This window comes from Streptomyces sp. NPDC001985 (genome assembly GCF_040296845.1).
Classification (GTDB): Bacteria; Actinomycetota; Actinomycetes; order Streptomycetales; family Streptomycetaceae; genus Streptomyces.
The window spans coordinates 50965-95545 of the sequence record NZ_JBEOYB010000027.1 but is presented as its reverse complement, the minus strand read 5'-3'; the positions used below and the strand labels follow the sequence as shown (position 1 = coordinate 95545).

The 44581-nt window shown below is 71.8% G+C and carries 41 protein-coding genes, 4 tRNA genes, 1 other RNA gene and 1 pseudogene; 23 read left to right on the top strand and 24 right to left on the bottom strand.

Annotated elements, in window-relative coordinates:
• Positions 1 to 82 (top strand): annotated as a pseudogene (locus ABT122_RS33605) (inositol monophosphatase family protein); the annotation flags it as partial.
• Positions 83 to 466: 384 nt separating this feature from the next.
• Here ABT122_RS33605 and ABT122_RS14865 read toward each other — a convergent pair.
• The 4 genes from ABT122_RS14865 to ABT122_RS14850 form a co-directional block, all read right to left on the bottom strand.
• The gene (locus ABT122_RS14865) at positions 467 to 973 is read right to left on the bottom strand and encodes a SigE family RNA polymerase sigma factor (RefSeq protein ID WP_351550760.1); all 507 of its coding nucleotides are present in this window, start codon (positions 971 to 973) and stop codon (positions 467 to 469) included.
• A 96-nt stretch (positions 974 to 1069) separates the two neighbouring features.
• Positions 1070 to 2491 carry a DUF2252 domain-containing protein gene (locus ABT122_RS14860; RefSeq protein ID WP_351550757.1) on the bottom strand — a complete coding sequence of 474 codons (1422 nt, stop codon included), beginning with the start codon at positions 2489 to 2491 and terminating at the stop codon, positions 1070 to 1072.
• A 152-nt stretch (positions 2492 to 2643) separates the two neighbouring features.
• Positions 2644 to 3234: a lytic polysaccharide monooxygenase auxiliary activity family 9 protein gene (locus ABT122_RS14855; RefSeq protein WP_351550754.1), complete on the bottom strand. Its 591-nt coding sequence runs from the start codon at positions 3232 to 3234 to the stop codon at positions 2644 to 2646.
• Between the two features lie 305 nt (positions 3235 to 3539).
• The gene (locus tag ABT122_RS14850; protein ID WP_351550751.1) at positions 3540 to 3872 is read right to left on the bottom strand and encodes a cupin domain-containing protein; all 333 of its coding nucleotides are present in this window, start codon (positions 3870 to 3872) and stop codon (positions 3540 to 3542) included.
• A gap of 71 nt (positions 3873 to 3943) precedes the next feature.
• Between ABT122_RS14850 and ABT122_RS14845 the strand changes: the two genes are divergently transcribed.
• Together ABT122_RS14845 and ABT122_RS14840 are read left to right on the top strand one after the other, a co-directional pair.
• Complete coding sequence (locus tag ABT122_RS14845) at positions 3944 to 4894, top strand: helix-turn-helix domain-containing protein (RefSeq protein WP_351550748.1); 951 nt, start codon at positions 3944 to 3946, stop codon at positions 4892 to 4894.
• 509 nt (positions 4895 to 5403) lie between these two features.
• On the top strand, positions 5404 to 6096 hold the full coding sequence (locus tag ABT122_RS14840) for a DUF6907 domain-containing protein (protein ID WP_351550745.1): 693 nt from the start codon (positions 5404 to 5406) through the stop codon (positions 6094 to 6096).
• Positions 6097 to 6231: 135 nt separating this feature from the next.
• Here ABT122_RS14840 and ABT122_RS14835 read toward each other — a convergent pair whose 3' ends face one another.
• From ABT122_RS14835 to ABT122_RS14800, 8 genes are read right to left on the bottom strand one after another with little or no spacing between them, the layout of a single operon-like run.
• A complete protein-coding gene (locus tag ABT122_RS14835; RefSeq protein ID WP_351550742.1) occupies positions 6232 to 6825 on the bottom strand; it encodes a histidine phosphatase family protein in 594 nt (197 codons plus the stop codon).
• Positions 6818 to 7579 (bottom strand): SDR family NAD(P)-dependent oxidoreductase, encoded by a 762-nt coding sequence (locus ABT122_RS14830; RefSeq protein ID WP_351550739.1) that lies wholly within the window; start codon positions 7577 to 7579, stop codon positions 6818 to 6820. Before ABT122_RS14830 ends, ABT122_RS14835 begins: the two co-directional genes overlap by 8 nt.
• Positions 7564 to 8700, bottom strand: a complete 1137-nt coding sequence (locus tag ABT122_RS14825) for a hypothetical protein (RefSeq protein WP_351550736.1) — start codon at positions 8698 to 8700, stop codon at positions 7564 to 7566. The genes ABT122_RS14830 and ABT122_RS14825 overlap by 16 nt, the downstream gene beginning before the upstream one ends.
• Positions 8697 to 9809 carry a glycosyltransferase family 9 protein gene (locus tag ABT122_RS14820; RefSeq protein WP_351550733.1) on the bottom strand — a complete coding sequence of 371 codons (1113 nt, stop codon included), beginning with the start codon at positions 9807 to 9809 and terminating at the stop codon, positions 8697 to 8699. Before ABT122_RS14820 ends, ABT122_RS14825 begins: the two co-directional genes overlap by 4 nt.
• A 41-nt stretch (positions 9810 to 9850) precedes the next feature.
• Complete coding sequence (locus tag ABT122_RS14815; RefSeq protein ID WP_351550731.1) at positions 9851 to 10426, bottom strand: phosphoribosyltransferase; 576 nt, start codon at positions 10424 to 10426, stop codon at positions 9851 to 9853.
• Between the two features lie 44 nt (positions 10427 to 10470).
• Positions 10471 to 12270: a DUF4254 domain-containing protein gene (locus tag ABT122_RS14810; RefSeq protein WP_351550728.1), complete on the bottom strand. Its 1800-nt coding sequence runs from the start codon at positions 12268 to 12270 to the stop codon at positions 10471 to 10473.
• The gene (locus tag ABT122_RS14805; RefSeq protein ID WP_351550726.1) at positions 12267 to 12914 is read right to left on the bottom strand and encodes a hypothetical protein; all 648 of its coding nucleotides are present in this window, start codon (positions 12912 to 12914) and stop codon (positions 12267 to 12269) included. The genes ABT122_RS14810 and ABT122_RS14805 overlap by 4 nt, the downstream gene beginning before the upstream one ends.
• Before the next feature lie 3 nt (positions 12915 to 12917).
• The gene (locus tag ABT122_RS14800) at positions 12918 to 13385 is read right to left on the bottom strand and encodes an NUDIX hydrolase (protein ID WP_351550724.1); all 468 of its coding nucleotides are present in this window, start codon (positions 13383 to 13385) and stop codon (positions 12918 to 12920) included.
• A 271-nt stretch (positions 13386 to 13656) separates the two neighbouring features.
• On the opposite strand from ABT122_RS14800, the gene ABT122_RS14795 reads away from it, so the two are divergent.
• From ABT122_RS14795 to ABT122_RS14785, 3 genes are read left to right on the top strand one after another with little or no spacing between them, the layout of a single operon-like run.
• Positions 13657 to 14730, top strand: a complete 1074-nt coding sequence (locus ABT122_RS14795; protein WP_351550721.1) for a helix-turn-helix domain-containing protein — start codon at positions 13657 to 13659, stop codon at positions 14728 to 14730.
• A 25-nt stretch (positions 14731 to 14755) separates the two neighbouring features.
• Positions 14756 to 15325 (top strand): cysteine hydrolase family protein, encoded by a 570-nt coding sequence (locus ABT122_RS14790; protein WP_351550718.1) that lies wholly within the window; start codon positions 14756 to 14758, stop codon positions 15323 to 15325.
• A 4-nt stretch (positions 15326 to 15329) separates the two neighbouring features.
• Positions 15330 to 16244: an FAD-dependent oxidoreductase gene (locus tag ABT122_RS14785; protein WP_351550715.1), complete on the top strand. Its 915-nt coding sequence runs from the start codon at positions 15330 to 15332 to the stop codon at positions 16242 to 16244.
• 391 nt (positions 16245 to 16635) lie between these two features.
• On the opposite strand, the gene ABT122_RS14780 is transcribed toward ABT122_RS14785, so the two are convergent.
• Positions 16636 to 16723: transfer RNA gene (locus ABT122_RS14780), tRNA-Ser, on the bottom strand.
• 72 nt (positions 16724 to 16795) lie between these two features.
• Here ABT122_RS14780 and ffs point away from each other — a divergent pair.
• The 6 genes from ffs to ABT122_RS14750 all read left to right on the top strand — a co-directional run bounded on the left by ffs (position 16796) and on the right by ABT122_RS14750 (position 25759).
• Positions 16796 to 16894, top strand: an RNA gene (gene ffs / locus ABT122_RS14775) — signal recognition particle sRNA small type.
• A gap of 64 nt (positions 16895 to 16958) precedes the next feature.
• Positions 16959 to 19220 (top strand): DNA polymerase III subunit gamma and tau, encoded by a 2262-nt coding sequence (locus ABT122_RS14770; RefSeq protein WP_351550712.1) that lies wholly within the window; start codon positions 16959 to 16961, stop codon positions 19218 to 19220.
• A 59-nt stretch (positions 19221 to 19279) separates the two neighbouring features.
• Positions 19280 to 20530 (top strand): phosphoribosylamine--glycine ligase, encoded by a 1251-nt coding sequence (purD, locus tag ABT122_RS14765; protein WP_351550709.1) that lies wholly within the window; start codon positions 19280 to 19282, stop codon positions 20528 to 20530.
• A 722-nt stretch (positions 20531 to 21252) separates the two neighbouring features.
• Positions 21253 to 22935: a hypothetical protein gene (locus ABT122_RS14760; RefSeq protein ID WP_351550706.1), complete on the top strand. Its 1683-nt coding sequence runs from the start codon at positions 21253 to 21255 to the stop codon at positions 22933 to 22935.
• Between the two features lie 327 nt (positions 22936 to 23262).
• Positions 23263 to 24729 carry a N,N-dimethylformamidase beta subunit family domain-containing protein gene (locus tag ABT122_RS14755; protein WP_351550703.1) on the top strand — a complete coding sequence of 489 codons (1467 nt, stop codon included), beginning with the start codon at positions 23263 to 23265 and terminating at the stop codon, positions 24727 to 24729.
• 106 nt (positions 24730 to 24835) lie between these two features.
• Positions 24836 to 25759, top strand: coding sequence for a phosphoribosylaminoimidazolesuccinocarboxamide synthase (locus ABT122_RS14750; protein ID WP_351550700.1), 924 nt, complete (start codon positions 24836 to 24838; stop codon positions 25757 to 25759).
• Positions 25760 to 25819: 60 nt separating this feature from the next.
• On the opposite strand, the gene ABT122_RS14745 is transcribed toward ABT122_RS14750, so the two are convergent.
• The 8 genes from ABT122_RS14745 to ABT122_RS14710 all read right to left on the bottom strand — a co-directional run bounded on the left by ABT122_RS14745 (position 25820) and on the right by ABT122_RS14710 (position 30823).
• Positions 25820 to 25892, bottom strand: a tRNA-Gly gene (locus ABT122_RS14745).
• Positions 25893 to 25914: 22 nt separating this feature from the next.
• Positions 25915 to 26523, bottom strand: a complete 609-nt coding sequence (locus ABT122_RS14740; protein ID WP_351550698.1) for a response regulator transcription factor — start codon at positions 26521 to 26523, stop codon at positions 25915 to 25917.
• A 49-nt stretch (positions 26524 to 26572) separates the two neighbouring features.
• Entirely contained in the window at positions 26573 to 27958 is a 1386-nt protein-coding gene (locus tag ABT122_RS14735) for a sensor histidine kinase (protein WP_351550697.1), read from the bottom strand.
• Positions 27959 to 28113: 155 nt separating this feature from the next.
• Positions 28114 to 28974 (bottom strand): ABC transporter permease, encoded by an 861-nt coding sequence (locus ABT122_RS14730; protein WP_351550695.1) that lies wholly within the window; start codon positions 28972 to 28974, stop codon positions 28114 to 28116.
• A gap of 67 nt (positions 28975 to 29041) precedes the next feature.
• Positions 29042 to 29959 carry an ABC transporter ATP-binding protein gene (locus ABT122_RS14725; RefSeq protein ID WP_351550692.1) on the bottom strand — a complete coding sequence of 306 codons (918 nt, stop codon included), beginning with the start codon at positions 29957 to 29959 and terminating at the stop codon, positions 29042 to 29044.
• A 155-nt stretch (positions 29960 to 30114) separates the two neighbouring features.
• Positions 30115 to 30190: transfer RNA gene (locus ABT122_RS14720), tRNA-Gly, on the bottom strand.
• Positions 30191 to 30268: 78 nt separating this feature from the next.
• A tRNA-Gly gene (locus ABT122_RS14715) sits at positions 30269 to 30340 on the bottom strand.
• Between the two features lie 141 nt (positions 30341 to 30481).
• Complete coding sequence (locus ABT122_RS14710; protein WP_351550689.1) at positions 30482 to 30823, bottom strand: histone-like nucleoid-structuring protein Lsr2; 342 nt, start codon at positions 30821 to 30823, stop codon at positions 30482 to 30484.
• 299 nt (positions 30824 to 31122) lie between these two features.
• Between ABT122_RS14710 and purS the strand changes: the two genes are divergently transcribed.
• From purS to purM, 9 genes are all read left to right on the top strand, one after another.
• The gene (purS, locus tag ABT122_RS14705) at positions 31123 to 31368 is read left to right on the top strand and encodes a phosphoribosylformylglycinamidine synthase subunit PurS (RefSeq protein WP_351550686.1); all 246 of its coding nucleotides are present in this window, start codon (positions 31123 to 31125) and stop codon (positions 31366 to 31368) included.
• Complete coding sequence (purQ, locus tag ABT122_RS14700; RefSeq protein ID WP_351550683.1) at positions 31365 to 32045, top strand: phosphoribosylformylglycinamidine synthase subunit PurQ; 681 nt, start codon at positions 31365 to 31367, stop codon at positions 32043 to 32045. The genes purS and purQ overlap by 4 nt, the downstream gene beginning before the upstream one ends.
• Positions 32042 to 34291, top strand: coding sequence for a phosphoribosylformylglycinamidine synthase subunit PurL (purL, locus tag ABT122_RS14695; RefSeq protein ID WP_351550680.1), 2250 nt, complete (start codon positions 32042 to 32044; stop codon positions 34289 to 34291). Before purQ ends, purL begins: the two co-directional genes overlap by 4 nt.
• 101 nt (positions 34292 to 34392) lie before the next feature.
• Positions 34393 to 34932 carry an ArsR/SmtB family transcription factor gene (locus tag ABT122_RS14690; RefSeq protein ID WP_351550677.1) on the top strand — a complete coding sequence of 180 codons (540 nt, stop codon included), beginning with the start codon at positions 34393 to 34395 and terminating at the stop codon, positions 34930 to 34932.
• 182 nt (positions 34933 to 35114) lie between these two features.
• The gene (locus ABT122_RS14685; RefSeq protein ID WP_351550674.1) at positions 35115 to 35978 is read left to right on the top strand and encodes a M23 family metallopeptidase; all 864 of its coding nucleotides are present in this window, start codon (positions 35115 to 35117) and stop codon (positions 35976 to 35978) included.
• Between the two features lie 10 nt (positions 35979 to 35988).
• Positions 35989 to 36783 carry a maleylpyruvate isomerase family mycothiol-dependent enzyme gene (locus ABT122_RS14680; RefSeq protein ID WP_351550671.1) on the top strand — a complete coding sequence of 265 codons (795 nt, stop codon included), beginning with the start codon at positions 35989 to 35991 and terminating at the stop codon, positions 36781 to 36783.
• A gap of 130 nt (positions 36784 to 36913) precedes the next feature.
• Complete coding sequence (locus ABT122_RS14675) at positions 36914 to 37738, top strand: META domain-containing protein (protein WP_351550668.1); 825 nt, start codon at positions 36914 to 36916, stop codon at positions 37736 to 37738.
• Between the two features lie 129 nt (positions 37739 to 37867).
• Positions 37868 to 39385 carry an amidophosphoribosyltransferase gene (gene purF / locus ABT122_RS14670; RefSeq protein WP_351550666.1) on the top strand — a complete coding sequence of 506 codons (1518 nt, stop codon included), beginning with the start codon at positions 37868 to 37870 and terminating at the stop codon, positions 39383 to 39385.
• Positions 39386 to 39420: 35 nt separating this feature from the next.
• The gene (gene purM / locus ABT122_RS14665) at positions 39421 to 40512 is read left to right on the top strand and encodes a phosphoribosylformylglycinamidine cyclo-ligase (RefSeq protein WP_351550663.1); all 1092 of its coding nucleotides are present in this window, start codon (positions 39421 to 39423) and stop codon (positions 40510 to 40512) included.
• A gap of 94 nt (positions 40513 to 40606) precedes the next feature.
• On the opposite strand, the gene ABT122_RS14660 is transcribed toward purM, so the two are convergent.
• Both ABT122_RS14660 and ABT122_RS14655 read right to left on the bottom strand, forming a co-directional pair.
• Positions 40607 to 40858, bottom strand: coding sequence for a DUF3073 domain-containing protein (locus ABT122_RS14660; protein ID WP_351550660.1), 252 nt, complete (start codon positions 40856 to 40858; stop codon positions 40607 to 40609).
• Between the two features lie 281 nt (positions 40859 to 41139).
• Positions 41140 to 42237, bottom strand: coding sequence for a Leu/Phe/Val dehydrogenase (locus tag ABT122_RS14655; RefSeq protein WP_351550657.1), 1098 nt, complete (start codon positions 42235 to 42237; stop codon positions 41140 to 41142).
• Positions 42238 to 42377: 140 nt separating this feature from the next.
• Between ABT122_RS14655 and ABT122_RS14650 the strand changes: the two genes are divergently transcribed.
• Positions 42378 to 43217, top strand: coding sequence for a DUF8083 family protein (locus ABT122_RS14650; protein WP_351550654.1), 840 nt, complete (start codon positions 42378 to 42380; stop codon positions 43215 to 43217).
• Positions 43218 to 43695: 478 nt separating this feature from the next.
• Positions 43696 to 43902, top strand: coding sequence for a developmental transcriptional regulator BldC (gene bldC / locus ABT122_RS14645; RefSeq protein ID WP_003949541.1), 207 nt, complete (start codon positions 43696 to 43698; stop codon positions 43900 to 43902).
• A 345-nt stretch (positions 43903 to 44247) separates the two neighbouring features.
• Here bldC and ABT122_RS14640 read toward each other — a convergent pair whose 3' ends face one another.
• Positions 44248 to 44442, bottom strand: coding sequence for a DUF6274 family protein (locus tag ABT122_RS14640; protein ID WP_351550651.1), 195 nt, complete (start codon positions 44440 to 44442; stop codon positions 44248 to 44250).
• Positions 44443 to 44581: the final 139 nt, after the last annotated feature.

Below are 44581 nucleotides of genomic sequence, written 5' to 3'. Positions count from 1 at the left end.
GGACGGGCGCCCCGACGATCTGGGGGTGGCCGCCACCAAGTCCAGCCCCATCGATGTCGTCACGGAGATGGACACTCCGGCGTCCCCCCGGGGGGACGCCGGAGCCCCGGTGGGGTCCTGCCCCGGCTCGCGGAAGGCAGTCGTGGCCGGTGGCCGGGAGACGGAGAGACTCCGGGACGGAGCCGGGGCGGGACCGCTCGTCGGGACGGCCGTCGGGGTGCTCGTCGAGGCCGGCACGCTCGCGGGCACGGCGGGCGGCACCGGCTCGGGCTCCCCGCCGCCCGCCAGCAGCGTCACCGCCAGCGACACGGCTGCCGTCAGCCCGCCCGCCCCCGCCGCCACCGTCAGCAGCCGCCGGCGCCGGTGGCCGCGCCGCGCCCGGTCGGTGATCCCGGGTACGTCCATGGGCCGCACCCGCTCCGCCGCCTGATCCGCGGCCTGCCGCAGCTCGGCCGCCAGCCGGCTGTCAAGGTCGGACATCATGGCTCTCCCCGGTGAGCGAAGGATGGTCGAGGCTGTCGGCGAGCCTGGTCCGGGCCCGTGACAGATGGGTCTTGACGGTGCCGGGCGACAGCCGTGTCTCGGCCGCTATCTGCTCCACGGACAGATCGCAGACATAGAACAGCGCGGCGCACTGCCGCTGCCGGGGCGGCATCCGGCGCAGCGCCCGCTCCACATCGACCATCCCCGGCTCCGGCCCCCCGCTGGTCTCCGGATCGGTGCGCCGGCTCCACGCGCGCTGCCCCCGCACCACCCGCCGCCACCGGCTCACCGCGAGCCGCCAGGCCACCGTCCGCACCCAGGCCTCGGGACCGAGATCCCGCTCCAGCTGCCGGCGCCGCCCCCAGGCCCGTACGAAAGCCTCCTGCACCACGTCCTGGGCCTCGTGGAAATCGCCGGTCATCACATACAGCTGGCCCGTGAGCCGGTGGACCGAACGCCGGTAGAACTCGGCGAACTCCTCCTCGGTCAAGCGTCGGCTCTCCTCGTGCGTCTTCCGGATACCCGGGAGACGGTACGCCCGGCCACCCCGCCCCGCGCCGGGCGGGGGCGGGACCGGTGCGCGCGGTCAGGCGGCCGTCGCGGTGACCCTGCCCTCGCGCACCGCCGCCAGCAGCGCCGCGTGGTCGCGCTCGTTCTGGTCGGCGTAGCTCTCCGCGAACCGGGCCAGCGCCCGGTCGAGGACATCGCCGGAGCCCAGGTAGGCGGCGATGGCGATCCGGTCACCGGAGCGGGCGTGCGCCCGGGCCAGGGTCGCCCCGCAGAGCTCGCCGAAGATCCGCATGCCCTTCGGGACCATGATCTGCGGCTCGACGATGCCCTTCCAGTCGTGGAGCTGGCGCACATAGAAGTCCCGCCGCCGGCCGTCGAGCCCCTGGACCCGGTCCCAGCCGAGGAACACATCGCCGACGGCCTGCATCAGCCGCTGCCCGGCGACCACCCGCCGGCCCTGGTTGTCGTAGGCGCTCTCGCCGGTGTATTCGGCGAGCACTGAGTGATCGGCCTCCTTGGCCTGGAGGATCAGCGGGTCCTGGTCGTCCTTGCCGAGGAGCAGCAGAATCCAGCAGCGGGTCCCCACACTGCCCACGCCCACCACCTTGCGGGCGATGTCGGCGACCCGGTACTGCCGGAGCAGATGCTTCCGCTCGGTGGTCAGGCTCCGGGCGTACCGGTCGACGAGCCCGTGCAGCTCCGCGACGAACCGGTCCCGCTCGCCGCCGTGCAGCAGCTCCCCGACCGGGACGACCAGCGGCGGGTCGGGGGCGAACCGGCGCTCGCCGTCCTCCAGGCGGGTGAGCTTGGTGAACGCCTTGAGGCTGTCCCGGGTGCGGGCCTTCGCCATGGCGTCGGAGAGGCGCCGGTTGCCGCGCGCGCCGAGCCGCCGGCCGGCCACGGTCCGCAGCTCCTCCATGTCGGCCCGGTCGTACCAGACCTCCAGATTGCCCATTCCGGCGTACGCCCGCATACGCGTCCGGTAGGACCGCACGGTCGCGCGGACGATCCGGGCCCGTACCTCCGCCGGGTAGCCGTTCTCGCGGCCGGCGATGACCAGACTGGCGGCGAGCCGCTTCAGATCCCACTCCCAGGGGCCCGGCAGGGTCTCGTCGAAGTCGTTGATGTCGAAGACCAGCCGGCGCTCGGGGGAGCCGAGGAGCCGGAAGTTCAGCAGATGGGCGTCGCCGCAGAGCTGGGCGGTGAGGCCGGTGTCCGGGGTGGTGGAGAGATCGCCCGCCATGATCGCGGCGGCGCCCCGGTAGAAGCGGAACGGGGACTCGGTCATCCGCCCGTACCGGATGGGGACCAGCTCCGGGACGCGTACGGCCGACTGCGCCTCGATCACGTCGACCGGGTCGCGCCGGCCGGCCCCGGGGGAGAAGTCGCCGTGCCCGGACCTCGGGGCGGCCCGGCGCGCGGCCCGGCCCCGCTCGGCCCGCTCCCGGGGTGTGGGGTGCTCTCTGCTCCTGCCGGAGCCCCCGCTGCCCTTGGCCATGGGAGCCCACCTCCGTCCGAGCGCGCGCGGCTGCCCCCGCCTGCCATTATCCGGCGCGGGGCGGCGCGCGCACCCGGGAACGGCGCGCGGCCGGTCACACGACTGGCCGTGTGACCGGCCGCGCGGGGTTCACCGGGGCATGCCGGGCGGGGTCAGAACCGCACGTCCGAGCAGGCGTAGAAGGCGTTCTCCGTGTTGGAGACATTCCAGACGCCGAGGATCAGATGCTTGCCGGACTTGCGGGGCAGGGTGCCCGAGTGGCTGACGGTGGAGTCCGGCCGCGCACCGCCGAAGGGCACGGTGAGGAAGGGCTGCGGCTCCAGATCGGCCCGGGTGAGCGGCTTGCGGGGGTCGTAGCCGTCCTTGGTGATGTAGTAGCGGAAGTCGGAGGTGTTGTGCCGGGCGGTGATCCGCCAGGTGAAGGTGTGGCTCTGACCGCCGCTGAGCTGCGTGGCGGGCCAGGCGCCGCCGCGCGGGTCGTCCAGCTCGGAGAACCGCCCGTTGCCACCGGCACAGATGGCCCCGTCGACGGGCCCGCGCCCGGGGAACCCCTTGGGCCCCTCGACGCTCGGCGGCTCCCACTGGATCTGACCGCAGTTGCTCACGGTGCCGTTGCCGCAGAGCTGCTGACGGCTGATGGGCGAGTCGGTGTAGCCGTGGCCCTGGGCGCTGCCGGAGGTGGCGAGCAGCGAGACCCCGGCGATACCGAGGCCGAGCAGGGCTGAGGTGATCTTTCTGCGCATACGTCGCTCCTGGGGTGCGTGGGGGGATGCCAGGCTGGCGCAGTTCAGGTCTAGACCAAGTGCGAGGCTAGTGCGGTGCCGGAGGCCTGTCCATACGGCAACGGGGGTGTGTGCGGGTGGAGTTGGCTGGGGCGGGGTTGGCGCGGGCGGCTGGTGCTTGGACGGATGCGGGATGCGGGATGCGGGATGCGGGGCGCGGGGGCCGGGGACGGCGCACGCGGCACCAGCCCGTGCCCCGTGCCCCGTACGCCGTACCCCGCATCCCCCATCCCCGGGGCCCTGTTCTCCGTACCCCCGACGGCCGGTCACCCCTCCGGATAGAAGAGGAACAGCGTGCAGCCCGTCGCCGTCTGCGGGATGTGCGAGGAGCCCGCGGGGGCGTGGATGAAGGAGCCGGCGGGATAGTCCCGGTAGCCGTCGTTGAAGACACCGGAGACCACGAAGACCTCCTCCGGCCCGGGTTCATGGACATCGACCCCCTGCCACCGGGCCCCCGGGTCCATCTCCAGCACATGGGCGGTCGCCCCCTCGTCCCCGCGCCACAGGGTGCGCAGACGGATACCCGGGAAGAGCTCGCGCGCCTCGGCGTCCCGGACGGCGGCCCACACATAACCGGCGGTGCTCTGCTCTGTCGTCATGCGGTCCAGCCTCGCCGCCGGGCGCCGTCCCACCGAGTGTCGGAAAAGACATCCTGCGGTACTTTCCTGCCATGCATCGAGTGGTGGCCCTCGTCCATCCGCCGCAGTCGACGTTCGAACTCGCCTGCGCGGCGGAGGTGTTCGGGATCGAACGGCCCGGACTTCCCGTGCGGTACGCCTTCGGGGTGTGCGCCGAACACCCCGGTCCGGTCCCCACGCCCGCCGGGTACGACATGCTCGTCACGGACGGCCTGGACGCGCTGGACCGGGCGGACACCGTGGTCGTACCGGGATGGCTGCCCATCGGGGAGCCGCCCTCGCCCGCGGTCCTCCGCGCCCTGCTCCGGGCGCACGCCCGCGGGGCCCGGGTGGTCAGCATCTGCTCCGGCGCCGCGGTCCCGGCCCGCGCGGGCCTGCTGGACGGGCGCCGGGCGACCACGCACTGGGCGCTGGCCGAGGAGTTCGCGACGCGCTTCCCGGCCGTCCGCCTCGACCCGGACGTGCTGTACGTGGACCACGGCGACGTCGCCACCAGCGCGGGCGCCGGAGCCGGCGTCGACCTCTGTCTGCATCTCGTCCGCCGGGACCAGGGCGCCCGGTACGCCGCACAGGTCGCCCGGAACATGGTCATGCCGCCGCACCGCGAGGGCGGCCAGCTCCAGTACGCGGCGCCGCCGCACCCCGCCCAGATCGACGGCACGCTCGCCCCGCTGCTGGAGTGGGCCACCGGGAGGCTCGGCGAGGAACTGACCCTCACCGGCCTGGCCGCCCGCGCCGGCGTCTCGCCGCGCACCCTGGCCCGCCGGTTCACCGACCAGCTCGGCACCAGCCCCGGCCAGTGGCTCCTCGCCCAGCGGATCACCGCGGCCCGGGAACTGCTGGAGACCTCCGACCTCCCCGTGGAGGCCGTGGCCCGCCGCACCGGCCTCTCCTCGGCCACCAACCTCCGCCGCCGCTTCCTCACCACCCTGGGCACCACCCCGGGCGCCTACCGCCGCGCCTTCCGCACCGGACCGCACTGACCTCTGCGGCGCCGGGCCCTCCGCACGCGAGTGCCCGGTGAGGCACTGGCGGAGGATACGAGATGCGAACTCGTGAGGGGTTGCCCCGAACACGCTTTCCAAATGTTCGTACGGGGGGCCGGTGGGGGTCGTGGGCGTCCTGACCTGCGGCGGATCGTTCGAGGTAGGCCCGCCTGGAACAGGGCCGGACGGCGGCGAATGACATCAGAACTGAGAGCATGCTGAGGTACGCACTTCTCGGTCAACGCGCCGTTGCCGAAAAGTGGCGTTCCTTGTTGCTTCTACGCTGAGCTGAAGGCTAGATCCATGCCCCACAGCCCCCTCCTCACGCATAGATCACCCGGCGGGGTGGACCGCGTCTGGGGGCGCATGGTCGACACCCGCGGTGGCTAGTAACTCCGGCATGAAAGCCACCACCGTCGAGTCGGCTCCGGTCCCTGTGATCGCCCCCGACCTCTGCTTGTTCCGCCTACACCTGGTGCACCGACACCGGCGACCACCATTCGCACATGGGCGTCGTCGCCGAGGTGCTAGACACCGGACAGGGGTCGCCCCCTCACTTGCAGGCATGGCTCCACGATCTCGATGGCGACGGTGAATTGACCGCCGGCTTCACCCACCGAGGCGACAGCGATGACCTCGATGTCGCCGGGCTGCGTTTCTATGCCATGCGAGTCGGCGCGTTTGCCAGCCAGGTGTTGGTGCTCGCTGACGAGCTTCAAGCCGGGACGTACTCGCCCGAGCCGATCGCCGACACCGTGAAGAAGCCAACAACTTGGACTATCCCCATCGAAGGAGGCGGGCATATTTCCGGGCATCTCCCTCCGTGGGTCGAGCGCAGCAGTGTCGATCACTATGCGGAGAAACCGCTGCGCGCCGACCGGCTCGGCTTGCTGGTGGACATCGATCACTGGCTCACCATCGATGGCGTCGAGATGAATGTGGCCGGGCCCGGGTACAAGGATCTAGCCGAGCCCGAAGAGATCTTTCGCGGACATTTGCAAGTACGCCCCTTTGACAGCGACCCACCTTCCCGTGTGCGGCACGTCGATCTGGAGGTGGTCGAGGGCCGCTGGATGGAAAATCTCGGACCCGCTGACCTGGCAGACATTGCCGACAAGCTCCGGGCACAGGCCGCACGGCTTGACGAAACCCGCAAGATGCTCGTTCAAGCAAGGATTGACTGGGAAACCAACGCTTGACTGAGGTTGCTGGCGAGGAAGGATCGAGGGGCGCGGTCCTTGCACTCCCGGTATCGGAAATCGCAAGCGTTGAGCCCAGACGTACTACGAACAGGACGGTCTCTCGGCGGGTGCGGTGGCTGGCGGGTCGGCCATCTATGGGGCAGGTCGCTGAGGTCCGGTTGCTGCTCGTTGATGGGAGGTCAGAAGTCGAAGGCCGGCAAATTGCCATGGGGTCTTCACGGCGGTCATGAAGGCGGCGGGGCCTTCTGAGAGGTGTGTGAGGACGCCCAGGAGGAGCGTGTGGGAGACGGCCAAGAGGGGGCCGTGGCGCCCGGCGGTGTGGTGGAGGAAGGCGGCGCAGTGGCGGGCGCGGGTGTGGAGGTCGGTGAGGCTTTCGCCGTCTTCGCAGCGTAGGGAGGGGTTGGCGAGGCGGCGGGCTCGCCAGGCGCGGTAGGCCGGCGGGTAGGTCTCGGCGGTTCGGCCGAGGACGATGCTCGGGGCGCGCCATTCGGCCAAGAGGCCGGAGACGGCCACGATCGGCAGGCCCGTGAGGTGGGAGACAAGGGTGGCGGTCTGGCGGGCGCGGGGAACCGGGCTGGTGACGATCGCGGTGATGCCGTCGGGGAGGGGGAGGGAGCGGCGTACCTGGTCGCGGCCCTCCTGCGTGAGGGCGGCATCGTGCGGGGCGTGGTGGCCGGGGCGGTGGCCTTCGTAGGCGCCGTGGCGCATGAGCCAGATGTCAGCCAAGGACCCAGCCCCCGTCCACGCGCAGGGTCTGGCCGGTGATGAAGCCGGCGTCGTCGGTGGCGAGGAAGGCGACGGCGGCGGCGACGTCGTCCGGGCGGCCCCGGCGCTGCACGCACTGGCGGGCGAGTTGGCGGACGGTCATGGCCTCGGGGTCGTCGACGACCGTGTCCTCAGCGGGGACACGGATGGAACCCGGGGCGACGCAGTTGGTGGTGATGCCGGCGGGGCCGAGTTCGCGGGCGAGGGCGCGGGTGAGACCTTCGAGGCCGGCCTTGGCGCTGATGTAGCCGGCGAGGTCGTGGCGGCCTGCCGTGGCGAGGACGGAGCCGATCGTGATCATCCGGCCCCAGCCGGCGGCCGTCATGGCGGGGGTGAGCTCGTGGGCGAGGAGGTAGTGGCTGGTCAGGTTGGTGGCCAGGGCATCGTCCCAATGGGTGGGCGTCATCTCGGGCCAGGGGCGGCGAGGGTAGGCGCCGGCGTTGCTGACCAGGATGTCGATCGGGCCGAGCCGGTCGTGGGCCTGGTGGCAGAGGGCGGCTACGGACTCGGCGTCGCGGAGGTCGGCTCCCAGGGGGATCGCGGTGCCGCCGCTGTCGGTGATGTGGGTGGCGAGCTCGGCTGCGGCCCGGTCGTCGTCGAGGTGCGCTAGGGCGACGGTGGCACCGTCTGCGGCGAGGCGGCGGGCAATGGCCGAGCCGAGGCCGCCGGTGGCTCCGGTGACCAGGGCGGTGTGGCCGTTCAGGGGGCCGGGCATGGCGACTCCAGCGGGCAGAAGTAGGTGGTGGGGTCGAAGGTGGGGCTCATGGCCTCGGCGAGCCGGGCGAGGAGGATGAGCCGGTCCTCGGGGGCCAGGTCGGCCAGGTTGTAGACGCCGAGGATGCGCATGGCCAGGTAGGGGCGGAGGAGGTTCGCCAGGTCCTCACCGGGCCAGAGGCGGTCGGCGACCGGCCGTACGAGCTGGTTCCAGTACGCGGTCACGGCGGCTCGCCGGGCCGTCGAGAGGCGCGGGGCGTAGTCGATGCGGATGGTGCTGGTGCTGTGGTCGACGTCCGGTCGCCGAACCTTAGGCGTGTTGGCCGGGACGTGGTCGAAGGTGGCCGGGTGGTCGGCGAAGGCGGTCGGGTTGTACGTGGGGACGAGCCAGCCGCCGAGGGTGGAGGCGTACCAGAGGAAGTTGGCGAACTCGCCGGGGATGCTGTTCATCCCGGCGGTGTCGTAGTCGAACCAGGCGAGCGGGTGGGCGAGGTTGACGTCGGTGGGGTCGCCCTGGGTGAGGGCCGCCCAGACCGGCTCGGCCGTGGCGAAGTGGGCGCGCAGCCAGCGGAGGGTGGCGGCCCAGCCGAGGCGGTGTCGACGGCCGTTGATGTTCAGGGCGTAGGTGTCGAGGCGGGAGACCGGGATGTCGATGAGGCCATCGGCGATCAGGAAGTCCTTGCCTGCGTAGTACGTGTCGAGGCGGCCGCCCGGCGCCGCGCGGTCCCAGTACAGCTTGCGGACGACGTGCGCCGGATCGGCCGACCATGCTGTCGCGAGCATGACCTCGCGGTACGCGGAAGTGAGTTGGTCCATGTGGATGTGGAGGGCGCCGCTCGGCTCGTCCGCGTTGAGCAGGTCGAGCAGGAGGCCCTGGTCGGTGCCGCCGGGGAGGCGTTCGTACGCGAGGAGGTGCCCGCCCGGCACGCGCAGGTGGGCGTGGAGGGCAGGGACGTGGTAGCGCAGGGCCAAGCGTGCGTGGCCGCGGATCTCCTCGCGGGCCTCGGTCATATCGCGGGTGTACTTCAGGAGCAGCGGGCGGCCGAGGAGATCGACGGGGCAGAGCAGGTTGCGGGTGAAGCGTCGTACCGGACCGATACGAAGGGGAGGCCGGAAGGTCATCGCCCCATCCCGTTCAGCAGTTCGAGGCTGACTTGGGCCAGCGCGTCGGGCGGGAAGGCGTCCATGTGAACGTCCGTGTCCGGGGTGATGGCGTCGCGGACGGGGCAGAGGTCGCCCTGGTGCATGCGGTCGGACAGGTCGGTGGCGACGGCGTGGTGGTGCGGCATGCCGGTGCGCCACTTGCTGTGGCTGTGGCGCGCGTACAGGCCGATGACCGGTGGGCTGCCGCCGTCCCGGTCGCGGGCCATCGCGGCGAGGTGGGTGAGACCGGTGTCGTTGCCGACGATGAGGTGGCAGTGCGGGAAGAGGTCGGCGAGGTGATCGGCCGGCATCCCGTCGAGGCGGAGGACCTGCACATGGCGCCGGGGAGCCTCCGCGGTGACGCGGAGGTCGTCGCCCGGGTTGCCGCCGATGAGCAGCAGCTGGGCCTGGGTCTGTCGGGCCTCGGCGATGTGCTCGGCCAGGGTGATGTAGCGCCGCGCGGTGTAGTCCTTGCGCTCCGGCCAACTGGTGGCGGTGATGACGGCGATGTTCAGACCGCCGAGCCAGCCCGCCGAGCGCAGTTCCTCCACGAGGTCGTTCGGCCCGCTCGCGAGGGTGGGAGCGAAAGGGGTCGTGCCGGGCAGGCGAATGCCGAGGCGGCGCTCCGGCGCCAGGTAGTGGCGGGCGGGCAGATTTGGGTGGGCGCGGCCGTCGGTCGACCAGCAGGGTGGGGCGGCCGGGTCGAGCACCAGGCGCACCGCCGCCGTCGAGCCGTGTGCCTCGATTCCCGCGCGGTCACCGATCACGGCCCGATGGCCGTTCGGCGCGGTTGCCTGGGGCCGCGTGATCAGCCCGGTGCGGGCGATCAACCCCGCGTACGGACCGACTGCCCGGACGGCCACGCGAACCGAGCGCAGCCGCAACCAGTCGAGGATCGCGCGGACCCCCGACAGTGCCAGGAGGGTGTCGCCGAGCTTCCCCTCGAAAGCCGCCACGACCTCGCCGCACCCGCTCAGGCGGTGGACGAGCTCGGCGGAAGCGGCAAGCGGGAGCGGTGCGCCGACGGGAACGCTGTCACGGTCGTATCCGAGCGGGGTGGTGTGGACGGCCCCGGCGGGGATGACCACGGAACCGTGGTGGAACCGGATCCCTGCCGGGGCGACCGCGGTCACGCCGGGCCTTCGATCGTGGTGAGCGAGACCAGGGGCAGACCGAGGTCGGTGAGCAGGTTGCGAGCTCCGCGGGTGGGGTCCTCCACCAGGCAGGCCGCCGCCAGCGGGACGGCGCCCGCCTCGCTGAGGTGGTGGGTGAGGTCGGCCAGGGTCCGGCCGGTGGTGATCTCGTCGTCCACGATGACGATGCGCTGCCCGGGGGCGATGCCGTACGCGAAGACGTCGGTGCGCATCGCGTGGGGCTCGCTGAAGCGGACCGCGCCGTCGAGGGGAAGGTGAAGCTTCCAGGCGATCTTGTACGGGAGATGGGCGGCGCCGGCGAGGGAGACGGTCGGCAGGATGCCGCCGGCGTCCAGGCCGAGGAGGAAGTCCACGGAGCCGAGTCCGTCCGGCACCTGCTCCTGGAGCAGACGCCACAGGTCGGCTCCGGTGTTGGCGAGGGTGTCGGGGTGAACCGGGTCCTCCAGGCCGTCCAGGGAGTGGATGACGCGCTCGCGGCGGCTCGTGGCCCCGACGCTGAGGCGCTCGACGATCCGGGCGGAGAAGGACGGCGTGGTGATGGTTTCGGGCATGGCGAAGCTCCTGTTGGAGGGAGAAGGATGAAGGGGGAGGCTGTTCAGGCGGCGAGCTGGATGGCGTACCAGGTGAGGAACTGGTCGACGGCCGTGACGACGGGCTTGAAGGCACGGTCGGTGTCGCCGTCGCGCCAGGCGCTGGAGATCTCGGCCAGGGAGGGCACCGAGAGGTTGACCAGGCCCGGCATGCGGGAGGCCGCGGTGAGGATCCGGTCGGGTCCGGACTCCCACTGGTTGTGTTCCCGGAGGAGGAGACGGCAGGCGAGCACGAGGTGCTTGTAGAGCTGCCGCAAGGTGGCCGGCCCCGCGTCGGCGCGCAGGCGGCGCATGGTGAGGATGACCTGGGGGAATTCCCGGACAGCGGCGAGCGCGAGCTCGTCTCGGGTGATCGTCGGCAGTTTGAGGTCGGGTGCGGCGTGCAGGACGGGGCTGCCCTGCTGGAACTGGTGAAGGACGAACGCCAGGCGCGGGGTGAGGCGCCGGGCGGACAGCTCGCCGGGCGTGACGAGGGTGGGGCCGAGGGAGGCCGCGCCGTCCAGGGCGGTCCGGTACTGCTCCAGGGCCTTTTGGACCCGTCCGAGGGCCTCGTGTTCGGCGATGACGAGCAGGTCCAGGTCGGACCAGCCTGCGATCCAGCTGCCCTCGCCGGGGCTGCCGGTCAGGGCGACGAGCCGCACGCCGGGGCCGTAGGCCCGTACAGCGTCGGTGAAGTCGGCCGTCGCCGAGGCGACCGCGGCCGGCAGGCCCAGCCCGTATGGGGTGGCCACACGCAGAGCCGTGACCGTCGGCGGGGCGGCGATGCGGCGCAGCCGTGAGCGAAGGGCGGCGATGCTTCCCGTGTTGTCGATGACGTGGTCGGCGAGCGCGGCGACCTGGTGGGCGCCACGGCTCATCTTGATCTCGTCCTTCGCGGCGACGGCCTGGGCCAGCGTCCCGGACCGCTCGACGCGTACGGCGAAGGAGGCATCCAGGTAGACGATCTGGAGCGTGTCGCCCATGAGCTGCTTGAGCTCGGCGATCGAGGCGTCGTCGTGGACGGATTCGATGGTGAACAGCCGTGTGTCGACGTGGGCGTCCACGAAGCGGTTCAGCTCACCGAGCAGCAGCTCGGCCTGCCGCCGGGCCGACAGCGCGTACGGGTCCGCAAGGCCCTCCCGGTGGGCAGCCTGCCGCAGCAGGAAGCCGATCTTGAAGCGCTGGGCACCGCACGTGCGCTGGACGAACTCGGCGCTGGTGCTCTTGCCGCACTCGCTCAGGCCACCGAAGGCGATGACCCGGCGCAGGTGCCGACTCGGTTTGACCTCGGCGGGGGCCGCGTCGGCCCGGCCGTACAACTTGAAGCGGGCCGGCACAGGGAGTCGACGGCGTCCGGCGACGACATCGCCGACCAGCGTGTCGAGGGCGGCGCACAGCTCCTCCCGCTGGCTGTGGAGGGCGGGGACGCGGCGGCGGGTCAGCTCGTCCCGGGCCGCCGCCCGCTCGCTGTGCCAGATCCGCAGCGTCAGCACCGACAGGCGGTCGACGACGGAGGCGAGTGTCTCGGTATGCAGCGGTGCGTCGGCGCGGCCCGCATCCGTCAGCGAGCCGAGAACCTCGTCCGCCCGCTCGGCGAGCGCGTTGCGTTCGGCGTTGAGCTGATCGATTTCCCGCTTGCAGTCGGCGACCTGCGCGGCGGAGAGCAAGGTGCCGCGCACCCGGTCCTCGGTGCCCCACAGGTGCCCGTTGACGGTGTGGAGTCGGGTGACGGTGTCGTCCAGGCGATGTCGGTCCTTGTTCGGGAGCGTGGCTATGGCGCGGGCGAGGCCGGGCGGCAGGACCAGGGGCGGGGAGTTCTGGGTCACCGGGGACTCCCATCAGTGCGTGTGCTGAGGTCAAGGCGATCGAGGATGTTGCTGTGTACGTCGTCCAGAGAGCGGTCCTCGCAATCCACGACCGTGTTGTACGCGCCGTGCGCGGTCTGGTGGAGCAGGACCGCGTGCAGCGACTTCTGATAGGCCGGGTAGATCCCGGTCCACGGGCGGCCCTCGCGAGCGCTCGTCATGGCGTAACTGCGCTCGGCGTCAAGGGACGGGAGCAGGAGAATCGAGGTCTCGGAGGCTGCGGCACGCGAACCGGCGATGCCCGTCACGGTCTTGAACGCCTCGCCGACCGTAAGACCGTCCTTGACCACGCAGGTCGCGGCGGCCACGGCGAGAAGCATGGGCAGGCCCCTATCCAGCAGCCCCGTACGCCCGTCCTCGCGGGCGGCGGCCCGCCTGGCGTGGCCGGCGAGCAGCATCTCGGTCAGCTCGACGGTCGTGGACGTCTCGAACCACCACCGGGCGTAGTCGTCGGCTGCCACCCGCGCCCACGCTTCGGGGTCGTGCTCGTGGACCGCGCCCAGCGGCTGGAAGCCGTCCCACCGCTCGGCCAGCCGTACCAGGTGGGTCGTCTTGCCGGCGTTGTCAGGGCCGTTGAGACTGACGAAGTCCGGGGCGGGCGTCATCGCTCACGCTTCGCGGATGGGGGTGTCGAGGACGGAGACGATCGCGTCCGTGTTGGCGGCGATGAACTCGGCCAGCTCCGGCGGCATCAGGTTCAGCTCACGGACGGCCTTGGCGGTGAACGGCACCCGGACCACGTCGTACCCACCCCGCTCCGGCTTGGCGAACTCCGTGCCCGTACGGGCGGCCAAGTCCATCGACTCCAGGCGCGCGGCGAAGATGTGCTGGACGCCGGCGCCGCCCTCCAGCTCGTCGGTGATCAGGTGGACGAGCTCGGCGCGCTCCAGCTTGCCGCCCAGCTCCTCGAACACCTCCCGGTGCAGCGCCGCCTCGATGGTCGCGTCGTCCGCCTCGACCCCTCCGCCGACGGTCACCCAGTACGGCTCCCTGCCCGGCTTGGTGCGCTTGATGAGGACGAGCTCGTCGCCGTCGACGAGGATGGCGCGGGCGTTGCGCTTGACGATGTCGGTCATGCCATTTGCTCCTTCTGGTGGTGATACCGGAGAGAACGGGCGGAGGGCCGCCTGGTGGCGGTGGACACCCCGGCTCGATGGACCCAGCATGGTGCAGGGCGATGGCGGGGTGTGACGTACGCGCGCTGCAGCAATGCCGCACTGCTGCTGAACGAGGCTGGCCAAGCTGGTCGTTTCGGCGTTCCACCGGGTGAGGACAGGGGGTACGACGGTGGTCACGGTGCAGCGATGGTCCGGTCGGGAAGCCCGGCTGTTACGCGATGCCCTGCGCATGAGCCTGCGGGATTTCGCTGCCTACCTGGGCGTCAGCGACCGGACGGTATCGAACTGGGAGGGCGGCGGAGCGAGGTACCAGCCTCGTGCCGAATCTCAGGCCGTCCTCGACACCGCGCTCGGTCGCGCGTCGGACGACGCGAAGGCCCGGTTCGCGGCGGCGCTGGGAATGAGTGACGCGGTTGCGTCCGTCGCAGGCCGGATCGAAATCGACTCACACAAGTTCCTGCCGGTCTTCATCGGCGTCGAGCGCTCCCGCCGGCTCCGCGCACACATGACACCGAGCGTGGACGACCAGTGGTTGGAGTCCTCATCGGCCCGTGTGGACCACCCTGAAGCGCAGGACTGTGTTCTGCACGTTCTCGCGTGCGGGGTGGCTGTCTTCCACCTCGTCCAGCCGCACGAGCCTGCCGCGCTCACCGACCTCGCCGTCTGGCGCTACCGCTCCTACGCCTCCGATCTGCCCTGGGCGCGAAACAAGCTCCGCGATCTCTTGGACGAAGACCACACCCGCGTCCCCAACCCGGAGTACGTCCTCTCCCTCTACTGGGTCACCTCCGGCCCGTGGGCGGGAGACGTCCACGACACCGCACTGCGCTTGCTGTCCACGCCCTCGGTTCTCGTCGACCGTGGCGCCCCGGACGGGCCCGCACCCTTGGACGGAACGGTCGAGGAGTCGCTCCTCGCCACCGGCTTTGACCACCCGGACATCGTGTCCTTCGGCGTGCGCGGAGTCTCCACCGGCTACGCCGGCTGGTCCGGCGTCGCCTACGCCTCCCACTCCTGCGAGCGCAGCCTCAGCATCGACGAGCTGGTCGCCTGCGAGCTGACCGTCCAGGCCCTGTGGTGCTTCACGCGCCAGATCCAGCAGATGATCGAGGACGGCCAGGACCCCTCCATGCCCGAGCAGTACGGCTGGCGCTTCCTGCGCGCTGCCTACTCCCGGCTCACCACCGCCCGAGCCCAGGAGACCGCGCAGCACGTCCTGATGCGGGAGGCCATCATGAAGACCAGCGGACTGGCCGAACGGCTACGCGCCGCACAGGACGCTCTACGCGAGAGCGTCGGCTGAGAGCACTGGGCAGGAGAGACACCAGATGGACATCGGCAGTGCCGCGCTGGTCGTGATCGACATGCAGAACGGCTTCGTGAACCACCACAGCCGCCACGCCGTGCCAGCGGTCTCCGACCTGGCCGCCCAGTGGTCCGCCGCTGGCCGACCCGTGATCTTTACCCGGTACTTCAACTATCCGGACAGCCCCTACGAGCGCTTCTTCCAGTGGAGCCGACTCCAGGAACCGCCCGAGACCGACATCGTTCCCGAGCTCGCCGATGCTGCCGCCCACGCACACGCGGTCGTCGACAAGACCGGGTACACGCTCCTCACCCCGGAGGCCGCCGAACTGATCCGCCGGGCCGGCTGGACCGACCTCGTCTTCTGTGGGATCGCCACCGAGAGCTGCGTCCTGAAGTCCGCCGCCGACGCCTTCGAGCACGGCTACGCGCCGTGGATCGTTACCGACGCCTGCGCCAGCGACGCCGGCCCCGACGTCCATGACGCCGGACTCCTCGTCGCCCGCCGCCTGATCGGAACCGGCCAACTCGTCACCACCGAACACGTGATGGGGCAACTCACTGCGTACGCCGGGGCGCCGGTGCTGGAATAGCCTCATGGCCGACGCGCTGTACGACACCGATCTGATCATCATGGGTGGAGGCCCGGCCGGCTGCGCCGCTGCCCGCATGGCCGCCAGCGTCGGCCTGCGCTCGATTCTGGTCGAGCCGGACCGGCTGTGCCGCAACCTCTATCGGATCCCGGCACTGAACAACGTCCTCGGCGGCTACACCAGTGGCCCTGAGCTGGCCGACTCCATCGTCGCGGAGCTGAAGGGCACGGAGCTTTGCCGGCTCGAACTCGGTAGGCGCGTTACCGAGCTTCGTGCCGACGATGTCCACGTGACCGTCACGGTCGACACCGGCGTCCGTCTCACCGCTCCGTACGTCATCGCTGCCACCGGCGTCGGGCCCCTCCAACCCCGCGACGCCACCTGGATCACTGCCCCCGACGGCCTGACCCTGCCCCCGCTCTGGCAGGCCGAGGCGGACGACGCCGAGGGCCGGACACTCCTCGTCCTCGGCGGCGACCGCCCGATCGGCACTTTCCTGCGCGCCCACCCGGCCACCGGCACCCGTCTGCTCGTGGCGTACCCGGCGGTCGACGAATACAAGATCGAAGAGGTCCGCGAGGACCCCCGCGTCACGCCCCTCCCCGTCGAGCACCTGGCGCTGAGGCCCACAGAGGGCACAGGGGTGTCAGCGGAAGCGATGGGCCAGAGCGGCACCCTGCGGACGATCGTGGCGGATGCCGCCTACCTCAGCATCGGCAACGCCCCGACCGCCCCGTCCGGTGACCTGACCCGTGGGGTGGACGGGTACTGTCCGCCGGCTGACCAGCATCCCCGCGTCATCGTGGCCGGCGATCTCCGCTCCGCCCGCTTTCAGCGGATCATGACCGCCTTGGGTTCGGGGAGCGAGGCCGCACTGCATGCCTACTACGCGGCCAGAGAAGTGCTCACCAAGAGCTGAGGCCACCTTGACGGAATGACGCACCTCCGAGACCCGGTAGTCCGTCGGGTCGACGAATGTGCAGTCGTACCTGCCGTCCCCGGTCGACAAGAGCGTTTTGTTCTTATCAGTCCAGGTCGGTTCGAGGCGGTCCTGGTGTCGAGTTCGAGGCCATGCGGCGATCCCTTGCGGTGTGGAGATGACGGTGTCCATCCTGTAGGAGTCCCGACGGAGACCGCGGTGAACCGCGACACTGACCAGGTGCTGGGTGCCTGCTACAGCCGTTCCGGCCGGAGGATCGCGCGACATCCGGACCTGTTACCCACTGTGATGGCCCGGTAACTGAGGCCATGCACGTCGAAGGCCCCCATCTCGCGATGGGGGCCTTCGACGTTAGTGCCCGGTGAGGCACTGGCGGAGGATACGAGATTCGAACTCGTGAGGGGTTGCCCCCAACACGCTTTCCAAGCGTGCGCCCTAGGCCACTAGGCGAATCCTCCGCGGCAAACAATACAAGACGCTGAGGGGTGCTTGCGAACTCGTTCGCACCCCCCACCATCGGGTACCCTGTGCGGAGCCCCTCACGTGGCGCTATCTGACTGAACTCCCCCAGGGCCGGAAGGCAGCAAGGGTAGGTCGGCTCTGGCGGGTGCGTGAGGGGCGCTTGCGTTCCCGGGGGCAGGGGCGGGGCGGGAGCGGAGACGGTTGTCGGTGGGCCCCGATAACCTCGTAGATGTGTCGTCCCTTGCGCTGTATCGCCGCTATCGCCCCGAGTCCTTCGCCGAGGTCATCGGGCAGGAGCATGTCACCGACCCGCTGCAGCAGGCCCTGCGGAACAACCGGGTCAATCACGCGTACCTGTTCAGCGGGCCGCGCGGGTGCGGGAAGACGACCAGTGCGCGCATCCTCGCCCGCTGTCTGAACTGCGAGCAGGGGCCCACACCCACCCCCTGCGGCGAGTGCCAGTCCTGCCAGGACCTCGCGCGCAACGGGCCGGGGTCCATCGATGTCATCGAGATCGACGCCGCCTCCCACGGTGGTGTGGACGACGCCCGCGACCTGCGCGAGAAGGCCTTCTTCGGCCCCGCGAGCAGCCGGTACAAGATCTACATCATCGACGAGGCCCACATGGTCACCCCGCAGGGGTTCAACGCCCTGCTGAAGGTGGTCGAGGAGCCCCCGGAGCACCTCAAGTTCATCTTCGCGACCACCGAGCCCGAGAAGGTCATCGGCACCATCCGGTCGCGTACGCACCACTACCCCTTCCGGCTCGTGCCCCCCGGCACCCTGCGCGAGTACCTCGGGGAGGTCTGTGGCAGGGAGGGCATCCCCGTCGCCGACGGAGTGCTCCCGCTCGTCGTGCGCGCCGGGGCCGGGTCCGTGCGGGACTCGATGTCCGTCATGGACCAGCTGCTCGCCGGAGCCGCCGACGACGGTGTGACGTACGCCATGGCCACCGGCCTCCTCGGCTACACCGACGGCTCGCTGCTCGACTCCGTCGTCGACGCCTTCGCGGCGGGCGACGGCGCCGCCGCGTTCGAGGTCGTGGACCGGGTCATCGAGGGCGGCAACGACCCGCGCCGCTTCGTCGCCGACCTCCTGGAGCGGCTGCGGGACCTGGTGATCCTCGCCGCCGTGCCCGACGCGGGGGAGAAGGGGCTCATCGACGCCCCCGCCGATGTCGTCGAGCGGATGCAGGCGCAGGCGTCCGTCCTCGGGGCGGCCGAGCTGAGCCGCGCCGCCGACCTGGTCAACACCGGGCTCACCGAGATGCGCGGCGCGACCTCGCCCCGGTTGCAGCTGGAGCTGATCTGCGCGCGGGTGCTCCTGCCCGCCGCCTACGACGACGAGCGCTCGGTGCAGGCCCGGCTCGACCGGCTGGAGCGCGGCGCCGCCGCCCGCCCCGCCGCCGGTGGTCCCGCGCCCGTCTTCTCGGCCGGCGGGCCCGCCGCGCCGATGGGGTACGTCCCCGGGCCGGAGGCCGCCCCGCACATGCCGGGTCCCGACGGCCCCGTCCCGCCCCCCGCCGCCGCCCCGCCGGCCGCACCGCCCGCGCCGCAGCCCGTCCCGGAGCCTCCCGCCGAGCCCCAGCCCGCCCCGGCGGCGGCCCCCGCCGCCCGCCCGGGCGCCTGGCCCGGCGCCGCCCCCGCCCCCGCTCCGGCCGCCGTGCCCGAGCGGCGGCCCGGAGGATGGCCCACCGCCTCCACACCCGGTCAGGGCGCCCGGCCCGCCACCCCGCAGCAGCCCGCCCAGGCCCCGGCCCAGCCCCCGGCCGCCGCTCCGGCACCCGCCGCGCAGCCCCAGGCACAGGCGCCCGGCATGGCCCAGGGCGCCGGCCAGGTGCGCAACATGTGGCCCGAGATCCTGGAGGCCGTCAAGAACCGACGCCGCTTCACCTGGATTCTCCTCAGCCAGAACGCCCAGGTCACCGGCTTCGACGGCACCACCCTCCAGATCGGCTTCATCAACGCCGGCGCCCGGGACAACTTCTCCGGCAGCGGCAGCGAGGAAGTCCTCAAGCAGGCCCTCGCCGAGCAGTTCCATGTGCAGTGGAAGATCGAGGCGATCGTCGACGTCTCCGGCGGCTCCGCCGGACCGGGCTCCCCGGGTTCCGCGGGTTCCCCGGGCTCCGGCGGCGGTGGCTTCGGCGGCCGGCCGCCCCAGCAGAGCGCCCCCTCCCACCAGCAGCAGCCCGCCGCCACCCCGTACCGGTCCGCCTCCCAGCAGGCGCCCGCCCCGGCACCCGCCGCCCCGGCGGACCGCCCCGGACCGGCCGCGTCCCGGTCCGCCGCGCCCCGGCCCACCGCCGCCGAGCCCGCGCGCCCCGCGTCCGGACCGGCCGCCCCCCCGGCCCCGTACAGCCCGCCCCCGGTCTCCCCCGAGGACGACGTCCCCGAGGACGACGACCCCGATCTCGTCGACTCCGCGCTCTCCGGCCACGACCTGATCGTGCGCGAGCTGGGGGCGACCGTTGTGGAGGAATACACAAACGAGTAGCCGGTCCGCTTCGGTAGGGGCGTACAGGGCCGCGCGCCGCGGCGGTTAGGCTGACTGCCGTGAAGGTCCTTGTCATCGGCGGCGGCGCCCGCGAACATGCCCTGTGCCGCTCTCTCTCCCTCGACCCCGACGTCACCGCTGTGCACTGCGCGCCGGGTAACGCCGGCATCGGCGAGGTCGCCGAACTGCACCCGGTCGACGCCCTGGACGGCGCCGCCGTCGCCCGGCTCGCCACGGACCTGGAGGCCGGGCTCGTCGTCGTCGGGCCCGAGGCGCCCCTGGTCGCCGGGGTGGCCGACGCCGTGCGCGCGGCCGGGGTCCCCTGCTTCGGCCCCTCCCGCGAGGCCGCCCGGCTGGAGGGCTCCAAGGCCTTCGCCAAGGATGTGATGGCCGCGGCCGGGGTGCCCACCGCCCGCAGCTATGTCTGCACGACCCCCGAGGAGATCGACGAGGCCCTCGACGCCTTCGGCGCTCCCCATGTCGTGAAGGACGACGGCCTCGCCGCCGGCAAGGGCGTGGTCGTCACCGACGATCTCGCCGCCGCCCGGGAGCACGCCGTCGCCTGCGGCCGGGTCGTGATCGAGGAGTATCTCGACGGCCCCGAGGTCTCCCTCTTCGCCATCACCGACGGCGTGACCGTCCTGCCCCTCACCCCCGCGCAGGACTTCAAGCGCGCCCTCGACGGCGACGAGGGGCCCAACACCGGCGGCATGGGCGCCTACTCGCCGCTGCCCTGGGCCGACCCCAAGCTGGTCGACGAGGTCCTGGAGACCGTCCTCCAGCCCACCGTGGACGAACTGCGCCGCCGGGGGACCCCCTTCGCCGGGCTGCTGTACGCCGGTCTCGCGATCACCTCGCGCGGTGTCCGGGTCATCGAGTTCAACGCCCGCTTCGGCGACCCCGAGACGCAGGTGGTACTGGCCCGGCTGCGCACCCCGCTCGCCGGAGTGCTCCTGCGCGCCGCCAACGGGACCCTCGCGGACGAGCCGCCGCTGCGGTGGCGCGACGACGCGGCGGTGACCGTCGTCGTCGCCTCCCACAACTACCCGGACACCCCGCGCACCGGCGACCCGATCGAGGGGCTGGCCGCCGTCGCGGCGCAGGACGCTCCCCACGCGTACGTCCTGCACGCCGGGACGCGGCGCGAGGGGGAAGCGGTGGTGAGTGCGGGGGGGCGGGTGCTCTCCGTCACCGCCACCGGCAAGGATCTGCGCGAGGCGCGGGAGCGGGCGTACGAGGCCGTGGGGCGGATCAGCCTCGACGGGTCTCAGCACCGCACGGACATCGCCCGCGCGGTGGCGGAGGCCTGAGACCGACCGCGCGCACTCCCGGGGTCAGCGCTGTGGGCCGACCCCGGGGCCGCTGCCGGGCACCCGGCGCCGGGCGGCCTGAGCCCGCCACGGGGCTCTGTGGGGTGCTCCCGACGGGGAGGGGTGGGGTTGCCCGGGCCTGCACTGTGCCCGCGCCTGTGGTGCGGGGTCCGTCCTCAAACGCCGGACGGGCTGGGATTGTGCGGGCCCGTGCCGCGCGGGCGCTTGTGGTGCGGGGTCCGTCCCCTAGCCCCGGACGGGCTGGAATTGTCCGGGCCCGTGCCGCGCGGGCGCCTGTGGTGCGGGGTCCGTCCCCCAGCCCCGGTCGGGCTGGAATTGTCCGGGCCTGCCCTGTGCCCGCGCCTGGGGTCCAGGCTCTGCCCCCTAGCGCCGGTCGGGCCGGGGTTGCCGCGCCCGGGGCGCCGTGTTTCGTTCGTGAACGGATTGTCCGACGGGCTGGGGTTGCGCCGGGCGGGGCCGGCATGCGCAGACTCGGGCACCCGGAGTGAACCTTCGCCGTGCCCCACCCGTGCCCACCTTTACCCAAAGCCATTCCATCGAGTGATGGGTGAGCCATCCGGATGACGCCCGCCGAACCCCCAACTAGGGTGCGGCGCAGGCGTTCCGGCACTTGGCCCACCGGCATTGCGATGTCAGTGGTGGGTGCCACAGTGGGGGAGTGCACCCAGACCGTCGCGAGGCAGAGGGGGTGATGACCGACCGTGTCCAGTACCGGCACCGGTATCGGTGAGTCGATCGGCGCGCTGGCCGCGCGCTCACGAGCGCTGGCCGTGCTGCGCGTCCGCAGCAGAGCCCTCGCCGTCGCGCTGCTGCCCGCCGCCGTCGCCGTCGTGCTCCTCGCCGGCGAGGTCACCGGGCACATGCGCGGCGCCGGCTGGTCCGCGGCCCGCTGGGCGGTGGGCGTCCTCGCGGTCGTCGTGCTGCTGCTCGCCGCCGCCGTCGCGGCCGTCATCGTCCGGGCGAGCCCCGCCCTCAGCCCCACCGTCGAGCTGTCCGAGCGCGGCGCCCCCGACCTCTACCGCCTGGTCAGGGATCTGGCCGAGCGGCTCGATGTGCCCGCGCCCTCCGCCCTGGCGCTCACCCCCGACTGCGACAGCTGGCTGGAGGACCGCACCCACCCCGCCCACGCCCTGCCCCAGGCGATACGGAGCGGTCCCCGGCGGCGCACCGCCGAGGCTCCCGTCCTGGTGATCGGCTCGCCCTTCCTCTGGTGGATGCGCGTCGCCGAGCTGCGGGCCCTGCTCGCGCCGGTCGTCGCCGGGACCGCGCCGTCCGCGCACCCCGACATAGCCGCGGCCCGCCGCTTCGTCCGCGGTCTCGACGCCGCGGTCGCGGTGGCCTCGGAGGCCGGGCCCCCCGGCCCGCTCAGGCCGCTGCGGCGCGCCGCGCTCGGCTTCGTCGGCGGGATCGCCCGGCGGCTGCTCCACAGCTGCCAGCTGTACGCGGGTGAGATGGAGCGCGGGGTCGCGGCCGCCGCCTCCGAGCGCGCCCAGAGCGTCGACTACGGCCTGCGGATCGTCGCCCAGGAGCAGGTCGGCCTCGCCTACGCGGGGTGGGACCGGCTGCTGACCCGGGTGGCCCTGCCCGCCTGGCGCATGGGCCGCTGGCCGTCCCGGCTCGACGCGGGCGTGGTCTCCGCCCTCACCGAGCTGTCCCGCCGCGACCGCCTCGCCGAGGGCTTCGCCTCCCGGCTCGGCGACCGCCCCGCCTGCGATCTCCTGGAGGAGCCCGGCGCGGTCGACGAGGCCGCCTCGCTGCTCGCCGCGCGCCTCTTCCACGGCGGCCCCGCCGAGACCGGGGTCGGCTGGTCCCCGGTGGACTGGCAGCAGTATCCGGAGGAGGTCGTGGACCGCAAGTGGCGTACGGAAGCGGCCCGCCTCCACCGAGTGCTGGACGATCTCGGGGTCACCCCGTCGAGCGGGCCCCAGGGGCCGACGCTCGCCCGGGTGCTGGTCCATCTCACCGCCGGGGGGGCCGACGCCGGGGAGAACCTCGCGGCGGGGATCAGCGCCGAGGTCGCCCGCGAGGAGACCGCCCGGCAGAAGCCGGCCGTGGGAGCGGCCGTCGCCAAGAGCCCGGGGGACGTGCTCAACGGATGGGGCGCGGACCCCCTGCCGCTCTTCCCCCTCCAGCCCCCGCGCACCGGGCGCGAGCTGCTCGCCGACCACCTCACCGCCATGGTCTGCTGCGCCGCCGTCGACACCGCGGGTGCCGCCCCCGGCCTCGACTGGCTGGACGGGCCCACGCTGCTGATCCGAGGCGCCCGCTGTGCCGACCTCATGGCGCCCGTCCTCAGCCTGACGGAGGACGGCGACCCCAGGCCGCTCCACGCCTGGCTCGCGGGCGCGGCCGTCCGCCCGGAGAAGCCCGTCCGTCTGGTGTAGCCCCCGGGCCGGACACCCCGTTCCGCCGGTGCGGCTCCCCCCACGGACGCCTGCCCGGTGCGGGCGGCCCCCACGACGCCTGCCCGCCCGGTGCACCCGCGCCCGCCACCCCGTTCCGCCCGGTGTACCCCCGGCCGGCCCCACCACCCCGGCACCACCCCGGCGCCACCCCGGTACCACCACCGCGCCTCCCCCGGCCCGCCCACGCAACAATTCACGACGAAGGGTGACGGCCCGCATGCGTTATGTGATGTGCTGGAGCCCGGTGCCGGGCGAGCGGCGCGGCGGGAGCCGCCCCGGGGGTCCGGGGGCGGCGAGGGAGGGCGCATGGGGGCGGAGCACATCCGGCGGTGGGAATCGGGGGCCCTCGCCCATGCCGTGTCGGACCCGTTCGGGCAGGGACCGCTCCCCTGGCTGCGCGGTGCGGAGCAGTACTTCAGCGACACCGGCAGGGTCATCCCCTGGTACGCGGAGCCGGACCGCCCCGAGGGTGCCCGAGCCTCCCGGGGCCCCCGCGCCGCCAACGACCGGGACCTCCAGATCAAGGGCTTCGTCTCGCGGGGAGGTGTCGCCCCGGGCGAGTCGATCGACTTCCACATCACGGTGAACCCGCCCCAGCAGTTCTCGATCGACGTCTACCGCATCGGGCACTACGCGGGCCACGGAGCCACCAAGATCACCACCAGTCCCCGGCTCCCCGGGATCGTCCAGCCGCCCCCGCTCACCGCCGGCCGCACGGTCTCCTGCCACCACTGGTGGCTCTCCTGGCGGCTCCAGATCCCCTCGTACTGGTCGATCGGCGCGTATGTCGCCGTCCTCACCGCCGCCGACGGCCACCGCTCCCACATTCCGTTCACCGTCCGCGACAGCCACCCCGCCGACCTGCTGCTCCTGCTCCCGGACATCACCTGGCAGGCGTACAACCTCTACCCCGAGGACGGCCGCACCGGCGCCAGCCTCTACCACGCCTGGGACGACGAGGGCCGGCTCCTCGGCGAGAAGGACGCCGCCGTCACCGTCTCCTTCGACCGTCCCTACGCGGGCGCCGGCCTGCCCCTGCACGTCGGCCACGCCTATGACTTCATCCGCTGGGCCGAGCGCTACGGCTACGACCTCGCCTACGCCGAGGCCCGCGATCTGCACGCGGGCACCATCGACCCCACCCGCTACCGGGGGCTGGTCTTCCCCGGCCACGACGAGTACTGGTCGGCCCCCATGCGCCGCACCGCCGAGACCGCCCGCGACCACGGCACCTCGCTCGTCTTCCTCTCCGCCAACACCATGTACTGGCAGGTCGGCCTCGGCCCGTCCGCGTCCGGCGAGCCCGACCGGCTCCTCACCTGCCGCAAGCGCCGCGGACCCGGGAAGTCCGCCCTCTGGCGCGAGGCCGACCGGGCCGAGCAGCATCTGCTGGGCATCCAGTACGCGGGCCGGGTGCCCGAACCGCACCCCCTGGTCGTGCGGAACGCCGATCACTGGCTCTGGGAGTCCACCGGCGCCGGCGAGGGCGATGAGCTGCCGGGCCTGGTCGCGGGCGAGGCCGACCGCTACTTCCCGCGCACCTCGCTCCCCGAGCATCTGCGCCGCGTCCTGCTCGCGCACTCCCCCTACCGGGACCGCAAGGGCGCCGCCCGGCACCAGGAGACCTCGCTCTACCGGGCCCCCTCGGGGGCGCTGGTCTTCGCCTCCGGCACCTTCGCCTGGACGCCGGCGCTCGACCGGCCCGGCCATGTCGACCCCCGTGTCCAGCGCGCGACGGCCAACCTCCTCGACCGCATCTGCAAGCGCGACTGACCCGGGCCCTTCCACGGGACCACCGGACACGCCGCCCCCGGCCCGACCGCCCCGCCCGCCGTGCGGGAGAATCGGAATCATTAGTTCAGAACCACGGGGAGGAACCGTGTCCGGATTCGTAGAAAAGCCCGAACCGCTTCAGGTGCCGGGCCTGGTTCATCTCCACACCGGCAAGGTGCGCGATCTCTACCAGAACGCGGCCGGCGACCTGGTCATGGTCGCCAGCGACCGTGTCTCCGCCTATGACTGGGTGCTGCCCAGCGAGATCCCCGACAAGGGCCGGGTGCTCACCCAGCTCTCCCTCTGGTGGTTCGACCAGCTCGCGGACCTCGTCCCGAACCATGTGCTCTCCACCGAGCTGCCCGAGGGCGCCCCCGCCGACTGGGCGGGCCGCACCCTGGTCTGCACCTCGCTGCGGATGCTCCCGGTCGAGTGCGTGGCCCGCGGCTATCTCACCGGCTCGGGCCTCACCGAGTACAACGCCACCCGCACGGTCTGCGGTCTCGCCCTCCCCGAGGGCCTCGCCGACGGCTCCGAGCTGCCCGCGCCGATCTTCACCCCCGCGACCAAGGCCGCGGTCGGCGACCACGACGAGAACGTCAGTTACGAGGAGGTCGTCCACCAGGTCGGCGCGGAGACCGCCGCCCTGCTGCGGCAGGCGACCCTCGCCGTCTACGGCCGGGCCCGGGACATCGCCCGCGAGCGGGGCATCATCCTCGCGGACACCAAGTTCGAGTTCGGTCTGGGTCCCGACGGCACCCTGGTCATCGCCGACGAGGTGCTCACCCCGGACTCCTCGCGCTTCTGGCCCGTCGCCGACTGGGAGCCGGGCCGGCCCCAGCCCTCGTACGACAAGCAGTACGTACGGGACTGGCTGACCTCGCCCGCGTCCGGCTGGGACCGCCGCGGCGAGCAGCCGCCGCCCCCGCTGCCGCCGGAGGTCGTCGACGCGACCCGCGCGAAGTATCTGGAGGCGTACGAGCTGCTGACCGGCACCCCCTGGCCGGCGAGCGCGGTGGGCCGGGCCTGAGAGACACCGGACGGTATGGCGAAGGCCCCGGTCCTGAACAGGACCGGGGCCTTCATCCGGAGCGGACGACCAGGTTCGAACTGGCGACCTCAACCTTGGCAAGGTTGCGCTCTACCAACTGAGCTACGTCCGCATGCGCCGTGGCGCGCAGCCCACTATACCCAACCGCGCTCCCGGGCGAGACGCACCGCCGTGTGCCGGTTCTCCGCACCGAGTTTGGACGCCGCGGACGAGAGATAGTTCCGTACGGTCCCCTGCGAGAGCGAGGCCCGCTCGGCGATCTCCGCGATCGGCGCCCCGTCCCCCGCCAGGGCCAGTACCTCCGCCTCGCGCGCGGTCAGCGGCGAGTCCCCGGCCGAGATCGCGTCGGCCGCCAACTCCGGGTCCACATAGCGGTTTCCGGCATATACGGTACGAATGATCTCGGCCAGTCGCTGGGCGCTCAGAGTCTTCGGGACAAACCCCCGCACACCGGCCGTCAGGGCACGCTTCAGATGGCCCGGCATGCCATGGCTGGTCACGATCATCGTGCGGCACCCGGGCAGTTCGGCCCGCAGGGATGTGGCGACACTCACACCGTCCATGCCCGGCATCTGAAGATCGAGCACCGCCACATCGGGGCGGTGGGCCCGCGCCATGACGAGCGCCTCGGTGCCGGAAGCCGCCTCCGCGACCACTTCGAGGTCGTCCTCCAGGGCGAGCAGCGCGGCCAGCGCGCCACGGATCAGATGCTCGTCGTCCGCGAGCAGCACGCGCACGGTCATGCCGTACCCCTCATGCCGTATCCCCCATGTCCTGTGTGGATGCCGTCTCTCATGTCGAGGCGATCGGGCCGGAGATCCCCGGAGCCGGCCGCCCGCCCGGGCCGCCCGGGACCCCTGGCGCACCCGAGACCCCCGAGGCTCCCGGTGCACCCGGGGCCCGGGGAGTCGGCACCCCGCCCCGGGCGCCCCCGCCCCCGGTGTCCCCGCTCCCCTCCAGCGGAACCCGGGCCGTCAGCCGGAAGCGACCACCGCGCGCGGGCCCCGCCTCCAGCACCCCGCCCACGGCCGACAGCCGCTCCCGCAGCCCCGCCAGCCCCGAGCCCGGCGTCCCCGACCGCTGCTGCCCGGGGGCGGGAGCGGGCGCGGCGCCGTCGTTCTCCACCACGAGCAGGGCGTCGCCGTCCACCGTCCCCACCGAGATCGTGCAGCGCCGGGTGTCCCCGTGCCGCAGCACATTGGTGGCGGCCTCCCGGACCACCCAGCCCAGCGCCGACTGGACCTCGTCCGGCAGCTCCACCTCGCCCACCACCACGGTGCAGGCGATCCCCGCCGCGTCCAGCACGCCCCGCGCGCCCTCCAGCTCCACCCTCAGATCCGCCTCGCGGTAGCCGCGCACGACATCCCGTACCTCGCGCTGCGACTCCCGGGCGATGCGCTGCACCTCCAGCATCTGGTCGACTGCCTCCGGACGGCCGCGCCGGGCGAGCTGGACCGCCAGTTCGCTCTTCAGCGCCACCACCGCGAGGTTGCGTCCCACCACGTCGTGCAGATCGCGCCCGAAGCGCAGCCGCTCCTCCGCCACCGCGAGCCTGGCCTGCACATCGCGGGCCTCCCGCAGCTCCCACATCACCGACAGCACCCACATGGACGCCCGTGCCGTGAACGCCATCCACCCGGTCATGAATCCGGTGAAGAGGACGAAGGCCAGCCCCTCCGCCCCCGGCAGCGCGGTGAACGAGAGCAGGACGTAGAGCAGCACCAGCAGACCGAGCTGGAGCAGGGCGGTGACCTTGGCCGGCACCATCAGGGCGTGGACCGTGGCCAGCGGCATCAGCGTCACCGTGAGCAGGGTCGGCAGCAGCTCCAGCACCATGGAGGTGTCGGCCGAGTGGCTCAGGGCCAGGACGGTGGCGGTGGCCGCCGAGGTCATCCCCACCGCCCACCGGAGCAGCCGCCCGGGCACCTCGCCCTGTCCCAGATAGGCGTCCATCACCCGCCGGGCGAGCCGGGCGCAGACCACCCCGACCGCGAGCCCCAGCGGCGGCCCGGCCACGGCGAGGGCCGTGGTGATCGGGTCGTCCAGCCGTTTCGGCGCGAGCAGCAGCAGAATCGTCAGCGTGAGGGAGCCCGTCCAGACGATCAGATAGACCGTGCCCCGGGTGTACAGATCCACCTTGGCGAGCCCGCTCCGCCCGCTCCAGCCCTTCACCCGCACCGCGGACCTCCTCGTACTCGCCCGACCGGACGGCGCCGGCCGCCGTACACCGAAAGCCGGTCACCCAATGCCGGTCACCCAATGCCGGTCACCCGACGCGGGTCACCGAATGCCGGCCGCCCGGGGCCCGCCACCGAGGGCCGGACTCCGGACGCTCAGCGCCGGGGCTCCCAGCGGAACCACCGCTGAACAGCAAACACCGAGAGCGCGGTCCAGGCCAAAGCGGTCAGCGCGGCGGTGGCCAGCTCCCCGCCGTCCGTGCCGCCGAGCCAGCCGCCGCGGATCAGCGTCATCACCCCGGTCATCGGGAGCAGCTCGCAGACCGAGGCCATCTTCTCGGGCATCACATCGAGCGGAATGAAGATCCCCGAGCCCGCGAGCGAGATCAGGAACATCGGCATGGTGGTGATCTGGGCGCTCTCCACGGTCCGGGTCACCGTGGCGGTGACCGCCGCGAGGGCCGTCATCAGCACCAGCCCGAGCGCGATTCCCCCGATCAGCAGCTCGGGCCGCCGCGGCGCGGTCACCTCCATGACGGCGATGCCGCCCCCGATCAGCAGCGCGCACTGCGCCAGCGCGAGCCCGGCGGCGGGCAGCGCGGTCCCGGCGAGGATCTCCCGGTCCGGCACCTCCCCGGTGCGCAGCCGCTTGAGCACCAGCTCCTCACGGCGGGCCACATAGGCGGAGACCAGGTTGAGATGGACCACCAGGATCAGCACGGTCCCGATCCCGCCGGTCAGCGACACCTCGGCGATGCTCATCCCGACCTTGCCGAGGTCGATCTGCTCCAGGGACGACTTCATCGCCAGCACCAGCACCACGGGCATCAGCAGGGCCATGAAGAGCGCGGTCCGGTTCCGCAGCAGGAGGGTCAGCTCCGCCCGCCCCAGTCCGGCCAGCCGCCCGGCCGCCGACGTCCTGCCCGCGGACCCCGCCGACCCCGCAGACCCCGCAGACCCCGCGGAACCGCCCGATCCCACGGAACCCACTGGCCCCACTGATCCCGCCGACCTCATCGATGTCCCCGACACAACCGTCCCCGTCCCCTTCTCTGTCCCGTGCTCGTCCGTCCGCGCCGCCATGTCAGACACCCGCCGTCTCGGTCTGCGCGATCTCCAGGAAGGCCTCCTCCAGCGAGGCCGACCGCGCGTCCAGCGCCTCCAGCCGAACACCGGACTCCGCCGCCCACCGCAGCAGTTCGCCCAGCGTGCCCTGGATGTCCTGGGTGCGGATCGAGACGCGCGGCCCGTCCGCCGCGGCCCGCAGCGAGAGCGGCAGCCGGCCCGCCGGCACCCCGTCGGGCAGGGTGAACCGGATACGGGCGGGGCGGGACGCGGTCACCTCGGCCGGGGTGCCGGTGGTCACGATCCGGCCCCGGTGCATGATCGCCAGCCGGTCGGCGAGCGCCTCGGCCTCCTCCAGGTAGTGCGTGGTCAGCAGCACGGTGGTGCCGGTGTCACGGAGCGCCCGCACCAAGTCCCAGGTGGCGCGGCGCCCTTCCGCGTCCAGTCCGGTCGTCGGCTCGTCGAGGAAGAGCACCTCGGGCCGGCCCAGCAGCGCCAGCGCCAGATCGAGCCGCCGCCGCTCACCGCCGGAGAGCTGTTTCACGCGTACGGTGTGCCGCTCACCGAGCCCGACCAGATCCAGCGCCTCCGCCACCGGGCGCGCGCCGCTGGTGCAGCGGGCCCACATCCGGGCCGTCTCGGCCACCGTCAGCTCGGAGGGGAAGCCGCCCTCCTGGAGCATGACCCCGATCCGGGGCCGGACGGCGGCGCGTTCGCGGTACGGGTCGTGGCCGAGCACCCGTACGGTGCCGGCGGACGGGAGGGCGAGGCCCTCCAGCAGCTCGACGGTGGAGGTCTTGCCCGCGCCGTTCGTCCCGAGCAGGGCGAAGATCTCGCCGCGTGCCACCGAGAAGGAGATCCCGCTCACGGCCTCGAAGCCGCCCGCGTAGCTCCGGCGCAGCTCATCGACCGTGATCACATACTGGTCCGTGGTCATGGAACCAGCATTGCGGCGCCCCGGGAGCGCGGGCAGTGCGCGCTGTCACCGGTGCCCATGACAAATGTCATGGGCAGGTACCTGACAACGCCCCGCTCCGGGCCGCACACAGCGAAAAACCCCGGATCTGAAACAGAACCGGGGCTTCGACTTGCTGGAGCGGACGACCAGGTTCGAACTGGCGACCTCAACCTTGGCAAGGTTGCGCTCTACCAACTGAGCTACGTCCGCATGCCTCCGCTCGGCTTTCACCGGGCGGCGCGTGCATCACTCTACCTGATCCACCGGAGTGGTCGGTAAGGCGATGAGAGCGGGTGACAGGAATTGCACACTGCGCCTTCCCCCTGGAAGGGGGATGTTCTACTACTGAACTACACCCGCACGCTGCTGAGGTGGGCCTTTGCGGCCTTGCCCCTCGGCGTGATCCAAACTCTAGCCGACGGTGGGGGGTGCAGCGCAACTCGGGACCGGCGCCGCCCCGGCGAGACGTTCGCGCCGGGGCGGCGGGAGGGGCCCAGGGGCTCAACTGGCCTCGCGGAAGGCCTCGTAGACCGCCTTGGGGATGCGGCCCCTGGCCGGCACGTCCATCTTGTTGGACTGCGCCCAGGCCCGTACGGCGGCGGGGGCCGGCTCCAGCGCGGTGTGCGTGTACGTCACCGGACGCCCGGTCCTGCCCCGCCGTCCCGCGCCCGTCTGCCGGCGCGCCGCCGTCAGGTAGGGCGCCAGCGCCTTGCGCAGTTTCTTTGCATTGGCGGGATTGAGGTCGATCTCGTACGACTTCCCGTCCAGGCCGAAGCTGACCGTTTCCGCCGCTTCTCCGCCGTCGATGTCGTCGAAGAGCGTGACCACTACTCGCTGAGCCACGGATATCGGTCCTTTCCCGCGGCACCCCGCATGGGCACTGGTTCTGGCATGCGGGGACACCGGCATTCCGGCTGTCGAGGGGGTAAAAGTGCTGTCCTCTGCATTCCTTTGTACAGCGATCAGTGCTGCATTGTGAAGCCCACCCAATTATGTGCGCGTGTCCGATCAATGGCGAGCAGGTTATTTTTCCTGGATTTCCATCGGCCGAAACCCTGATATCCACCCATATCTACGCGAGTAGATTCCCGGGCCGGGTACGCTGAGGGAACCGCCTTCGCACCACATCACCGGGAGTGCCCGTGGCACGCGTCGTAGTCGACGTCATGCTCAAGCCCGAGATCCTCGACCCGCAGGGACAGGCGGTGCAGCGCGCACTGCCCCGCCTCGGTTTCGAGGGCATCGCGGATGTCCGTCAGGGGAAGCGCTTCGAACTGGAGGTGGAGGGGCCGGTCGACGAGGACGCCCTCGCCCGCATCCACGAGATGGCCGAAACGTTCCTCGCCAACACCGTCATCGAGGACTTCGTCGTCCGGGTGGACTCGTGACCACCCGTATCGGAGTCGTCACCTTTCCCGGCACGCTGGACGACCGCGACAGCCTGCGGGCCGTCCGGCTCGCGGGCGCCGAGCCCGTCCCGCTCTGGCACCGCGACAAGGACCTCCACCAGGTCGACGCCGTGGTCCTCGCCGGGGGGTTCTCCTACGGCGACTACCTGAGGGCCGGGGCCATTTCCCGGTTCTCGCCGGTGATGGAGACGATCATCGACCAGGCCAGGGCGGGGCTGCCGGTTCTCGGCATCTGCAATGGCTTCCAGATCCTCACCGAGTCGCATCTGCTGCCGGGCGCCATGCTCCGCAACAACCATCTCCACTTCATCTGCCGTGACCAGGCGCTGCGCGTGGAGAACGCGGAGACCGCCTGGACCGCCGATTACGAGCGCGGCCAGGAAATCTCCGTACCGCTGAAGAACATCGACGGCCGCTATGTCGCCGACGAGCGGGTCCTGGACGAGCTGGAGGCGGAGGGCAGGGTCGCCTTCCGCTACCTCGGCGGCAACCCCAACGGCTCGCTCCGCGACATCGCGGGCATCACCAGCGCCGAGGGCAATGTCGTCGGTCTGATGCCGCACCCGGAGCACGCCGTCGAGCCCCTGATCGGCACGGGCCGCACCGACGGCCTCGCCTTCTTCACCTCTGTCATCAAGAAGCTGGTCACGGCATGAGCCTCGATACGGTCAAGAACGCCACCGACACGCCCGAGACCGATCAGCCCTGGGCCGAACTCGGTCTCAAGCAGGACGAGTACGCCCGCATCCGGGAGATCCTGGGCCGCCGGCCCACCGGCGCCGAGCTGGCGATGTACTCGGTGATGTGGTCCGAGCACTGCTCCTACAAGTCGAGCAAGGTCCATCTGCGGCAGTTCGGCGAGAAGGCCCCGGAGAACGACGCCCTCCTCGTCGGCATCGGCGAGAACGCGGGCGTGGTCGACGTCGGCCAGGGGTACGCGGTCACCTTCAAGGTCGAGTCGCACAACCACCCCTCGTACATCGAGCCCTACCAGGGCGCGGCCACCGGCATCGGCGGCATCGTGCGCGACATCCTGGCCATGGGGGCCCGTCCGGTCGCCGTGGTCGACCCGCTCCGGTTCGGTGCCGCCGACCACCCCGACACCAAGCGCGTACTGCCCGGTGTCGTCGCGGGCATCGGCGGCTACGGCAACTGCCTGGGGCTGCCGAACATCGGCGGCGAGGTCGTCTTCGACCCCTGCTACCAGGGCAACCCGCTGGTCAACGCCGGCTGCATCGGTGTGATGAAGCACGAGGACATCCACCTCGCGCAGGCGTCCGGCCCCGGCAACAAGGTCATCCTCTACGGTGCCCGCACCGGCGGCGACGGCATCGGCGGGGTCTCGGTCCTCGCGTCCGAGACCTTCGAGAGCACCGGCCCGGCCAAGCGCCCCGCCGTCCAGGTCGGCGACCCCTTCCAGGAGAAGCTCCTCATCGAGTGCACCCTGGAGATCTTCCGGGAGAAGCTGGTCGCGGGCATCCAGGACCTCGGCGGCGCCGGTCTCTCCTGCGCCACCTCCGAGCTGGCCAGCGCCGGTTCCGGGGGCATGCGGGTGGATCTGGACACCGTGCCGCTGCGCGACGCGACCCTCTCGCCCGAGGAGATCCTCATGAGCGAGTCGCAGGAGCGCATGTGCGCGATCGTGGAGCCGGCGAAGGTCGAGCGCTTCCTGGAGATCTGCGAGAAGTGGGATGTCATCGCCACCGTCATCGGTGAGGTCACCGAGGGCGAGCGGCTGGAGATCTTCTGGCACGGCGAGCAGATCGTGGACGTGCCGCCGAGGACCGTCGCCCACGAGGGCCCGGTGTACGAGCGCCCGTACGCGCGCCCCGAGTGGCAGGACGCGCTCCAGGCCGACGACGCGGGCAAGCTGCCCCGCCCGGCGACCTCCGCCGAGCTGCGCGAGCAGGTGCTGCGGCTGGTGGCCTCGCCCAACCAGGCGTCCAAGGCGTGGATCACCGACCAGTACGACCGGTTCGTGCAGGGCAACACCGTGCTGGCGCAGCCCGAGGACGCGGGCATGGTCCGGATCGACGAGGAGACCAACCTCGGCGTGGCCATGGCGACCGACGGCAACGGCCGGTACACCAAGCTCGACCCGTACACCGGGGCGCAGCTCGCGCTGGCCGAGTCGTACCGCAATGTCGCCGCGTCCGGCGCCCGGCCGCTGGCCGTCTCGGACTGCCTGAACTTCGGCTCGCCGGAGGACCCGGGCGTGATGTGGCAGTTCGCCGAGGCCACGCGCGGGCTCGCGGACGCCTGTCTGAAGCTGGGCACCCCGGTCACCGGCGGCAATGTGTCGCTCTACAACCAGACCGGGGAGACCGCGATCCACCCGACGCCGGTCGTGGCCGTGCTCGGTGTGATCGACGACGTCAACCGGCGCACGCCGATCGCCTTCGCGGAGGAGGGCCAGCTCCTCTGTCTGCTGGGCGACACGCGCGAGGAGTTCGGCGGCTCGGCCTGGTCCCAGGTCGTCCACGACCACCTCGGCGGGCTGCCGCCGGCCGTGGACCTGGACCGGGAGCGGCTGCTCGCGGAGATCCTGATCTCCGCCTCCCGCGACGGAATGATCGACGCGGCGCACGACCTCTCGGACGGCGGTCTGATCCAGGCCGTCACCGAGTCCTGTCTGCGCGGCGGCAAGGGCGCCCGGCTGATCGTGCCGGACGGCCTCGACGCGTTCACCTTCCTGTTCAGCGAGTCGGCCGGGCGCGCGGTGGTCTCGGTGCCGCGCAGCGAGGAGCTGAGGTTCAACGACATGTGCGGGGCGCGCGGGCTCCCCGTGACCCGGATCGGTGTCGTGGACGGCGAGGAGATCGAGGTGCAGGGCGAGTTCAGCCTCCCGCTGAGCGAGCTGCGCACCGCGCACGAGGGGACCATCCCCGCGCTGCTGGTCTGAGACCACGCGCGCAGAGCGCCAGAGCCCCCGCTCCCTCCGAGGAGCGGGGGCTCTGGTGTGTGACCCTTGCACGGAGTTACGTAATTACGTATCTTTGCCGTATGGAGCTGGAGGAGCGGGTCGCCGAGCTGGAGCGCCGGCTCGGCGCGCTGGAGGAGCGGGGGCGTGTGCCCCCCGCCGAGCCGGAGGCCGGTGGCGAGGGTGCGGGTGCGAGTGCGAGTGAGGGCAGGTTCTGGGCGCTGGACGGGCTCAAGGACCAGCTCGCCCGCCTCGGCGCCGAGGACGGCGGGGTCGTCTTCACCGGCTCCGTGCGACTGCCGACCGGGCAGCGGTACGCGTGGCAGTACGGCGCCCTCACCGGCGACCTGCTGGAGGGCGACTGGACCGAGGCGGCCGACTCCTTCGCCGCGCTCGGCAACCCGGTGCGGCTGCGGCTGCTCCGCGAGATCCTCGGCGGGCTGCGCACCGCCGCCGAGCTGACCGGCCTGGAAGGGCTCGGCACCAGCGGCCAGATCTACCACCATCTGCGCCAGCTGACCGCCACGGGCTGGCTGCGCACCACCGGCCGGGGACGCTACGAGGTGCCCGGCACCCGGGTCGTGCCGCTGCTGGTGGTCCTGACCGCCGCGGCCCGCCCCTGACCGCCGCGCTCCCGCTCCTGACCGCCGAGCCCCGCCCCCGGCGACCGCGCTCCGGGCCCGCCCATCGCACTCCCGCCCCCGACGACCACGCGCCGGCCCCGGCCGCCGCGCTCCCGCTCCGACCACCGCCCCGCGGCCGGCCCGGCCGCCGCGGCACCACCCACCCGACCCATGGGGGACCCATGCCCGCACGGACCCGAAAACAGCTGATGAACCTGACCCGGGGACTCTGGGTCGCCTTCCTCGTCCTGCTCCTCACCGACCTGCTCGCCGATCCGCCCTACGGAACCCTCTGGGTGCTCGCCCCCGGCGGAGCCGCGCTGGTCCTCGGGCTCGTCCTGGAGCGTCTCGCCGCCCGGGCCCACACCTCCGGCGAGCGGCCGCCCGCGACCGAGGTGCTGCCCCCGGTCACCGGCCGCTGGATCGCCCTCAACAGCCCCGCCGACAAGACCCCCAGCCATGGCGTGCACGGCTACGGCCAGGCGTACGCCATCGACATCGTCGCCGACCCCCGGAGCCCCGGGGCACCGGACGCGCCCACCCGGCCGCCCTTCGCATGGCTCTGGCCCGTGGTCCGCCGCAACCGCGACTTCCCCGCCTTCGGCGCCCCGCTGCTCGCCGTCGCCGACGCCACCGTCGTCCACGCCGAGGACCGCCAGCGCGACCATCTCAGCCGCAACTCCCCGCTGATGATCGCCTATCTGATGCTCATCGAGGGCGCCCTGCGCGATATCGCCGGCCCCCGCCGGGTCTTCGGCAACCACATCGTGCTCGACCTCGGCGACGGCGTCTGGGCGGCGTACGCCCATGTGCGGCGCGGCTCCCTCACCGTCCGCGCCGGGGACCGGGTGCGGGCCGGCCAGCCCCTGGCCCGCTGCGGCAACTCCGGCAACTCCACCGAGCCGCATGTCCACTTCCAGCTGATGGACGGCCCCGACCCGGACAGCGCACGCGGACTCCCCTTCCGCTGGAGCGGTATCGGAATTCCCGGGAACGGCGAGGTCTTCACCGTGACCGACCCCGTCGCCGCCACCGGCTCGGATTAAGCTCTCCGCCATGCCACCGGCCCGCAGACGCCCCCGCACCTACGACTCCGAGAAGATCCGCGCCGCCGTTCTCGCCCAGTTCGCGCGGGTACGGGAAGCGGTGGAGCCGCTCACCCCCGAACAGCTCGCCCGGCCGACCCGGCTGGGGGAGTGGACGGTGCGCGAACTGACCGCGCACCTCTCCATGGTCCTCGGGACCCTCGCCCACAACCTCACCCTGCCCGAGCCGCCGAAGGCGGAGCTGACGCTCGCCGAGTGGCCGTTCCGGACGGCCGGCGCGGCGGCGGCGGTCGACGAGGACACCAGGGAACTGGCCGCCGCCGAGGGCGACCCGGCCGCGCTGCTCGCCCGGACCGCCGCCCACATCGGCGCGGTGCTGCCGGCCGCCTCCGACGACCGGCTGGTGCCGACCCGGTTCGGGGCCATGCGGCTCGGGGATTTCCTGGTCACCCGCGCCCTGGAGATGACCGTCCACACCGACGACCTCAACGACGCGACCGGCCTGGAGATCCCGTACGAGCCCGGGGCCCTCGCCGCCTGTACCCGGATGCTCGCCGACACCCTTGCCCTCAAGGCCCCCGGCGGCTCGGTGGAGGTGCGGATTCCGCCGTACGCGGTGGTGCAGTGCGCCGAGGGGCCCCGGCACACCCGGGGCACCCCGCCGAATGTGGTCGAGACCGACCCGCTGACCTGGGTGCGGCTCGCCACCGGGCGCCTCGGATGGGCCGAGGCGCTCGACCGGGCCGAGGTGAGCGCGAGCGGCGACCGGGCCGATCTGGCGCCGCTGCTCCCGCTCCTGGGCTGACCGGCGCCCCGGGCCGGGCGGCCCTCCCGGGGCCACCCCGGACGGCGGCTGCCGGAGCCCGGTGACGGGTGCCGGAGAGCCGGGTTCCGGTGACGGGGAACCGGACTCCGGTCCGTCCCGTCCCAGGGGCATGCGAAAAGAGCTGAGCGTCCCCCTCACCGTCCTGGCCCTCCTCGCGATCGCCGCCTGCGGCTCCGAATCGACCACCGGAAAGGGCTCCGACTCCGGTGGCGACGGCGCCGGGGCGAGGACGGCGGACCTCCCCCTCGCCGGAGTGGACTGGTCCGTCGACACCCTGACCACGGGCGGCAGGAAGAGCACCGCGCCCGCCGGAGCGCACATCGAGATCACCGAGAAGGGCCGCGCCCAGGGCAGCCTCGGCTGCAACCCCTTCTCCGCCAAGGCGGAGATCAGCGGCGAGACCCTCACCCTCGGCGCCGGCGACTCGACCGAGATGGCCTGCGCGAAGGACATCCAGGACTTCGAGAACAAGCTGCGCTCGGCCCTCACCGGGAGCCTCGACGCCCGGCTGGAGGGCAAGGGCAAGAAGCTCACCCTGACCACCGGCTCCGGCGACACCATCACCCTCGTCGACGCGGGCACCGCCCCCCTCATCGGCACCAAGTGGACGGTGGATTCGCTGCTCTCCGGTGATGTGGCCGAGTCCCTCCCGGCGGGCACCGAGCGGAACGCCCATCTGACCTTCGGCAAGGACGGCACCGTCCGCGGCAACCTCGGCTGCAACTCCTTCAACAGCACCGCGAAGGTCTCCGGATCGAAGATCACCCTTGGCCGGATCTCGGCCACCCGCATGATGTGCGCGGGGACCGCGTCCATGGTGGAGGCCCATATGCTGAAGGTGCTCGACGGGGAGATCACGTACAACCTTCTGAACCGTGGACTGACCCTCACCGGACCTGCGGACAAACGCGTCTCCGCGGTCGCGGGCCGGTAGCCGCGGCACCGGCCGGCCGCTATTCCGCGCGGACATTTCCGGCCCTCGTCCGGTGACGGAACCGTCACCGAGAGCCCAAGGGCATACCCGAATTCGGACCAGTGGTCGATCTCGCCTACACTCGGTGCCGTGCCACGTGGTGACGGTCGACTCAATCACGATCTGCTCCCCGGTGAGAAAGGCCCCCAGGACGCTTGTGGCGTCTTCGGTGTCTGGGCTCCGGGCGAAGAGGTCGCAAAACTGACGTACTTCGGGCTCTACGCCCTCCAGCATCGAGGCCAGGAATCCGCCGGAATCGCGGTGAGCAACGGCTCCCAGATCCTTGTCTTCAAGGACATGGGGCTCGTCTCACAGGTTTTCGACGAGACCTCTCTCGGTTCCCTGCGCGGACACATTGCAGTGGGTCACGCGCGCTACTCGACTACCGGCGCATCCGTCTGGGAGAACGCACAGCCAACCTTCCGGGCCACTGCCCACGGCTCCATCGCCCTCGGGCACAACGGCAATCTGGTCAATACCGCCCAGCTGGCCGAGATGGTCGCCGATCTGCCCCGCCAGGACGGGCGGGCCACCCAGGTCGCGGCCACCAATGACACCGACCTGGTCACCGCGCTGCTCGCGGGCCAGGTGGACGACGACGGCAAGCCGCTGACCACAGAGGCCGCTGCCGCCCGGGTGCTCCCCGAGGTCCGGGGAGCGTTCTCGCTCGTCTTCATGGACGAGACCACCCTCTACGCCGCCCGGGACCCCCAGGGCATCCGCCCGCTGGTCCTCGGCCGGCTCGACCGGGGCTGGGTCGTCGCCAGCGAGTCCGCCGCCCTCGACATCTGCGGAGCGAGCTATGTCCGCGAGATCGAGCCGGGCGAGCTGATCGCCATCGACGAGAACGGCATCCGCACCTCCCGATTCGCGGAAGCGAAGCCCAAGGGATGTGTCTTCGAGTATGTCTATCTCGCCCGCCCCGACACCGACATCGCCGGCCGGAACGTCTATCTCTCGCGCGTGGAGATGGGCCGGAAATTGGCCAAAGAAGCTCCCGCCGACGCCGATCTGGTGATAGCCACTCCGGAGTCCGGCACCCCCGCCGCGATCGGCTACGCGGAGGCCAGCGGCATCCCCTACGGCTCCGGCCTGGTCAAGAACGCCTATGTCGGACGCACCTTCATCCAGCCCTCCCAGACCATCCGTCAGCTCGGCATCCGCCTCAAGCTGAACCCCCTCAAGGAAGTCATCCGGGGCAAGCGGCTGGTCGTCGTCGACGACTCGATCGTGCGCGGCAACACCCAGCGCGCCCTGGTCAAGATGCTCCGCGAAGCCGGCGCGGCCGAGGTCCACATCCGGATCTCCTCCCCTCCGGTGAAGTGGCCCTGCTTCTTCGGCATCGACTTCGCCACCCGTGCCGAGCTGATCGCCAACGGGATGACCATCGACGAGATCGGTGCCTCCATGGGGGCCGACTCCCTCTCCTACATCTCCATCGACGGCATGATCGAGGCGACCACCATCGCCAAGCCGGATCTCTGCCGCGCCTGCTTCGACGGCGAGTACCCGATGGACCTCCCCGACCCGGAGCTGCTCGGCAAGCAGCTGCTCGAAACCGAGCTGGCGGGCGGCACCGACGCCGCCGACGCACTCCGTCGTCCGTAGGTTCCCGCAGCACCGAAACGAAAGCTCTCCCCGTCATGACCGCTGAGTCCTTTGACCGAGCCCCGCACCAGGCCGCGGGTGCCAGCTACGCCGGCGCGGGCGTCGACATCGAAGCCGGCGACCGGGCCGTCGAGCTGATGAAGGAGTGGGTGCGCAAGACCCGCCGCCCCGAGGTCCTCGGTGGCATCGGCGGCTTCGCGGGCCTCTTCGACGCCTCCGCCCTCAAGCGCTACGAGCGCCCCCTCCTGGCCTCCGCCACCGATGGCGTGGGCACCAAGGTCGACCTCGCCCGCAGGCTGGGCGTGTACGACACCATCGGCCACGACCTGGTCGGCATGGTCGTGGACGACCTCGTCGTCTGCGGCGCCGAGCCGCTCTTCATGACCGACTACATCTGTGTCGGCAAGGTCCACCCGGAGCGGGTCGCCGCGATCGTCAAGGGCATCGCCGAGGGATGTGTCCTCGCGGGCTGCGCCCTGGTCGGCGGCGAGACCGCCGAGCACCCCGGACTCCTCGGCGAGGACGACTTCGATGTCGCCGGCGCCGGTACGGGAGTGGTCGAGGCCGACCGGCTGCTGGGCCCGGACCGTATCCGCGCGGGGGACGCGATCATCGCGATGGCCTCCTCCGGCCTTCACTCCAACGGGTACTCGCTGGTCCGCCATGTCCTCCTGGACCGCGCCAAAATGGCGCTGGAGGCCCGGGTGGAGGAGTTCGGCCGCACCCTGGGCGAGGAACTCCTGGAGCCCACCAAGATCTACTCGCTGGACTGTCTGGCGCTCACCCGCACCGCCGAGGTGCATGCCTTCAGCCATGTCACCGGCGGCGGTCTTGCCAACAACCTCGCCCGTGTGGTGCCGGACGGGCTGCACGCCGTGGTCGACCGTTCGACCTGGACCCCCGGGCCGGTCTTCGACCTCGTCGGCAGCGCGGGCCGGGTCGAGCGCCTCGAACTGGAGAAGACCCTCAACATGGGCGTGGGCATGATCGCCGTCGTGCCCGCCGATTCGGCGGATGTGGCGCTGACCCTGCTCGCGGACCGGGGCGTGGAGTCCTGGGTGGCCGGTGAGATCACCGAGCGCGGCGATCACACCACCGGCGCCGCCCTGATCGGCGACTACGCCTGAGCCGGGTCCGGTCCGGAGAGCCGCGGACCGGACCCGAACAGCACAGAACCCGGTCCGGAGAGATCCGGACCGGGTCGGTGGTCAGCTGATGACGTCAAGCGCCGCGGCGATGTGACGCGGGACCGGACTCGTCGTCCTCGTCCTCATCGTCGTTGTACATCTCCGCGTACCGCGCGTACGGGTCGTCTTCCTCGTCATCGTCCTCGAACGGCTCCGGATTCGGAGGCTGGCTCGAAGTCGAAGCGCCCAGCTCGTTGGCCAGACGCGACAGGTCAGTCCCGCCGCTGTTGTACTTCAGCTGGCGGGCGACCTTTGTCTGCTTGGCCTTGGCCCGGCCGCGCCCCATGGCTCGACCCCCTCGGTGACGGGGCTCGACGGCCCCAGAGTCTTGACACGCGTTCATGAGTCGGAACGGACTCCCCGCGGGGAGACCGGCCCGTAGGGCTTCAACGGTACCTGCTTCCGCAGCCATACGGTACGCCGCCCGCATGACGTGGCACTTCGCAGGACCCGCGAGGAGCCCCGTCCTCGCTGGTCAACTGCGATATTAACCTCTTCTTGGCACCAGACCCGCCGACCGGGGTGAGTCTTGTCTCCCGTCGCGGCGGGCCGATGCCCCGATCGGCGTCAGCCCCGCCGGGCCTCCGCCATCCGCCGCTCGGCGATCCGGTCGGCCGCCACGGCGGGCGGAACGCCGTCCTCATTCGCACGTGCGAATATTTCCAGCGTGGTGTCGAAGATCCGCGCGGCCTGTGCCTTGCACCGGTCGAAGTCGAATCCGTTCAGCTCGTCGGCGACCTGGATCACCCCGCCGGCGTTCACCACGTAGTCCGGCGCGTAGAGAACGCCTCGGTCGGCGAGGTCCTTCTCCACACCGGGGTGCGCGAGCTGGTTGTTGGCCGCTCCGCAGACCACCCGGGCGGTGAGCACGGGGACGGTGGTGTCGTCGAGGGCGCCGCCGAGCGCGCAGGGGGCGTAGATGTCGAGCCCCTCGGTCCGGATCAGGGTGGCGGTGTCCGGGACCGCGACGACCCGGGGGTGTTTGGCGAGAATTCGCTGTACGGACTCCTGGCGCACATCGGTGATCACGACCTCGGCCCCCTCCTCCAGGAGATGGTTCACCAGGTGATGACCGACCTTGCCGACCCCGGCGACCCCGACCCTGCGGCCCGTGAGCGAGGGCGAGCCCCAGAGGTGCCGCGCGGAGGCCCGCATGCCCTGGAAGACGCCGTACGCGGTGAGCACCGAGGAGTCGCCGGCGCCGCCGTTCTCGGGGGAGCGGCCGGTGGCCCAGCGGGTCTCCCGGGCGACCACGTCCATATCGGCCACATAGGTGCCGACGTCGCACGCGGTCACGTACCGTCCGCCGAGGGAGTCCACGAACCGCCCGTACGCGAGCAGCAGCTCCTTGCTCTTGAGCGTCTCGGGATCTCCGATGATCACCGCCTTGCCGCCGCCGTGCCCGAGCCCGGCCAGGGCATTCTTGTACGACATTCCCCGGGCGAGGTTCAGCGCGTCGGCGACGGCCCCGGCCTCGGAGGCGTACGGATGGAAGCGGGTGCCGCCGAGGGCGGGGCCCAGGGCGGTCGAGTGGATGGCGATGACGGCCTTCAGGCCGGAGGCGCGGTCCTGGCAGAGCACGACCTGCTCATGACCTCCCTGCTCCGAGTGGAACAGGGTGTGCAGGACGCCGTCGGTCACATCGGTCACGGTGGTGACTCCCAAGTACGAAGCGGCGGGTGAGGGGCCATCCTGTGGGTGGGGACGGCCCGATTGGGCACGAGGGTATGTGCTACGCGTGCGTAGATGAGCCCAGGGCCCGGGAACACCCCCTGGCGGAGTACGACCGAGGAAGGATTTGCGACATGCCGGTGGTCTCCTCGGTCCTTGTGCCCTATGCGGCCTATCTGAGGGTGTACGAGCCTCTCGCCGCTTTCGCCCGGCCCGAACGGGAGCACTGGGCGCGGTACGCGCGCTCCGGTTCCCTCCCCACGGCCCAGGACGAACTGCGCCGTTCGCTGGCCGATTTGCTGCCCACCCCGCCCGTTCCGGTGCCGGTGCACGAGAGCGCCGAGGCGTTTGTGGCGGAATGGGACGGAGTGGTGTGCGTCTGTCCGTGGCGGACCCGGCTGCGGGGCTGGCTGGCCCTCCAGGAACTCTCCGACCGGTTCCCGCCGCCGCTGCTGGACGCGGTGCTGCCGGCCGTCGTCCGCGGACAGGCCGCCGCCGACTGGGAAGAGTGGCGTGAACTCAACCCCGACGCCCGCCCCTGGATCAGGTCGGCGGTCTGGCAGGTGCCGGTGCGCTGGTTCGTGCTCTTCGACGACGACGAGCGCGAGTACGGCCCGGCCGGCCCCGGCGCCCCGGTGATGCGCTACCGCACCCCCATGGTCCAGGCCCGCCGCCGGATCGCCCGGACGCTGAAGACACTCCGTGAGTCCTCGGACTCCGGGCAGCTCAGCGAGGGGCTGGTGGATGTCGGCAGATGGCTGGAAGAGTTCCATCCGCGCTCCCTGGTGGAGCTGGACTACGGCGGCCTGGTGCACGCGCTGCCCGAGCCGCTGCTCGCCGACGATCACTCCGCGGCGGATGTGGCGGCCGGGATCGGTGCGCTGCGAGAGGGTGACAGCGACGCCGCCGGCGAGGCATATGCCCGGCTTGCGGCCCGCTGGCGGGCGGTGCGGGACCTCCAATTCGCAAACTGAGCGAATGTGTGGATGATTGAGGCCTTCCGTCCAGGGTCGTAGGTCCCGATCCGGGCCTTTGTCTCAAGCGTGACGGACTGCACTATCTGGGCCCTTGCGCCCATCGCATACCCTCGTGTCAAAATAGGACAAGGAGTCCGGGGAGGGTTCCTTCCGTCCAACTACGGGCGGAATGCTCGGCATTGCGCTCTATGGGGGGTCTGATGGCTCCTGATCGCTCTGTGACTGATCGTCACTGTGACGTGACTGTCCGCTATGGCATAGTCCATCGGCGTTCAGCCACTGATGAACACCTCAGAGGGCAATTCCGTCGGTTTGGCCGACGTGGCTGGACAGATGGTGTAGTTGTAGTGCCGAGGACAAGCCGTTCGTCCTATAACCGACTCGGCCCGCGTCCGCCATTTCGGGCAACGTGGGTCAAGGTGCAGAATTTAGAGGAATGAACCGAGAAGGTTCGGTTCTCCCGAGGAGGCCGCTCATGACCGCTCGCACCCCTGATGCCGAGCCGCTGCTGACCCCGGCTGAGGTTGCCACGATGTTCCGCGTGGACCCGAAGACGGTCACCCGCTGGGCGAAGGCAGGCAAGCTCACGTCGATTCGTACGCTCGGCGGGCATCGCCGGTACCGCGAGGCAGAGGTACGCGCACTGCTCGCGGGTATCCCGCAGCAGCGCAGCGAGGCCTGAGAGCCTTGCTGCACGGGCTTTTCCGGGACCCCCATCCCGGTCGCGCCCACCCATAGCTCCACATGCCGGATGTCTGCCCCAACAGACCTCTGACACTGATCGCGCTGGACTCCGCCGGGTCCAGCGCGATTTTTTTGTGTGTGCGCCGGCGGGTGCGGGGGAGGGGGCGCGCGGCCGGCGGGGAGGGGCTCAGTCGGTGGTGCAATTGCACATATTAAATTGGTTGGTTGTGGGCGGGCGTGAAGAACCCGGGTTCTGAAAACCTATACGGTGACACCCGTCACACCGCGCAAGCCTTGCCAATGTCGTGCGTGTCCCTTCGGGCCGGGCGCAAGCGGCCCGAAGTCACTCGCCGGCGGGACCTTTGTCCTCGGCTGCCCGGGCCGGCTCCGATTCCTTCTCGCAGGGCTCCATGGCGAGCCGCAGGAGGCGATGGCAGACGGCGCAGTGCCTGGTGAGGTGCCGGACGCCGGCGGCGGCCGCCAGATGGGCGCGCAGCAGTGCTCTGATCTCGTGCCGTCCCGCTGTGGCCGCGGCCATGCACGTCACCTCCGCCTGTGGTGTGTGCCGGCCCCTGATGGGCCTTAAGGAGTGCGTACCGGCGCGCGCGGGGACCGTCAAGGCACCGGGCGCCCGAGCCACTTGCGGCCCGGGGGTCGCCGGCGGGACGGCGCGCGGC

Coding starts and splice junctions, on each gene's coding strand:
- ABT122_RS14785 (WP_351550715.1), top strand. CDS start 15,330: ATGGCCGACGCGCTGTACGACACCGATCTGATCATCATGGGTGGAGGC.
- ABT122_RS14845 (WP_351550748.1), top strand. CDS start 3,944: ATGCATCGAGTGGTGGCCCTCGTCCATCCGCCGCAGTCGACGTTCGAA.
- ABT122_RS14680 (WP_351550671.1), top strand. CDS start 35,989: ATGCCACCGGCCCGCAGACGCCCCCGCACCTACGACTCCGAGAAGATC.
- ABT122_RS14860 (WP_351550757.1), bottom strand. CDS start 2,491: ATGGCCAAGGGCAGCGGGGGCTCCGGCAGGAGCAGAGAGCACCCCACA.
- ABT122_RS14815 (WP_351550731.1), bottom strand. CDS start 10,426: ATGCCCGAAACCATCACCACGCCGTCCTTCTCCGCCCGGATCGTCGAG.
- purL (WP_351550680.1), top strand. CDS start 32,042: ATGAGCCTCGATACGGTCAAGAACGCCACCGACACGCCCGAGACCGAT.
- ABT122_RS14650 (WP_351550654.1), top strand. CDS start 42,378: ATGCCGGTGGTCTCCTCGGTCCTTGTGCCCTATGCGGCCTATCTGAGG.
- ABT122_RS14690 (WP_351550677.1), top strand. CDS start 34,393: ATGGAGCTGGAGGAGCGGGTCGCCGAGCTGGAGCGCCGGCTCGGCGCG.
- ABT122_RS14805 (WP_351550726.1), bottom strand. CDS start 12,914: ATGACGCCCGCCCCGGACTTCGTCAGTCTCAACGGCCCTGACAACGCC.
- ABT122_RS14825 (WP_351550736.1), bottom strand. CDS start 8,700: ATGACCTTCCGGCCTCCCCTTCGTATCGGTCCGGTACGACGCTTCACC.
- purM (WP_351550663.1), top strand. CDS start 39,421: ATGACCGCTGAGTCCTTTGACCGAGCCCCGCACCAGGCCGCGGGTGCC.
- ABT122_RS14850 (WP_351550751.1), bottom strand. CDS start 3,872: ATGACGACAGAGCAGAGCACCGCCGGTTATGTGTGGGCCGCCGTCCGG.
- ABT122_RS14730 (WP_351550695.1), bottom strand. CDS start 28,974: ATGAGGTCGGCGGGATCAGTGGGGCCAGTGGGTTCCGTGGGATCGGGC.
- ABT122_RS14675 (WP_351550668.1), top strand. CDS start 36,914: ATGCGAAAAGAGCTGAGCGTCCCCCTCACCGTCCTGGCCCTCCTCGCG.
- ABT122_RS14685 (WP_351550674.1), top strand. CDS start 35,115: ATGCCCGCACGGACCCGAAAACAGCTGATGAACCTGACCCGGGGACTC.
- ABT122_RS14855 (WP_351550754.1), bottom strand. CDS start 3,234: ATGCGCAGAAAGATCACCTCAGCCCTGCTCGGCCTCGGTATCGCCGGG.
- ABT122_RS14755 (WP_351550703.1), top strand. CDS start 23,263: ATGGGGGCGGAGCACATCCGGCGGTGGGAATCGGGGGCCCTCGCCCAT.
- ABT122_RS14725 (WP_351550692.1), bottom strand. CDS start 29,959: ATGACCACGGACCAGTATGTGATCACGGTCGATGAGCTGCGCCGGAGC.
- bldC (WP_003949541.1), top strand. CDS start 43,696: ATGACCGCTCGCACCCCTGATGCCGAGCCGCTGCTGACCCCGGCTGAG.
- ABT122_RS14795 (WP_351550721.1), top strand. CDS start 13,657: ATGAGCCTGCGGGATTTCGCTGCCTACCTGGGCGTCAGCGACCGGACG.
- ABT122_RS14740 (WP_351550698.1), bottom strand. CDS start 26,523: ATGACCGTGCGCGTGCTGCTCGCGGACGACGAGCATCTGATCCGTGGC.
- ABT122_RS14790 (WP_351550718.1), top strand. CDS start 14,756: ATGGACATCGGCAGTGCCGCGCTGGTCGTGATCGACATGCAGAACGGC.
- ABT122_RS14830 (WP_351550739.1), bottom strand. CDS start 7,579: ATGCCCGGCCCCCTGAACGGCCACACCGCCCTGGTCACCGGAGCCACC.
- ABT122_RS14800 (WP_351550724.1), bottom strand. CDS start 13,385: ATGACCGACATCGTCAAGCGCAACGCCCGCGCCATCCTCGTCGACGGC.
- ABT122_RS14660 (WP_351550660.1), bottom strand. CDS start 40,858: ATGGGGCGCGGCCGGGCCAAGGCCAAGCAGACAAAGGTCGCCCGCCAG.
- ABT122_RS14840 (WP_351550745.1), top strand. CDS start 5,404: ATGGGCGTCGTCGCCGAGGTGCTAGACACCGGACAGGGGTCGCCCCCT.
- ABT122_RS14640 (WP_351550651.1), bottom strand. CDS start 44,442: ATGGCCGCGGCCACAGCGGGACGGCACGAGATCAGAGCACTGCTGCGC.